Here is a 56,686-nt window from a genome sequence, read left to right on the forward strand (position 1 = left end):
GGATTTTATCCGCCAGGTCTTTGGCACCCACCAGTAACAAGTCATGGCCGGATTTTTTCAAACCCTTAAGGGCGCGCAATAACAAGCCACAACCTATGGCGTCTACTTCCTTGACGCGTGAAAAATCCAGACGCAGGCTTTTGCTCTTGCCCGCAGCTATCTGCAATTTTTCCAGTGATTTGATGGTGCCGCTATCGAGCTTGGCGGGGAAGCTGACATTCGCCACCGTGGTATCGCCCTGAGCTTCGGCATCATTGTCGTTGCTGGTCTGGTTTTCTGGCCACAGTGGTGGCGAGGTTTCAAATTTATTGGCGTAATCGAGCGACAGGCTTTCAAACTTGTGCTGGTCGTTCGTGATGCGATACAGGTCAAACAGCATTTGCCAGCCAATTTCGGTGGCACCGCCAAGCTCGTGGTTATGCACGGCCGAAGCCAGCATTTGCTCGGCGACTTCATTCTGGCCACTGGCAAACAGGATAGCTGCTTCTTCCAATACAGGCACGGTTTCGCTATAGGCGAGGGCAGATGCCGACATTTCTGAATTTTGCCCCAACAGATAATCTGTGGGCATCATCATAGGCAACGTGGTCTGGAATTCTACCGGCGGCGCTTTTCTTTCCAGCGGTTCGGTTGGTGCACCAAGGTCGGTTTTGGTAATGGTCGGTGGACGGGTCTTGACGATGTCACGCGACATTTCAAATTCTATGGCGTCAATTTTTCTCTCGGTGGCGCGGGCAATATGACGCTGAGCAATAATCGAATTGCTAAAAACCTCACTGTCCTGGAAACCGCCAATGACGGTATTACCATTCTTGGAGCGCGTCTTTCTCGAAGAAGATTTCTCGGTGGAGCGATCTTCTTGCTTGACACCTTTTTTACCGAAAAGAGAAAAAATCCCCACTATATTCCCAAATAAAAATAGAAGCGCTGACCACCCGGTAGCGAATTTGACGAGTGCTTAGTATATTCTGATTTCCGTTCCAATGGTTGACTGGGCTCAACTGCTCCAGACAGTTTTTCTTGAAATGTTCTTTTAATTGCTACGCAAGATCGTCGAAAACCTTGCAAAAAAGCAGCTTTTTTGCAGGAAATGGGGGCGGATGCCGCCTCCCATACCAACAGCTTATGAATTAATAACCTAAACGTCAATTACATCTGCTTACATTTTTCTTGCAATTCTTAGCTGATTTTTTAACATTAAAAGCTGACGCGCAATCCTGCCATGACATTTCTGCCGGGTTGTGGCAGGGTTTCTTTCAAAACTGAAGTAGAAAGACGGATATCCTGGTTCAGCAAATTCTTCGCCATCAAGAACCAGGTCAGCTGCATATTCTGATAAGGATGGGTGTAAGTCAGGCTGGTATCGACCTTGGTATAAGCCGGTGTAACAAAACCTTCAAAACTGGCCAGCCTGTCCTGACGCAAGGCATGCAAGACATCCACGCCAGCACGCCAGCCACCAGAGCGATAGCCGATATCAAAGCCGCCACGTGTCGCTGGTTGCAGGGGCAAGTTGCCCATATTGTCCAGGCTGCCGCGTGAGTAATCGGCAAAGGCACGGCCCGACCAGCCTTCACCCAGCAGGTTGTAACTGATCTCGGCCTCACCACCACGTATGGTGGCAGATGCCTGTGACCAGTTGCGCAAGGTAAATTCTGCGTCAGCATCAGGGACCCCTGCTTCATCTACCTTGATACCATTGGTATGGCCGTAGATGTAATTGTTAACCTTATTCAGGAAGGCATTGATCTTCCAGCGCAACAGACCATGGGTTTTTTGCAGGCTGAATTCCAGATTGCGCGAAGCTTCTTTCTTCATATCAGCATTGCCGATATCAAAAGTAGCCGTCGATTCATGCGGCCCGGCTGAATACAATTCTTCTGTCGCCGGGGCACGTTGCGCCCATGACAGGCTCAGGCCTGCGCCATAAGATTTGTCGAATTGCCATAAACCACCGACAGAAGCCGAGAATAAATTGAATTCACGCGCTTTCAGGCCAGTAATGGCATCTGGTGTGCGCTTCACATTTTCAAAACGCATGCCTGTGCTGGCCATGACATCGGCAATCTGCTTTTGCTCGACAAAGAACAAGGCGACAGAGTTGGATTTTGTACTCGGTACCGTGTCGGCACGACCTGTCTCGGCCGACAGGGCAGAGAATTTCACCTGTTCGGTCTGCAGACCCCAGCTACCTTGCCAGCCCGCCCAGGACGGATGGGACAGGAGGATGCGGCTTTCCAGCATCTGGTTCTTGAAGTCTGTGACAGGCGTACCGTCCTCGGCTTTTTCTGTATGTTTGTAATCAGTGGCACTGAATTTGTATTTCAGCGTATCGAAACCGCTCAATGGTGAATTGAGCAAACCTTCAATGTCGAGACGGTTTTGCTTCAAGTCGATGAAAGAGCGTTCTGCCGTTGGTATGCCATAGTGGTCATTCAGGGTTTGTACTGCGGCACCTACATAACCCCAGGACTGTATGACAGACGCACCCAAAGCCAGCGAAGATTCGCGTGTGAAGCTGGACGGCACGCGGCCACCACCTGAAGCGGGGTCACTCAAAGAGATATTGCCAGGTATCTTATAGTTGCCCGTTTCACGGCTGGCACCGTCTGCATGCAGACCAATCACGCCGCTGGAGCCATCAAGCGAGAACGACAGACTCTTTTCCTGATTCACGCTGCCCAGACGTACTTCGCCTTCGCCTGTCATTTTCCTGTTAAGGATAGTTGGTATGCGGTTGTCGATGACATTCACCAGACCACCAATGGCACCGCTGCCGTATAGCAAGGCCGCTGGACCGCGCAAGACTTCTATCTGTTGCGCAGTTGCACTTTCACTGGCGACGGCATGATCATTTGACAGGCTGGAAACGTCAGCTACACCCATGCCATTTTGCAGGATCTTGACGCGCGGGCCTTCCAGGCCACGGATGATGGGGCGCGATGCGCCAGCACCAAAACCGGATGCGGATACGCCGAGTTCGGCTCCCAAGGTATCGCCCAGTGAAGTGCCAACCTTGGCTCTGAGTTCTTGTCCTGACAATATTTTGGCTGGAGTAAGCACTTGCATATTCTCATCAGAGCTGATGGGATTTGAAGTGACGGTAACGGTATTGATAGTACCGTTTGCAGAATCAGTTTGGGATTGTGCCTGGACAAGCTGAGTAATAGGCGTCAAAAGTACCAGCACTGCGCTGGCGATCAGAGTGCGTTGAAAAACCATGTTATTTCCTGTTTGCGAATTGATGCAAAGAACGGCGACAATTCAGACGCAAAGCTGCATCTGAAAATCAAATAGCCAGAAGCATCCATCAGGATGTTCTGGTGCTGATCAGGCAAACAGGGAAGGCGGGGCGCGGGAGGAAAAAGGGACTTGCAGCAGGGCATGCCAGCTCAGTATGGCCGGGTTCAGGCTGACGATGGCCTTGCCGGACAAGAACCTGATGGCGTCCGGCACATGCTGCAGAAATTCAGCGGCACTGACGGCATCATATAAGGCACAGGAATGCAGGGTATTGCTATTCTCATCCTGGCTACCGAACAGTAAAGAACCCAGTTGCGCAGTTTGCTGCACAACACTGGAGGATGACTGGTTAGCAATCCCGCCCGCATGTGAGATGCGATGCGCCAGCCCCAGCCACTGTGTAAATAACAGTGCAGGCAACAGGACACACAGCAACCATCGCTTGCTGTTTTTCATGTTGATCTGGGAGTTGCGTAACATCTTGGGTTAAATTTCCAGTTGATACCGGGTCAAATTCAGGTTCAAAAATACTTGAAAATATGTAGCAAAAAACCGACAGTACATTGCCATTATGACAGCCGCATGTCTTTCAGCAGCATGGCTTGGAAAGAATTATCCAATAAAAGTTCAATGTCTTGCAACATGGTTGCATTCAATTCAAATAAAAAAGCGCGCAGTTGCCACCGCACGCTTTTGCAAATCAGAAGCGCTATAAATATTAGCTAACGAGAAGCTAATAAGGACTAATACTCAGTCGCCGTACAGTTTTTGCTTCATTTCACGTCTTTGCTGTGCTTCCAGTGACAGGGTCGCTGTCGGACGCGCCAGCAGGCGTGGTACACCAATTGGTTCACCGGTTTCTTCGCACCAGCCGTAATCGCCTTCATCAATACTATTGATGGATTGCTGTACTTTTTTCAGCAATTTGCGTTCACGATCGCGGGTGCGCAATTCCAGCGCATGTTCTTCCTCTATCGTGGCACGGTCTGCCGGATCTGGTACTAATACGGTTTCACGAAGATGCTCGGTAGTTTCGTCGGCGTTCTTCAATAAATCCTTCTCAAGCTGCTGCAAACGGGCCTTGAAAAATGCCAGTTGTGCAGCGTTCATATAGTCCTTCTCGCCCATCTTGAGGATTTCTTCCTCTGTGAGCAGAGCTTCAGGTGCGCTGACTGTAGCAGTCGATTTAGGTGATTTAGTTGCCACTTCGCTAACTTTCGATACGACGGGTTAATACATAGAACAAATCTGAAACAACATTTGCTCCAGACAATTATCCTCCCCTTATTGATAAAGTAAATGACATTTGCATGAATGCCACTTGCACGACAGACAACGTCTGACTTCAATAGCCCGCTAGTTTATACCAAACAATGCTCCAAACCTTCAATAAATATGTCTTTAGGTAGATTTTTGCCAATAAATACCATCTTGCTTTCGCGCAACTCATTTTCTCCCCACTTGGCACCGATATCAGTTCCCATGATTTGATGCACGCCCTGGAAGATGACCTTGCGGTCTGCTCCTTCCATCAGTAATACGCCTTTATAGCGCAACATGCGTGGCCCAAAGACTTGCACCAGTCCACCGAGAAATTCGTCAAGTTGCCCGGTATTGAAGGGGCGCGTGCTTTTGAAGACGAAGGCGGCGATATCGTCGGAATGATGGGCGTGATGATGATTGTGTACGTGTGGAGCATGGTCACCGTGCTCACCATGCTCTTCGTGATGGTGGTGTTCATGGGTGCAATCTTCAGTGCAAGCCTCATGTTCATGCTCCGCTTCTTCAGCACGCAGGAAGTCGGGGTCGAGATCCAGCTTGGCATTCAGGTTGAAGCCTTTCAGGTCCAGCACTTCACTGATGGCAATCTTGCCAAAATCCACGGCAGTGATCGGTGCACGCGGATTCATGCGCGCCAGGCGGGCACGCAATGTCTTCACTGCTTCTGCATCGACCAGATCAGTTTTCGACAATAGTATCTTGTCGGCAAAGCCAACCTGGCGCTGGGCTTCTTCATGTTCATCCAGTTGCTGCATGCCGTGGCGGGCATCGACTACCGTAACAACCGCGTCTAGCATGTAATAAGTGCCGACTTCTTCATCGACAAAAAAAGTCTGCGCTACTGGGCCAGGGTTGGCCAGGCCTGTGGTTTCTATGATGACGCGGTCAAAACTCAGTTTGCCTTCATTCTTTTGCTGCATCAGCTTGCTCAGCGCAACGATGAGGTCACCGCGTACCGTGCAACAGACGCAGCCATTATTCATTTCCACGATTTGCTCATTGCTGTCCTGCACCAGGATTTCATTGTCTATGTTTTCCTGGCCAAATTCATTTTCGATGACAGCAATCTTATGACCGTGATCTTCTTGCAGAATGCGATTTAGCAGTGTGGTTTTACCTGCACCCAGAAAGCCGGTGAGGATAGTGGTAGGGATTAATGCCATGATTTTTTCTCTAATACTTTGATGTACGGATTTGCGTAAGCTCGCTTATTTAGCGCAGTCGGCGCACCAGCCCTTGATGGTCAGCTCTATGTCGTGACTTTGAAAGCCGCGTCCCAGTGTGGTCTGCAAGGTGGCCTGCAATTGCTCACGCAAACCAGCCGGTTGTTTTGCATCGTCAAGGCAAAATACCCTGGCACAGCGTGTGCATTTGAAATGTCCGTGCTGATGCTGTGCCGGATGATTCTTGTTGCCTGCAGTTTCACTGCCAGTGCTATAACGAAACACCCTGTCGTCGCCAGAAATTTTATGTGCCAGCCCGGCATCGGTCAGGCAATCCAGTGCGCGGTACAAGGTGACTCTGTCCATTTCTGGCAAGGCGTCCTGTACTTCCAGATGTGACAAGGCGCGCTGGCTGGACAAGAGTTCAGACAAGACATTCAGGCGCGCTTCGGTCACGCGCACGCCAGCTCCTGACAGCAGGATTGAGGCTGATCCCTGATGATGGGCAGTTGTGGCCGGTTTGGCTCTGGTAGAGGGTGATTTCATAGTAAGTCCATCGTTTGCCGGCAGGCACAGGATCATGCTGTGCGCTGCCTGTATGTTCTCATTATGCCTCAAAAATGCAATTGAGTTGCAAAAGTATGTGATTCATGACTTTTTGGGTTTGCTCAGAAAAAATCCTGCGTTTCACTTGCCTGTCATATTCACTTCTTATACTCCTGCCCGAACTTGCCCATACTCATAGCAAGGTTTTAATCGCAAATTCAGGCGCGCAATTGGCGACCTTTCAGTCTCCGGTTGGCTCATTTTGTCGCAATCAACTTTTGGAATTCGAATCATGTCAGATCAACCTCAAGCCGGTCGCCGTCAGGCACTTAAATTCCTCGCTGGCGCTCCTTTGCTGCCGCTGGGTGCATTTTCCACGGCCTCATTGCTGAGTGCATGTGGCGGTAGCTCAAGTGCAACAGTTCCAGCAACTGTAACGCCAGTCGCTGCGAATTTTATCGGTGCCGAATTTACCGCCATGCCAGCGCCATCTTTGGCAAACGCAGCAGCAATGGCGACTACGACCGTGGGTTCGACACTGAGTGTCAACTTCAGCGACAATAGCTCGCAAACTTTCAAACTGGCTTACCAGCCTTTCTTCCTGACTGGTGATCTGGTGCCAAATGGCAGCGGCGGCACTATTCTGGCGGGCGGCTACTACGATATCAATAACAAGCCTATCATCGACAAGACAGTGGCTGGCAAAGAACGCCAGTTCTTCTCTGATTCTCCAGACGGTACATCTTTGCTGGCAGTAGCAAACCCTACAGTCACAGGAATTAAAGGCAAGGCAGTATTCGCTGTCGTGCAATTTGAATACACCACCTGGGCGCAAGATGGTACGACCGATATGTACGGCAAACTACCTTCCCCTATCGCCGTATTGACGCTGGATCAAGACCAGGCTACCGGCAAATTGTCTCTGGTGAAATACCACAATGTTGATATGTCCAAGGTCAATGGCTTGTGGATCACTTGCGGTGCGAGTTTGTCCCCATGGGGCACCCATCTGTCGAGTGAAGAATATGAGCCGGATGCGTTCACCATCTCCACCAATACCCAGTTCAAAGCCTATAGTGCAAACCTGTTTGGCGATGAAAACAAGGCCAATCCTTACCACTACGGCCACATGCCAGAAATCACTGTCAATCCTGACGGTACTGGTACAGCCAAAAAACATTACTGCATGGGCCGTCTGTCACATGAACTGGTACAAGTCATGCCTGACAACCGTACTGCACTGATGGGTGATGATGCCACCAACGGTGCCATCTTCATTTTCGTGGCAGACAAAGAAAAAGACCTGTCTTCCGGTTCCCTGTATGTTGCCAAGATCGGTGCTGGTTTTTCTATCGACCCAGCCGCTGCCGGTGCGCAACTGACCTGGATCAAGCTCGGTTCTGCCACCAGCGCAGAAATCGAAACCCTGGCAAATACCCTGAAGCCTGCTGACATCATGGAAGTGGCAACAGCCGATCCTAAGGATGCGACCTTCACCAAGATTTACTACAGCGGCAAAGTGCAATGGATCAAGATCAAGCCGGGTATGGACAAAGCAGCAGCCTTCCTGGAAACCCATCGTTATGCAGCATTGATGGGTGGCAGCATGGCCCTGACCAAGCTCGAAGGTACGACAGTCAATGCCAAGGACAAGATCGCTTACTCGGCTTTGCAAAACATGCAAAGTTCCATGGTACGTGGCAATGCAGCCTGGAATGAAGCCTTTGGTGTGACGCTGGAAAAAGCCGTGAATGCCGGTGCAGTATTGGCCCACACCCTGGCCGGCGGCCAGAAAGATACTGCCGGTGCTGCCATCAATAGTGAATGGGTACCTACAGTAACCAAAACCCTGCTGATCGGTGAAGATATCACTTCTGATGCACTCGGCAATACAGCAAATCCAGACAAGATCGGCGCACCTGATAATCTGAAATTCTCAGAAAAACTGCGCACCCTGTTCATCGGTGAAGACAGTGGCTATCACGTGAATAACTTCCTGTGGGCTTATAACGTCGATACCAAGAAATTGTCACGCATCGCTTCCATGCCTTCCGGTGCTGAAGCGACAGGCTTGTCAGTAGTGGATGATCTGAATGGCTGGACATATATCACCAGCAACTTCCAGCACGCAGGTGACTGGCTGGCTATCCACTCCATCGTCAAGCCTACGCTGGACCCATTGGTACGTGCCAACTACAAAGACCGTTTCGCGTCTGCGGTTGGTTACCTGACTGCTGATGTCAGCAGTGTCAAGCTGGCTAAATAGTGGTTTAATGTGTTGAGGTAAGAGAAAAGCAGCGGGATCGCTGCTTTTTTCTTTTCAGGAGCCAGGTTGTAAACAAGCTTGTAAATGAGTTCTAAGTATCACTACCCACTTTCCAAAAATATCCTGTGCTACATTAACAAGCTATTGTTGAAAACCACATTTTCCAGGAGCCTGGCACATCATGCACAATGCGCTGAAATCATCTTTGCTCATCCTGTCCCTGTTGATTAGTTCATTGGTCCTTGCTGCGGCGGATCCCGCTTACGAAAAAATATTCAAGACAGACGCACCAAATGCCAAGGACCATCCCCTGACCGGGCGTTACCAGGGCTCCAGCATCTTGCTGCAGACACAAAAAGCATTTGACGAGATTTCCTTCCCGGCTGGTGCGGCGACTGAGCCTGACTACAGCAGCAACAAGAAATTTTCCAAAATACAAAAAGCAGAAGGGGCATTGACGCGTACTGTGTATCTGGCACCCAAAGGGCGCTCATCGCTGGAAGTGTTCCGCAATTTCACTGACAACCTCGCCAGCAAGGGTTTTAAGCCGGTATTCCAGTGTGATAACGATAGCTGCGGTCCCTCCTTCAAGGTCTTGAAATATCACTGGAATGACAAGCGCACCCAGGTGCAGGGTGAGGGTTACGATAATGACCGCAACCGTTTTGTCCAGGCAGTGTTTGATGGTGCCAAGGATATCCGTTATGCCCTGTTGCAAAAAGGGGCGGGTGCTGCCACTACCTATGTGGGCGTGTATGCCGCATTGAATTCTGGCGGCAGCATGGGCGATATCACCGACAGCCTGAGCGACCGCGTATCCGTGCTGGTGGAAGTGCTGGAACCAAAAACCATGGAGCAAAAGATCGTCACTGTCGATGCCGATGCCATCAGCAAGGAACTGGCAGCCAATGGTGCAGTCAGTTTTTACGGCCTGTATTTTGATACCGACAAAGCCATCATCAAGCCAGAATCCAAACCCCAGCTAGATGAAATGGTGAAATACCTGAAAGCCAATACCGCCGCTGTCTATATCGTCGGCCATACCGACACCCAGGGCGTGCTTGACTACAATATGACACTGTCAGGCAAGCGTGCCCAGGCAGTGGTCGATGCTCTCAAAGGCTATGGCATTGCCGATGCCCGTCTGATCGCCAAAGGAGTCGGCCCACTCGCACCGCGTGCTTCCAATGCAGCAGATGCTGGCCGCGCCAAAAACAGACGTGTAGAAATGGTATTACGCTAAGCTAATTACAGCTTATTTCTTGGCGCGGGGATGCGTCTGGTCATAGACCTTTGCCAGATGCTGGAAATCCAGAGAAGTGTAAACCTGGGTTGCCGCAATAGAGCTGTGACCCAGCATTTCCTGAACGGCACGCAAGTCACCGGAAGATTGCAAGACATGTGAGGCAAATGAGTGCCGCAACATGTGTGGATGCACGTTGGCCGGTATATCCAGGCTTTGTGCATGCGCCTTCAGGCGCAGTTGTATCAGGCGAACAGAAATGCGGGTGCCGCGTTCTGTTAAAAACAGCGGGTGCGGGTCAGCCTTGAGCAGTGTTGGCCGTATTGCCAGCCAGTCATGCAATGCATCCAGCGCGGGTTTGCCCACCGGGACTATGCGTTGCTTACCGCCTTTACCAGTGACGCGGACTTCGGCTTCTTGCATATCGACCCAGCCAGCCGAGCTATAACCAGGCTCTGTGACCGCTGCCACATCCAGGCTGGCCAGTTCAGACACCCGCAAACCACTGGAATACAAGAGTTCAAACATGGCCCGGTTGGCGCGGGCGGTTGGCTGATCACCACCTTTATGCGCCACCAGGCGCACCGCATCATCTGCCCCCAGAGCTTTGGGCAAGGGTTTGCTTTTCTTGGGGGAACGCACACCTTCAACCGGGTTGGCGGCCAGATCACGTTCTTCTGTCAGCCAGCGGTAAAAGCCACGCCAGCTCGATAGTTTGCGGGCAATGCTGCGGGCGTTTTGTCCACCTGCATGCATTTGGGCAGCGAAGCGGCGTATGTGATGGGTAGTCAGGCTTGCCAGATCGGTTTTCCCGGACTGGTCAGCGAGTTTGATGAGCTCGCGCAAATCCAGCAGGTAACTGTCCAGCGTGTGCTGTGACAATTGCCTTTGACTGCGCAAGACTTCCAGATACAGGCTCAGGTACTCATCTTGCGCATTCATGTAGACCTCTTGCGGCTGAACGGCCTTAGATATCCACCAGGCAACTTAAAGCGGCGCTGCTGGTGTCCGCAATCTTGCTGAGGAAATCAGTTGCCATGTCCTTGGTGTAGCGATTGGGATCGGGCGAGCCCAGTACCAGCAAGCCAAAAGTCGGGCCAGTGCCAGATAAACGCAAAGGCAGCATGGCCAGTGATTCGACCGGCTGATCAGTTTCTATCCATCCTGCGGCTTCAAAATCATGGTTCTTGCCGCAATAAGGCGTGGTCAGGCCCTTGGCAAACAACTGTGCATCATCGCTGGTGGTGCTGGCAAACCAGGTGTGGGCATAATCTTCTGCCACATCCCACAAGCGCAGGGTAGCGTGAGGCAAATTGAAGATATCCTGCAAACCCTGGGTCAGCACATGGGGCAGGTCGACATCATTGCGGGCCAGTAGCAGGGCGCGCGTCCAGGTCTGGAACTTTTGGCTGATGTCATGGTTTTCTTCTGCGATGCGCAGCAAGTCTGCCATGCGCAATTCCAGGCCGCGATATTTTTCGCGGACGACTTCCATCTGCCTTTCCTGCAAGGAAATGGCACGTCCCATGACAGGACTGGTCAGTTTGATCGAGCCCAGCAATTCCGCATGTTCTTCAAAAAAATGCGGATGCTGTATCAGGTAGGTGGCGATATCAGTTGAATTCATTATGTTTCTGTTAAATTAATTTCGCCTTCAAAGACGGTCACTGCCGGACCGCTGAGAAATACTGGCTGGCCTTCGCCATCCCAGGCGATGGAGAGTTCACCACCGCGCATGCTGACACGTACCGGGCTTTCAAGCAAGCCACGGCGCAGGCCCGCCACAGCGGCAGCACAGGCACCGGTGCCACAGGCCAGGGTTTCTCCTGCGCCACGTTCAAACACGCGCAGGCGCACATGCTGGCGGTTCACCACTTCCATGAAGCCAGCGTTTACCCTGCGTGGAAAGCGCGCATGATGTTCTATCAAGGGGCCATCAACAGCGACCGGGAAGTCATCTGCCGAGGCAACCACCTGCACCGCATGCGGATTACCCATGGAAACGGCAGAAATCCATACCTGCCTGCCATTGATGTCCAGTGGCCACAAGCTGTCATTCCCTTCAGGTCTGGGTTCCAGACCTTCGGTATTGAATGGCACCTGGGCTGCATCCAGTATTGGCGCACCCATATTGACCGTGATTTTGCCATCTTCCCCCATGCGCGGCTCTATGATGCCGGACATGGTCTGTACCCGTATGGTCGATTTGCTGGTCAGGCCTTTTTCTATGACGAACTGGACAAAGGCGCGTGAGCCATTGCCACATTGTTCGACTTCGCCACCATCAGCGTTATAGATGCGGTAGCGGAAGTCTACATCCTGGCTTTCAGGGCGTTCTACCACCAGGATCTGGTCTGCGCCTATGCCAAAACGGCGGTCAGCAATCAGCCGCCACTGCGCAGGGGTGAAATTGATGTGCTGGTTAATCGCATCGATAACGACAAAATCATTACCCGCACCATGCATTTTGGTGAATTTGAGTTTCATGCTGTGATTATATCCTCAGTCGTGACATACCATGGCACCTGAAGCTTCACTCCACTTGATAGACACCACAACCCAGCACCAGATTGTCTTCCACTGCTTCTATATAAGAGGTTTTGGCCTCAGTCTTTTTCGAGACCGGGTTGACGATAGTGTAATTGACCCAGCCGCCAGATTCCGGCAAGGCAAACGCATCACGTACCAGCTTGCGGCCATCCAGGCCATCGACATGAAACAGGTTGACCTTGAGTTTGGCTGCATTGCCGGCAAAAGCCAGGTATTGACCATTGCGGTCAAAGGCAAATACATACATGTCACGGTCGGCATACAGTTTATCGGCATTGGCCGTGATGATTTGCAGGGCTGGCCTGCCCCTGGAGTGATAAACAGCCACGGCTTTCTTGACCAGCGCATAAGCTTCATCTGCCGTACCCTGCAATAATTTGAAGGCTGATGCGGCTCTGGTCAGGGCATGAGCCTTGTCTTCCAGGCTGATAGAGGCATGTTTTGCCTGTTCTGCCATCTGTGCATTGCTTTGCGTGATGCCATCCAGATGGCGCAAGGCTTCTGAAATTTGCGACAAACCATTGCTTTGTTCACTGGAGGCGACAGAAATAGCATTGATGTTATTTGCCAGGTCACGGATGCCACTTACAATTTCTGTCAGGGTCTGGTTGACATTGCTGATCTGGTGGACGCCCTGATCCACCCTGTGTACAGAATCATCAATCAAACGCCGGATCTGACGCGCTGAATCTGCGCTGCGTTGTGCCAGGCTGCGCACTTCGCTGGCGACAACGGCAAAACCGCGGCCATGTTCACCGGCACGAGAAGCTTCTACCGCTGCATTCAGGGCCAGGATATCGGTCTGGAAAGAAATGCCATCGATGAGGCTGACAATTTCCTGTACCTTGCGGGCGCTCTGGTGTATGCCATTCATGGAGTCAACAGCGGCGCGCATGTCATCGCCAGTTGACTCTGTAATCAGGCGCAAATTTGCTGCCAGATTATCGACTGCCCTGGCACTGTCGGCATTCTTTTTCACGGTATCTGCAAGATCATCCACACTGGCAGATGTCTCTTCCAGGCTGGATGCCTGTTGCTCGGTCCTGATGGTCAGATCACTGATATTGGTGGCCAGGCCCTCGCCCAACTGCGCCACCATGCTGGCATTGCTGCGTACATTCGCCACCAGTTTGGATAAATTGCCATTCATGGCTTCCAGCAAATTACCGGTTTTTGCCAGCTCATCCTTACCGGTAATACGTATGTGGTTAGTCAGGTCACCTGCAGCAACGGCATGGGCCGAGCGCCCGACCTGGTTCAGGGCGGACATGAAGCCACGATAAAATCCCAGTGCCAGATAGCAACTGAGGACGACGATAAGGCCTATGCCCAGACTCAGCAGGCTTTGGTAAAAGTCCATTTGGCTGCTTCTGTCTTTTAATACCTCAGCCAGCTTGCCTTGCATTTGGGTTTGCAGGGCCAGGGTCTTTTCTATGGCTTGCGTACCTTGCGCAAAGTAGGCATTGGCATCGCCGCTGATACTTTCTGCCAGCAGGTTTTTTCTGGCCAGCGCGGCAAAAGCCTGTGATGCCTCGAAGGCCGCCTGCTCTGCCGTGTTCACGTTCACACCAGCACGCTTCATCGCTTCATCCAGATCGGCAACACCGTTCATGGCAGCCTGCAAGGCATCCAGCCGGGAGACTATGCCTGCTTTTTCAGGGAATTCCATAGCCCCGGTTTTTATATAGCTGGCACCCAGCCCGCGTAACAGCGCCAGATGCTCTATCCAGGCTGGCATTTTACGTATGGAGATATCCAGCAAAAGAAAATTGGCGCTTTGCGTATCTGTCAGCAAGCCGGTTTTTTCACTGAGCAGGGCAGAAAATTGCAGGCTTTGCCTGATCAGGCGGCTATGCTGGGCAACATTGTCTTTAACATTGGCAGCAACCTGGCCAGCCACCAGTTGTTGCAATTCATCAGCACTGGCCTTCCATGAGCCCTGCAAGGCCAGGTCCGGATTATTGAGCAAGAACTGGTCTAGCTGGCCCAGGCTGTTTTTTAACTCGCTCCGGGTTTTTGCCAAATCTTCATCCAGTTTTTCGCCGGCCAGCTTCAAGTTGACCTGGCCACGGTGTTTTTGTGTCTGGATGATCACTTTCATGATCAGGCCATTCGCTTCCACGCCTGTCAGACCGGCATGGGCATTGATGGCATCTGTCCGTATCTGGTTCAGGGTAAGGCTGGCAAAAAACAACAAAGGTAGTAGTAAAATAATAAATATGCCTAGCAGTTTGGTGCGCAAACTGAGTTTGCTCATCAAAACTGTACAGGGATACATGATTTTATCGACCAGCGTTGCTTTGTTCCCGGACATGATTTTCCTTGCCTCTATGCGGACTGACGCAAACCACCCCAATGACGTAGTCCTGTTTATTATTTGAGTCTGCTTATTTGAGCCTGCTTCTGTGAGTCTACTTATATGTTACTGCTTAAATCTATTCTCCCAGATTACTGTCATTGATACGATAGAAATTAAATGCAAAAAAAGCAAATTCATGATTGAATGGAGATTGACCAGTACACTTTTCGAAAGTGTCAGTCATACTGTACTGGTCTTTTTGTGTGCCACTGTCCATTGGGACGGGCAGTACAGCGTGTTAATGTGCGATCCATATCATGGTAGCTTGAACTTGCTTATCCCTTACAAAGTCAAGCTACCAAGAACTCATTTCACAAATAGAAGCATTTCGCTCCTATTTGTGAAATGAGTTCTAATAAGTATATGATTCACTCACAAGGTGATTCTGTTTTATTGCGCACACCATTGCCATACGATAAAAAGCACGGAGACCCCATGAACGCACCCCTCAAAGCCGAGCAGCAGGCGCTGATCGACAACAATATTTCCCTGGACGATAAATTCACGCTGGAGCGCGGCCGCGCTTTCATGACCGGCACCCAAGCCCTGATACGCCTGATGATGTTGCAGCGTCAGGCTGATGAAAAAGCAGGCCTCAATACCGGCGGCTATATCAGTGGCTATCGTGGCTCACCTCTGGGCAATGTCGATCTGACTGCTGCCAAGGCGAAAAAACATCTGGCTAAACACCATGTGAAATTTCACCCGGGCGTGAATGAAGACCTGGCCGCTACGTCTGTGTGGGGTACGCAACAGGTGAATATGTTCCCGGGTGCGAAATATGATGGCGTGTTTGCCATGTGGTACGGCAAAGGCCCTGGCGTAGACCGTTGTGGTGATGTGTTCAAGCACGCGAACCTGGCAGGAACATCAAAACATGGCGGGGTACTGGTCGTGGCGGGTGATGATCATGCCGCCAAGTCTTCCACGGCAGCGCATCAGAGTGAACATATCCTCAAAGCCTGTGGTATTCCGGTGTTGTATCCATCTACCGTGCAAGAGTATCTGGACTATGGCCTGCATGGCATCGCCATGTCGCGCTATACCGGCCTGTGGGTGTCGATGAAATGCGTGACAGATATCGTGGAATCCGGTGCCGTGGTCGATATCGACCCGGACCGCGTAAAACCGATTATTCCTGACGACTTTGTCTTGCCCGCTGATGGCGTGAACATCCGCACACCAGACCCGGTGCTGGCGCAAGAAATCCGCATGAATAACTACAAATGGTATGCGGCGCTGGCCTATGCGCGTGCCAACAAGCTCAATAAAATCATCTGGGATAGCCCGGTTGCCAAGATAGGCATCATCACTGCCGGTAAATCCTATCTCGATACCCGTCAGGCACTGGCCGACCTCGGTATCGACGAGCAAGTCGCCAAGGACATAGGCATACGCCTGTACAAGATAGGCCTGACCTGGCCGCTGGAATCTGAAGGTGTGCGTGAATTCGCCACCGGCCTGGAAGAAATCCTGGTGGTTGAAGAAAAACGCCAGATCCTTGAATACGCTTTAAAAGAAGAGTTGTATAACTGGGAAGACAAAGTTCGCCCACGCGTGGTTGGCAAGTTCGATGACAGCGGCGAATGGAGTAATCTGCATGGTTCCGGCCATGGTGAATGGTTGCTGCCAGCGACCTATGAACTGAGCCCGGCGCAAATTGCCCGCGCGATTGCTTCGCGCATCAGCCGCTACTTCGCTGGTCACCCGGTAGAGCAACGCGTGAAAGAGCGCGTAGCCTATCTGGAAGCCAAAGAGGCGATGCTCAATACCGTTTCCAAGCCTGACCCTAATAAAGACCGCGTGCCGCATTTCTGTTCCGGCTGCCCTCACAATACTTCCACCAAAGTGCCGGAAGGTAGCCGTGCCCTGGCCGGTATTGGTTGCCATTACATGGTCACATGGATGGACCGAGAAACTTCCACCTTCACCCACATGGGTGCAGAAGGCGTGACCTGGGTAGGCCAGGCACCATTCACGACCGAGAACCATGTGTTCTGTAATCTCGGTGATGGTACTTACTATCACTCTGGTTTGCTGGCGATACGCGCTGCGGTATCCGGTGAAGTCAATATCACTTACAAAATCCTGTTCAATGATGCCGTTGCCATGACGGGTGGACAGGAGTTTGATGGCCCGCTGGACCCAGGCATGATCTCGCGCCAGATCGCTGCTGAAGGCGTGGGCCCTATCATCGTCGTCACTGACGAGCCAGAAAAATATGGCGCGAATTATCCGTGGGCGGCTGGTGTGACGGTGCGTCACCGTAGTGAACTCGATGCCGTGCAACGCGAACTGCGCGTCGCCAAGGGTGTCTCTGCGATGATTTATGACCAGACCTGCGCTTCTGAAAAACGCCGCCGCAGGAAAAAAATCGACAAGGATGGCAAACCTGGCTTCCCTGACCCTGCCAAACGTGCAGTCATCAATGAAGCTGTGTGTGAAGGTTGTGGCGATTGTTCAGTGCAATCCAACTGTTTGTCAGTAGAGCCGCTGGAAACCGAATTCGGTCGCAAGCGCCAGATCAACCAGTCTTCCTGCAACAAGGATTTTTCCTGCGTCACCGGTTTCTGCCCCAGCTTTGTCACCGTTGAAGGTGGCAAACTCAAAAAACCGGCAAAAACCAAGATAGAACCAGGCAATGCACTCGACGTGAATGCCCTGCCTTATCCAGCTCTGCCTGATACCAAAACACCTTTCGGTGTACTGGTTACCGGTGTAGGCGGTACTGGCGTCATCACCATCGGCCAGATCATGGCGATGGCTGCGCATTTGCAGGGCAAAGCCTGTTCCGTACTGGACATGACAGGTCTGGCACAAAAAGGTGGCGCGGTGATGTCGCATGTGCGCCTGGCTGACCATGCGGACGACATACAGTCAACACGTGTAGGCACAGGTATGGCTGATCTGGTCATAGGCTGTGATCTGATCGTGACGGCAGGCAAGGACGCCTTGTCACGCATGGGTGAAGGCCGTACCCACGCCGCCATCAATGCGAATGGTTCGCCTACATCCACTTTCATCAAGAATCCGAACTGGCAATTCCCGGCTGAATCGGCAGAGAATGATATCCGTAAAGCCTGCGGTGCCGACCGTGTCGATCTGATCGACGCAGCCTCGATAGCCACTGCCTTGATGGGTGACAATATCGCCACCAATATGTTCATCCTTGGTTATTCCTGGCAAAAAGGCTGGGTGCCGCTGGAAGAAGTCGCCCTGATGCGCGCGATTGAACTCAATGGCGTATCGATAGACTTCAACAAGCAGGCATTTAACTGGGGCCGTCTGGCTGCGCATGATCTGGCAGCGGTGCAGCGGCTGGTGACTCCGGCTCAAGTCATAGAACTGAAGCGCGCACCTACATTGGATGACACCATCAACAAGCGCGTGGCTTTCCTGACCGATTACCAGGATGCCGCTTACGCCAGCCGGTACAGTGAGTTTGTTGCGCAAGTCAAAGCAGCAGAAAGCAAACTCGTCGATGGCAACAAGCCTTTGCGCCTGACAGAAGCAGTAGCGAAATACCTGTTCAAACTCATGGCGTACAAAGACGAATATGAAGTCGCACGTCTGTACACCGACGGCAAGTTTCAAAAGAAAATTGCCGACATGTTTGAAGGTGACTATGCCATCAACTTCCACCTCGCACCGCCATTGCTGGCCAAGCGTGATGACAAGGGCCATTTGATCAAGCAGCAGTTTGGTCCATGGATGATGAAAGCATTCGGCGTACTGGCCAAGTTCAAGTCCCTGCGTGGCGGCACATTTGATATCTTTGGTTACACCGAAGAACGCAAGATGGAACGTGCCTTGCCAGTTGAGTACAAGCAAACCTTGAACAAGCTGTTGCCTTTACTGAATGCTGACAATCTGTCCAAGGCAGTGGCGATCGCCAGCATCCCTGAAGACATACGCGGTTATGGTCATGTCAAGGAAAGGCATTTCAAGGCAGCCAAAGCCAAGGAAGCAACGCTGATTGCTGAATTCAATACGGCACAGTCTGCGCAAAAAGCTGCTTAAAGTGGACTAATCGAATTGTAGTAAGAAGGCAAAACAGGTCGCCCATGGGTGACCTGTTTTATTTGGTGCAATGATCAGGTTATCTGTTTGAACTTTCTTTCTACATCGTCCAGATAAGTCCGCATGGTTTTCTCATGCGAAAACACATAGGTGGCGAAGAAGCGCATCAAGGGATTGGGCACACTGCCAGCTTCCGTGATACGCAATTGGCTATGGCCATTCTTATCACTGAACTCAAATGTCCAGGTGCCGGAAAACGGCAAGGCGGGGTCATCGATTTTCGAGACGATCAACAGATTGGTTTTGTCTTCAATAATCCGGTAAGGGATTTTGCCGTGACCTGATTCTTCTATATAGCGCAGCTCCCCATCTTTTTGCATGGATTTGATACCCGTGCGCCAGCCTGGGTATGCTTCATAATCGCGTACCAGTTGATACAGGCTGGTGACAGGAACAGGGTAATCCTGAGTCAGGCTCAGCTTGTGGTCTCTGGGGGCCAGCATGCCCAGGGTGAAAACGATCAGTGCGATCACGATTATGACGCTGACAGCAATCATTGCAAACTTCATTCGGTATCCTCTCTTTTTATCGTTAATCTGAAACAGGCTTGCGCCAGCAATTCCAGTCCGGCAATGGCCTGTTCCATTTCTGTTGCCGTCATTTCAGCCAATACGGCTGCCAGCTTGTCTGCTTCCAGCACTGAACTTCTACTCATCACATCCCTGCCTTTTTCTGTCAGCTGTAACAGATGGGCTCGTCTGTCTGTTGCTATCTCCATTTCCAGCAAGCCCTGAGCCATCAGATATTTAACCGCTTCCGACATGGTTGACTTGGTGATACCCAGGTGCCTGACCAGTTGCGCCTGGGTCATGGCATCAATCGAACTCAAATGCGCCAGTATCGTTGCATCACGTTGTGATATAGCCACTCCGCTTGCCGGCGTTGGCTGGTGATCCGCATGACAGGCATGATAGATGCGCGGATACGCTGACTGTACGCGGTAGATGAATTCGGTTTTGTCCATGGTCAACAAGTTCCAGTCTAGTTAACAACATACAGGTTCGTCAAAACGAACCATTTCAAGAGTATATGAGTGCGCTGACATCAGCATATTTCATCTTGCCTTACAATTGCGTCTTACTGAAATCTCTGGACACATCATGCAAGCACGTTCTTTCATTGCTATCGCCGCTATCCTCATGTTCATAGGTGTCACTGCCGGTGCCTTTGGTGCGCATGGTTTGAAACAGATGTTGAGTGCCGACATGCTGGCGGTATGGCAAACGGCAGTGACTTACCAGATGGTGCATGGTCTGGGCATGCTGGTGCTGGGCATCATGTTGCAGCAACAGGATAATGCCTTGTTGCGCAAGGCGGCCTGGGCCATGTTGGCAGGGGTCATTATTTTCAGCGGTAGTCTGTATGCACTGGCGTTGACTGGCGTGCGCATACTGGGTGCGATTACACCGATAGGTGGGGTGGCATTCCTGGCTGGATGGGCGATGCTGGCATGGGCAGCAATCCGTCGTTAATTCTTAACGGTGCGTCTGGCCAGTTAATTTGCTCAAAGAGGGTTTGCAGTTTTGCCGTGCGTGCCGGATTGATCATGTGCATATAGGCCAGCTTGCCTGCCAGATGAGCGCGAAAATCGATATGTCCTTCGCGATTTTGTGAAGCTGGGTTACTGCGCAGGCAGTTAGTCAGAATCGCTTTCAGGACATCGTAATCTGTGCGCTTGATATTGCAATGGCTGTTGACGACGATGCCCGTAACTTGCTGCCTCGTCGCGGCTCGCATGATGCGGGTCTTTTTGTAGTTCAAAACAAAACCTTCTTCTACAGCAATGGCCGCCACTTGCGGGATGAAGCGTGCCAGACTTTGTTCAAATTTTTTATCGCCAGAAAATGTCAAGTCATCCGCATAACGACTATAGCTGGCCTGCATACTGCCCGCCAAAGCTTGCAGGCGCATATCGAGACGATAAGCACAAAGATTGGCCAGGGCAGGCGAGGTCGGTGCACCTTGCGGTAGATGCAGGCTGCGTAAGAGATGCGAAGAACTGACTGAGGCAAGTGGGCTGTCGGTTTTTTTCTTGACGACACCGGTAGGTGTGCGGTTGCTGCATAGTCGTGCCAGCGTACCCGCAACTTTTTCCGGATAGCCCAGTTTGGCAAACAGTGCATGCAGGCGTGAACCCGCAATACTCGTAAAAAAATCTTTCAAGTCCAGTCTCACGACGACACGCTTTCCCGTGTGTTGTGCTGCATGGCTGAGGCTGGAGCGGCTCAGTTGGAATGCTTGCGCTGCTGCATGCGGTGGTACCCGGTTCAGTAGCTGTTGCAGGATTTTTCTTTGTATATTGCGCAGGCGTGACTTGGGTATTTCCAGTAAACGCCAGCCGCCAGTTGCTTTTTCCAGCCAGCGGTAATGGTAGTGTCCGAGTTGTGGTGAGGCTTGCGCATCCTGCCGCCATTGGTCGGCAAACCAGGCCAGTTCACTGACTGTCAGATTCAGGTGTCTGGCTAAATCAGCCGCATTGCTGAATTCAGGCAAGGCAAGGGCTTGCAACCATGCCGGTTTTTCTGGTGCGATGGCTGGCTGCAGGCAATATTGTTTGACTTGAGGTTTGTCTTTACTTCGCCAGGCGTCGTTGAAACCATGGTCATCCAGTATCAATGTAGCCATTTCATGGCGGCTGTAATGATAAAAGTGCGGGCCAGCATGCAGTTCAATTTTTCGGCACAGTGACGGTATCCAAGGCCATTTTTTACCCAACACCCAGCTCATGTTTTTTATCAGGGCGATATGGCTGACTTCGCCTGCCAGTAAGGCATCGGCGATAGCTAAGGCGACCTGCTTGGGTGTGTCCATGAATGTAATTTAGGGGGGGCGGCGCAGAGCCTGCAACCAGTCTCGTATAGTGTGAGCTGTCCTGCATGAAGTGCAGGCAGGCTCACGCGATGAAATACCAGGTAATTTTATCCCGCGGGGTAACCCCGCAGAGACGCTATGGACTTGCGTTTGAGCGCCAGCTTGCAGGATACGCCGCAGTGCGAAGATAGAGTAAGCAAGCTAGCCTGTCAATTCTAATCCTCGAATTGCAGGTTGCAAATATTACTCACTATATTTCTCTACTGCTTTTTGATAGGCAGGACGCGCCGCAACCATATCAACAAAGCGTGTCAGGTTAGGAAAGGCTTCACGGCCCGCACCGCGCACGGCTGATTGTACTGCGAAAGACAATTGTATGTCCGCGCCTGTCAGGCTGTCGCCAACAAAATAATCACGGCCTTGCAGTTCGCCATTCAGATAACTGAAGTGGTTTGCCACCTCGCCATTGATACGTGGGTGTAAGGGGGCACCGGCTTCACCCAGGCGGCTTACATACAGTTTCAACAGCAGCGGCAACATGGCTGAACCCTCGGCATAGTGCAGGAACTGCACATAGCGGTTGTAGTCAGTCGTGTCCACTGCAGGGGCAAGACGGCCATTGCCATAGGTGCGGATCAGGTAATCGATGATGGCGCCGGATTCTATCAGGGTCTGGTCTTTATCACGCACAACAGGGGCTTTGCCCAGCGGGTGTATTTTTTGCAGTTCTGGCGGTGCCAGGCGGGTCTTGGGATCACGGTCGTAAGAAATGACGGTGTAATCCAGCCCCAGCTCTTCGAGCAACCAGGTGATACGGCGTGAGCGTGATTCTTTTAAATGGTGAACTTCTATCATGGGAGCCTCGCAGTGTGGGATATCGGGAAAATTGGAAAAACTCATTATGCCCAGTTTTCCGCAAGTGTGTGATGAGACTTATTGATGAGCTAGAGCCTGCGCTCTAGACTTTCTTCAAAGAATCGTCACCAGCGTCACATCCCTGACATAAGGTAATCCTACTATCTCTCTTTTTCCAGGGGAGTAGCCAGATGCAAAACGATCAGAAGAAAAATTCAAAAGCGCCAGCAAATATCGCCAGACGCGGCTTTGTCATCAAGATGTCTTCCGTCGCTGCTGTCATGGCATCGGGTGGTGTGCTGACTGCCTGCGGCGGTTCTTCCACAGTATTGAATGGCGAAATGGCAGCCTTTAATTATGGCGTGGCCAGTGGCGACCCTCTGGCGGACCGTGTGATCTTGTGGACACATGCCAAGATATCGACCGATGCCAGCGTGGACCTGACCTGGCAAATGGCAGCAGATGCCAGTTTTTCTACCGTGCTGTTTTCTGGCAAGGTGACAGCAAGTTCCGGTTCAGGATTTACCGCCAAGGTCGATGCCACCGGCCTGGCTGCCAATACTGAATATTACTATCGCTTTGTGGCACCAAATAATAGTGTTTCCCCTGTTGGCCGCACCCGTACCCTGCCAGTTGGTAATGTCGATCAGGTCAAGCTGGCAGTGTTTTCTTGCAGTGATTATCCTGCCGGGTATTTCAATGCCTATGACAGCGCAATCTCTTCAGGCGCGCAATTCGCCCTGCATCTGGGTGATTATATTTATGAATACAAGGATGGTGTTTATCCACCAGCTGCGTCGCAAGTTGCAGGCCGTGTTTCCGCACCCGCCAGTGAGATCGTCACAGTCGCCGATTACCGCGCCCGCCATGCCCTGCACAAGGCTGATCCTTATCTGAAAGCCCTGCATGCACGCATGCCCATGATCACCATCTGGGACGATCATGAATTTGCCAACAATGCCTGGATGGATAGCGCAGAAAACCATAATCCGGCGACGCAGGGCACATGGGCAGCACGCAAGGCTGCGGCCAGCCAGGTCTACCATGAATGGATGCCAATACGCTCACCAGATACCGCCAATCTGCTGAAAATCTACCGTTCCTTTGACTTCGGTAACCTGCTGTCCCTGCACATGCTCGATACCCGCATCATAGGCCGTGAACAGGCACCAGATCGCATGCTCGATGCGCAGGGCCGTGATGTGGCTGACCCCAAGTTCCTGCCCTATGCCTTCAACAAGAACAAGCAATTGCTGGGCACTACCCAGCAAGCCTGGCTGGATACGCAAATGAGCTCGTCGAAAGCGATCTGGCAGGTATTGGGTAACCAGACTGTCATGGGGCGCGTGCAATTGCCCGCATCTGTGCTGCAAACCAATTTGAGCGCCGAATCGGTGACTGCTTACCTGACTGCCAAAGCGACCCCGGCAGCGGCGCAGACCCAGGCGCAAAAGGATTTGCTGGACCCGATGAAGAATCCCAAAATTTCCTATACCTTCGACAACTGGGAAGGTTATCCCAACGCCCGGGATGCTGTATTCAATTCAGCAGCGAAATTGAAAACAGCAGGCAAGAAATTCCTGGTCTTGTCCGGTGATAGTCATAACGCCTGGTTCAATAAACTGACGCTGGCTGATGGCACGCAGGTCGGTGCAGAATTTGCTGGCATGTCAGTCACTTCTTCCGGTTTTGAGGGGGTGTTCCCGCCTTCTGTGGTGCCACCCGCAACACTGGCTGGCACCATCAAGGCGCTGGTGGATGACATCACTTACATCGACACTTATCGTCGTGGCTATATGCTGATTACTGTGACACCTACCCAGGCCAAGGGTGAGTATGTGTATGTCAGTACCGTCACCAGTTCCAGCTATACCACCAGTGTGGATGCTTTTACTTACGCTGGCTAAACCCGGTTCAATGGGAGTCGGGCGATGACAGTACATTGCCTGACTCTCGGTATTCCATTGCCAGTACTTCGGCATTTGAATCAGCTTCAATCGCCACAAAACCTAGCTGGCGATACAAATACAGTGCCGCGGGATTATTACGGTATACACGCAAGCTGACCACAGCCATGCCAGTCCCGGCGATGGCTTGCTGCATCAATTGTTGACACAACAGTCTGCCATAACCCAGGCCGCGTGTTGCTGGCGAAACGATGATGCGACCAAGGTGCACACGCAGTGCATCGCGTTTCCAGAATTGAGCAAAGCCGACTGGCAGGTCATGGTGATCAGCCAGCACCAGGCTTTGCGAGTCTGGTTTTGCCAGCAGATCAGGCAGGTCTGCAACTTCAAATGGAAATACCAATTGTGGCCCGGCCCAGCGGGCACATGCCTGGGCATCGGTGATCCAGTTGGCGACGACGGCGTAGTCCGCTGCCCGTGCGGGACGTAAGCGTGGTGACATTTCTTCAGGAAGTAAGCCAGTGAGCCGTCAGCATAGCCTGGGTTTTAAGCGGCAGCAATGGAATGTCAGTTTTGAACATGAAACGGTATTTATTTTGCAATTTAACCGTAGACTGAGTTGATCCGGATAACGATAATCCGCACGTGGCTCTGCACTGCACGCAGGCTGCAATTACATGATGCACCAGTTGAGGCGCATCCCATGATGAAATCCTGACGAACCTACTTAAAAAGTCATCTATGTCAAATGCACTTGCTGGTAACGCCGGACCGGTAAATCCCATCCATGGCAATAAATTGAAAACACTGGGTCGCTGGAGTGTCAGGCTCATGCTCGCCACTGTCTTGATTGTGGTATTGCTCATCAGCTTGTTTCTGGTAATTAATTGGAAGGATGAGACCCTTTCAGCTCAAGCCCAGGCTATGTCGCAGGAAAAGCCGGTGCAGGTAGCAGATGCGCAGAATGGCTTTTATATCTTGAAAATGATGGATGCGCCTGCGGATACCGACGTATTCAAGACCGGGCTGGAAAAGGTGAATGTCGAACGCGCCCTGTATCTGAGAAACCGGGGAACTTATCAGGTACCGGTACAAAATGCGACTCCCCCAAAGGTAGTGAAATTCAACTGGGATCAAAAGAATTGTCAGCGCACCACCAATTGCGTGCAGGACACACTGGCACATAGAAGCGAGGTGTCAGAACAGATGAAGAGTAATCAGTTACTGCTGCAACGTTATGAAATGATGCAAAAGACGGGCGACTTTGAAGAGCGCCTGTTGCCAACATTTACCGCTGAACTTCCCTTGTATGGCTTATTGCTGAAAGCCATGGAAATGCAAACGGCACAGGCTGTTTTTGATATCGCAGATGGCAAGCTGGACGCTGGCTTGCAAGCTCTGGAAAACAATAACCGCTATGCCAGATCGGTGCTGAAAAATAGCTATAGTCTGATTTCCAAAATGGTGGCGCTGACAGGACTGCGCAAACAAGTGCGTGCGGTGAGTGAGTTGGCAACACTGTATCCGGTATTGAATTCGCAGTATGCGGCACGCATGAAGCAACTGGTCAGCCCTATGTCCGATGCTGAACGCAGTCTGTCTGCAGCATTTTCTTACGAAACCTTGTTAGGCATGCGCTTTAATGAAGATTTACGCAATAGCAAGCAATCTGCAGAAGTTGTCGATGCCGAAGATGTACCATGGCCTGTGTATCCCTTGCTCAAGTACAGCTATCAGTCGAATGCCACAAACAATCTTTTGGGGCAGTATTGGGGCATTATCATTAATACTGCAAAGCAGCAGTCGCCTGATATTCCTGCCATGGAAAAACAGCTGGCAGAACTTGAAGGACAGCGACTTGGGACGGGTATTTTCTCTTTCCATCATTATGCATATAACCCGGCAGGAAAAATCCTGGTACAGATCGGGATACCAAGTTATTACTCTCAGTATCTTGAAAGAAGCATGGATGCCGAAGGTTACATGCGACTGGTGGCTTTGCAGCTGGATATACTGGAGAAAAAAATTCCTGTCACGGATATCCCTGACTATGTGGCCAATGCTGGCAAGGCATACCATAATCCCTACGATGATACGGCTATGATATGGGATGCCAGCAAGCGGCAATTGCAATTTGTGGGCCATGAAAAAGCCACAAGCAATCCTGATGGTGGCAAAATGAGCGTCATTCCCATGAGCTGAGTTGGAGTTGCATGTCTGGTTTAGTGGTACTTGTTGTTTTGTTCGCTGCTTTTTTGCATGCAGCCTGGAATGCAGTCATCAAGGTTGGCAGCAACAAATACTTTAATACGGTATTGGTGACTTCAGGTGCCGGTCTGGTTTGTATCGCAATCCTGCCTTTTGTGCGCCAGCCAGCGGTGGACAGTTGGGTGTTCATGCTGGCTTCGGTCGCTTTGCAAGTGGTGTATTTCTATCTGCTGGCAGCAGCTTACCGGCATGGTGACATGAGTCAGGCATATCCCATCATGCGCGGTACTGCACCCTTGCTGGTGGCGCTGGTCAGCGGCAGTGTCATTGGTGAGGCCGTGCCCGCTTTACGCTGGCTGGGTCTGGGCATGCTGGTGCTTGGCATACTCGGTTTAAGCCTGGCCGGACATACGAAAACGCAGGGTACAACGCAGGCCTTATCGAGCCGTGGTTTTGCCTTGCTGAATGCCTGCTTTATCGCCGGATATACCGTGGTAGATGGCATAGGTGTACGCAAGTCAGGTGCACCAGCGGCCTATACCATGTGGATTTTTTTGCTGACCGCATTAGTGTTGGTAGCTGTCGTCATGCTCAGGGACAGGCAGGCATTTTTTGCTTATATCAGGGGTAAATATTTCCTGGGCATCGCTGGTGGTGCAGCTTCAGTGGCCTCGTATGGACTGGCATTATGGGCCATGACCCTGGCACCTGTGACTGCCATTGCCGCCTTGCGTGAAACGTCCATCCTGTTTGCCACAGCGATTGCAGCATGGGTTTTGCATGAAAAGATCTCAGCCCGGAGGCTGGCTGCCATCTTGCTGGCGGTGGCTGGTGCGGTAGTTATCCGCTACACCTGAAATGCCTGCTTACTCTTTGATGGCTTCGACACTGAATGACAAAGTCACTTCATCGCTGACAAAGGGCACATAGCGGCCCACGCCATAATCGCTGCGCAGGATCTTGGTATTGCCATTCGCACCGCAGGCGCGCTTCAGGTACAGGATCATGAAGCGGCATTCAAACTGGGTGATATCCACTGTCACCTTGCGCGTGACATCCTTGATGGTCAGATCACCTTCCACCTGTACCAACTTGTCTTCATTGAAGACCATCCTGTTCGACTGAAAAGAGATCTTTGGATATTTTTCTACATTGAAAAAACTTTCCGAACGCAAGATCTTGTTGAAGGTATCTGAACCGGTATTGATGGAGTCGGCCTCTATGGCAATTTGCAGGCTGCCGGTTTTGTTATCCATATCCAGCTCGATGCTGCCGCTATTCTTGTCGAAGCGGCCACGCTGCAAGGACAGGCCCCAGTGCTTGTATTCAAAATTGCTGAAGGTATGTTCCTGATCGACCACATATTTGTCTGCGGCGATTGCAGTCAGGCTGAATCCGGACAATAACAGCAGCAGGCATTGTTTGAACATGGTTGTTTCCGAATAAAAAAGCAGTAACAGCCATCATAAGCTGTTACTGCCTGACTTACCAGTTGAGCTAAACGTCTTAAGATTTGACGAACTTCAGTGTCATCCTGTCGCTTTCACCGATTGCTTCGTACTTGGCCTTGTCCTTATCCTTGTTGGTCAAGGTAGGTGGCAAAGCCCAGACGCCGTTTTCATGGTCAGCCATATCTTTTGGGTTGGCATTGACTTCAGATTTTGCTGCCAGTTTGAACCCTACGCTTTCGGCCAGTTTGATGACATAGCTTTCATGTACATAACCTGAGCTGGCTTTTTCATCCTGGGTTTTGCTGGCTGGCAGGCGATGCTCAACCACACCAAATACGCCACCTGGTTTCAGGCTGTCATAGACACTCTGGAACAGGGCTTTCATGGCAGGTTCGCCGTTGCCTATCCAGTTATGGATATTCCTGAAAGTCAGCACCATATCAACGCTGCCCTTGGCGGCATAGTCTAGCCTGGTTGGTGGTGTAAACACGCCCATTTGTACCTTGCCATAGACTGCTGGTGTGGCATCCAGTTTTTGTTTGAAACTGGCGGCACCCTTGCTGACGGCGGGGTCACCGAGGGCGGCGATCATCTTGCCATTGTCGCGCAGATACGGCGCCAGAATTTCTGTGTACCAACCACCACCAGGTGATAGTTCAACTACCGTCATAGTTGGCTTGATGCCAAAGAAAGTCAGCGTTTCGTAGGGGTGGCGTGCGCCATCACGTACTGCATTTGCCGGAGTGCGTTGCTGTCCGGCAATGGCCGCTTTCAAGGCATCATCGGCAAGGGCTGCCTGGCTGGCAGCCAGACCTGTGATCAGGCTCATGGCGAGCAGAAATTGTTTCATTCAAAGTCTCCTAAGGAAAAGATGTAAGACTGCCAGGCCGGGTAAACGTTCCGCGACGGAGCAATTGTTTATCGTGCAACGCATCATAATTGTTTCTTGAAAAGTTTGTTTGCGGTTATTTGTGGCTGAACATGTTGAATGGCAGGTCAAGTCGGAAATCAGGTATCTGTCATGCAAATGTAAAAAAGAAGGGAAAAATTGCGGAGTATAATAAGCCTCGCATTTCTCACTTAAGTTTTTCATGAAAAAATCATTCCTGCTTTTCTTTCCCCTTGCATTGTCTCTTGTGCTTCCAGCTTCATCCTCGGCGCAAACGCCGGTATTTCGTTGTGAAGTTGATGGCCGTGTTGTCTGGTCAGACCATCCTTGCAAAAGCAAGGGCAAGGTAGTGACTGTCAAACCCCTGGCATCGCAACCTGCAAAAAACGATAAATCAGCCAAAGCGCAGCCAAAATAAATACTTACGCTTGTTGCTGCCATGTTTTCATGGTCATCACTATTGCCTTGCAGATAGTTTTCTTTTTCAGGAACTTAGCTAAATCACTATAGTCTCAAGACAACAATTATTAAGGAGACTGTGATGAAAAATTCGATTTCCCGTCGCCATGTTCTGGGTGCCTTGCTGGCATTGGCCAGTTTACCTGCTGCTGCTGAGTGGGGAGATGGCTGGTTCCGGGGCAAGGGTGTCGAAGGCTCAGGCAATATCCAGAAACAAGACCGCGCTGTCACTGGTTTTTCCGGCATAGACCTGGCCTTGCCTGCCAAACTGGAATTGCGTCAGGGTGACAAGGAAGGCGTGCAGGTAGAGACTGACGATAATTTGCAGGCACTGGTGGAAACGGTGCTTGAAGGCGGTAATTTAAAAATCCGCAATGCGGAAAAAAATACCTATCCCAAAACCAGGATCATGAATATCGTGGTGTACTACAAAAACCTGGACAAGATCGCCGTCAGCGGTTCAGGCAAAGTCTGGACAGACAAGCTGGCAGCCAAAGAATTGCAAGCCAAAATAGGTGGTTCTGGCGATATACAGATCAAGACCTTGCAAGCAGACAGCCTGCATGTGGCCATAGGCGGCAGTGGCAATTTCATGGCCGCTGGCAATGTCAACGAGGTAGCAGGCACTATCGGCGGTTCTGGCGACATCAAGGTCGGCAAGCTGGAGGCCCGGAATGTCAAAATCAAGATAGGTGGCTCTGGCGCTGCCCAGGTATGGGCAAAAGACAAGCTGGATGTCAGCATAGGCGGCTCTGGTGATGTCAGCTACTATGGCGACCCAAAAATCAGCAAGTCCATAGGTGGTTCTGGCAGGGTAACGCGCAAAGGCGACACGCCGGGCTGAGATCGGAAACAGGTTCTAAGCTGCTACCTTAGTGAATATCTGTGAAGATCATTCATTGCTGACTCATACTGCCTCAGGGCATATAAAATAGCATCGTAGCGCTGATCCTTTTCAGCGCTGCGAGAGAAATTTTATTTGCCAGGGGTAGCTAAACCATGAATGACACTGATCGCCAATTGCTATCTTTGCTGAGAGATAATGCCCGTATCTCAGTGACCGAGCTGGCGAAAATATTGCGACTGTCACGCGCTACGGTACAAAACCACATCAGCAAGCTGGAAGAAAGCGGTGTCATTGTTGGCTACACCGTCAAACTCAAGCCTGCCAGTGAAGCACACCGTATCCGCGCCTGGACCACAATAGCAGTAGAGGGCAACAAAGCTGCCGCCGTTATCAAGGCTCTGCGTGGTGAGCCAGGCGTGGCAGCCTTGCATACGACCAATGGCCGCTGGGATATTGCGGCAGAGTTGCGCGCCGATAACCTGGAATTATTCGATCAGGTATTGGGGCGTATACGCAAGATAGACGGCATTGCCAATACCGAGACCAGCATCCTGCTATCTACCCACAAAGTATAAGAGGGTAAAGTCCTATCCAGTGAGGCAAGCTGCGGATGTACGCCGGGGTAAAAATATCTCAGCCAGCATGCAGCGCGCACTGCCACCGCCGAGGCGCTCTATGTTTTCTATCGGTGCCAGCACTACGTTCGCATAAGCAGAAATCATTTCTTGCTGGGACACAGTCAGTGCTGTCCAGGCCTGGCGTGACATGGCAAATACTGCCTTGCCATCAATGGATTTCAGTTCCAGCATATTGCCGGCAAAGGCTTCCATCTGATTCCAGTTGATGGCGATCATCTGTTTGCCAGAGGCAGCCAATGTCGCGCAGACGGTATCTCTCTCAGTGACATCAGTGATCGCTTCCGTGCAGACTATCGCCAGGGATTTGCCGACACACATCATGACATTCGTATGATAAATCGCCTGAGCATGGCGGTCATGCGCATGGAACCAGATGGCACGATAGCCTGTGTGGCGCAGGAACTCCTGCATCACAGCCGGGTGGCTGCGCGAAGAATGGCAGATATACGCGAGCTGATGTTCATGATCGAGCACCATGGACCCTGTACCTTCCAGATACAGCGCGCCAATTTCAAAATGTCCGAGGTCGATGACTTTACGAATATGGAAGTTCTCGGCAATTTTTGCCAGCACGGAGGCCCGTCTTTCCTGTCGTCGGTTTTCCGCTTCCATGGGGTAAAGAAATACCCGCCCGTCAGCATGGCAACTGATCCAGTTATTCGGGAATATGGAATCCGGCGTATGCGGCAGTGGTGTGTCATTGATGACGGTCACACCAACGCCAGCCCGCCTTAAGGCATCAACATAGGCATCAAATTCCTGCAAGGCACGGGCTTGCGCCAGGCTGGCATGGTCTTCTTCGTGTTGAAAGGCATTGCTGCCCGCTGTCTGCGGATTCGATATGAATCTGGCAGGGCGTATCATCAACACCTGGTTTGTGGTTTGCATGTATTTGTCTCCAGTGATTTTCTGATGGAGAGTATGCGGGCCAGTGTTGTTAGTAAAAAGCAGGCAATATGATCAATTTGCACTATAAATTTGCAGAATGATAGATTAAATTGACTTATTGCTTATGTTTTGCTGTGCTGCTGTCATACTGACATTGATGAACCTCAGCGCAAGGGCATGTAGATATTACTTAATAAATCAGCGGGTGCAGTATCGCGCGGGTTGTTCAGGTACTCTTCAAACGGCGGCGCATCGTCGATTTCTTCCCCTGATGCAGGCAGCCAGACGCCAAAGAACCAGCGATAAACCGGCTGCATGTCAGAGTAAGGGCCTTTGTAGGTCAGCACTGCATATTTGCCACCGCGCAGTTCGGTCAAAGACAATGGTGCTTGCAATGCCTGCTCAGGCAGGGGCTGCGGCGCACTGATGCAGGCTTTGGAGCGCAACTTGTCTTCATCCACAGTCATGGCATCGTCATAGTAAATCCCGAACCAGCGGGTATCTTCCCTGAATAATTGCCGCGATGCGGCGCAGCCAGTCAGGATATCGAAGGTCTTGCTGATACCCATGTAACTGCCGGTATTATCTATGCTCAGCAATTGCACCGCTGCGGTGTTGGTGATGCTAACCGGGAAGTGCAGGTCGCCGCTGAGTTCATCTGGCAGCGGGAACTGCTGATGGCTGCCTTCCTTGCGATAACGTGCAGGTGGTTGCCCATAGACTGATGCAAAAATGCGGGTGAAGGATTGCAGGTTGGGATAACCAGAAAATTCCGCGATTTTATCTATCGCCATGTCGCTGCGCGCCAGCAAGGTGGCCGCTCTTTGCAAGCGCAAGCGCTTGACTGTCGCCACCACGCTTTCTCCATGAATGGCACGGTAGATGCGGTGCCAGTGGTAGGGTGACATGCAGGCGATTTCGGCCAGCTTGTTCAAATCCAGGTCTTCATCCAGATGCGCATGCAGGTAATTGGTGACGCGGCTCAGGCGACGTTCATAACTGACTTGCAGGGCTGGATTGGTGGACAATGCGGACATGCTGGCCTCAGGATAATAATGTGGCGCTTATTTTATACCGATGTAGATCGCAGCTTGAGTTGCTCCCTGATACTCTTCAAAGTCAGTCAGGTAAAGGCGCTGATGTTCGGTGCTATTCGCAAAATAAGACCAAACCTTGCCCCAGCCCTCTATGATGGCGGCAGGCATTTCACCTTGGCATTCAAATACCATATAACGACCCCCAGCGATGCTGATATTGGCCAGTTCTGCTGAAGCTGCCATGACTGCAACACCGGCAGTCACATTAAACAAGCCATTCGCATCGCTCTCATAATTTGAATACACGCCATAGATTTTTCCATCGCCGGTTTTTGCGGGCAAGGTCTCCGGTAAATTTTTGGCAAAAAATTGTCCCCACAAAGGGCCTATCTTGCCGGTAGCATTATCGGCTTCGTCAGCATTGCGGGTGCGTACTTGCAGGCCGCTGATCTGGAAGCTGCTTATTTCTACAACTTTTTCTACGATTTTTGTTTGCATGGTTTTATCCTGTTCTGAAAATGATGATGGGTTCTATTTTTTCATGGGTTGGCGGATGATGGTCTTCCAGTTTTCCGCTGCTGCCTTGCGTATGTCACTAAGATAAATCTCGTGATGCTTGCCTGTCAGCTTGCCATGTTCGTCGATGTATTGATGCAAGCGGTCTATGGTCGGCCCTTCTTCACTGAACGGGCCTTTGTGCAGGATTTGTGCGCAATGGCCTTCATGGAATCTTTCAAAACGTAATTGCTGCAATGCTGGCAGAGTTTTTTTCTTGCCCGCTGCCGCAATGGCATCTGTCACCATCTCAGCAGTGATAAAGTCAGGCTGCATGATCATCATGGTCCAGCGCCATTCGCTTTTGCGGTCTGCTACAAAAGCAGCCATATCATCAGCCGACCAAAGGCCCTCAAGTGGCATGACTGCATAATCAATTGCGGCGCTGCTTTTCCTGATCATGAACTTCAGGGTGTAAGCTACTGTGAACAGGGTTTCTACGGCTGCTGCATAGCTGTCTGAAAAGTTTGGATCACCCTGGCCATCTATCATGAGAAAATTAAATGCAGGGACATCCACCTCATTCACGGTAGCGGCCGATGCCTGATAGACAGATTTCAGTTGTTTCTTCAAATCCAGTTTATCCATGATGAAGGTGTGTACTAGTCAGCGAGGTGCTCACCTTAACATGAAGGGATTTGACAAATCTTGCGGACTTGCAGTCCATTAGTCTGGAAAAGGAAAAGTGATGAATGAAAATTTGACGATACGCTGTGCTGCAGAAACTGACATCGCAGCCATGCAAGCCCTGATCGCACGGTCAGCGATACAGCTCAGCGCATCCTTTTACACACCTGAGCAGGCGCATGCTTTGCTCACGCATGTGTTTGGTGTTGATACCCAGCTCATCCATGACCAGACTTATTTTGTCATAGAAGAGCAGGGCAGCATGCTGGCCTGCGGCGGCTGGAGCAAGCGCAAGACCTTGTTTGGCGGCGACCAGGCCAAGCAGGGCGTGGATAACTTGCTTGATCCCGCAACAGATGCGGCACGCATACGGGCTTTTTTTGTTGAGCCAAAGGCTGCGCGCCGTGGCCTGGGCCGTCTTTTGCTGGAGCATTGCAGTGCCCAGGCACAGGCAGCGGGTTTTACTATACTGGAACTGGCCGCCACCATGCCGGGGGAGCCGCTTTATCTGGCTTGTGGTTTTACGGTGTTTGAATGCTTCCAGCTGGATTTGCCTGGCGGCGTAGTTGCACCATTAAGTCGCATGCGCAAGCACTTGGTTTAGCATACTTGCCATTGGGAAATGAAGGAGGTTTGCAGGCAAGGCATATTATTAAATAGCTATTGATATTTGCAACTGTTCCCTCACATGCTGCTCAACGCGCACAATGGACAGATAATACTGTGTTCCCTCAGAGACAAATACCTGGTTTTCAACTGCTGTACACATGCAATCAAAGTGGCAATTTATGCCAGCCTGTTGTATCTTGTTGCACACATAGATTTTTCTGAAGAGGTAATTCGCGTGAAAGGTATCCTGAAGTTTCTGGCTGCTGCCAAGCTGGTCGAACTATCTGATGAAGAAAAAATGAAGTTGCATGGTGCTGATCCTGCAGAAGAACTGATGGAAACCGGGCATGCAGCCGAAAGTGAAGCGCCTGTGGCAGACAATATCAATGCCAGCCAGGACCTGCCACCACCCATAGAATACGCAGCTGCCGATGTTGCCGAGGGCAAGTCTTTTGACGATATCTTTAAAAGCGCCCAGATACCAGATTCTCCTTTTCCGGCTGAACGACTGCTCAGATTGCTTGATGGCCTGCGCGCCATGGACGAGGCTACCCGCAAGGCGGCAGTGCACGCCATGGATGCAGCGGATGATAACTGGACCATCGACGATTCTGTCATTGATGCACAAAGAAAAATCGCTGCACTGGAAGATTATCAAAAGGCGCTGGAATCCCAGCTTACGGCCAACCAGCAACAGGTAGTTACTGAAGTCGCTGATTTGAAACAGGCTGAAGAAAGAGCTGTGACTGAAATCCGCAAACAGATTGCTGAAATGGAACGGCTGCTGGAGCGCGAGATACAAAAAACCGCTGAACAGATCACTAATCTGGAAGGTGGCCAGAAAACTGCAAGGGAAACCTGTGAACGCGAAGTAAAGCGCTTGCAGACAGAGATAGAAAGATTGCGCGAAATCCCTGCGCAATTTTCGCACTGAGTTCTGAGTAAACCATACTGAACTCACACTGACTAACAACACATCATCAAGGAATGACCATGGCTACAGCTAGCCCTCTTGCAAAAGGACTTATTGCAGTGATTATCCTCGGCGCCGCAGGCTCTGCAGCCTGGAATCTGGCGCTCAAGGACTGGTGGGCTAACCGGGCCGATGCAAAATCTGGCGCGACCGTAACAGCCAGTGCACCAGCAACAGGCAAGCCGAATGCTGTAACGCCGTCGGGCAAACCTGCCCCTGCACCAGTTTCTGGTAGCGGGCCACTCGGGTCTGGTGGCAACCCCCTGAAGGTCAGTATCGTCAGCTTCCATGGTTATGCGCCTGCGCTGGTTGCCAATGGCAATAGCCTGACTACACAGGCCAATTCCATTTATGCGGCCAAGGGTGTCAACATGCAGTTTGTCATTCAGGATGACATCCCGGCGCTGGCAACCGTGTTTGAATCAGGTGCTGCACAATGTGCATGGCGTACTTCTGACTCATGGGCGCAGGAGCAACCTAATTTGCGCAATACCGGCCTGGATGCACGTGCTGTCATGGTGGTCGATAATACCCAGGGTGCAGATGCCGTCATCGCCAAAGACGGTGGCATACGCACGGTAGAAGACCTGGCTGGCCGCTCAGTGGCAGTGCTGCAGTTCACGCCATCGCATGGCATGCTGATTGATGCGATAGAAAATTCGTCCATGACGGCACGCAAGAAAGAAAGCGTCAAGTTTGTCTTCATCAATGCCGATGAGGGTACGGCGGGTGTACGTGCTGCACTGGAATCAGGCAATGTTGATGCTGCCGCCCTGTGGGATCCTGACCTGTCACTGGCCTTGCGCAATGTCAAAGGTGGCCACGTCGTGTATTCCACCAAGACTGCCACCAACCTGATTTTTGACATCATGGTGTGTGACAGCCGCGTACTGGCAAAAGAAGAAAACCTGCCGGTCATCCAGAAGTTTGTTGAAGGCTGGATGGAGGGCGTGACACAGGCACGTGCCAAACCTGATAATGCCGTCGATGCCCTGGTCAATACGGAAGAATTCTTCAAACTGCTGGCCAAGCAGGAAGGCAAGCCTTTCATCAAATCACTGTTCAGTAACCTGGTATGGACAGGTCTGGAAGACAATGCCCGTATCCTGGGCCTGGTTGGTGGTACTAACCACTATGACCGTGTGTATCGCCGTTTTGATTCCATCTACCGTGCGGCAGGTGCGCTGGCAAATCCAAAATCGCCAGTCATCAATCCGCAAGACAGTTTTGACTACCGCTTCATCAAGGCCATGCTGGCCAAGAACACAGCAGTGGAAACTGCTGCAGCCAAGCCTCAATACCAGTTTACTGAAACTGCACAAAAAGTGGCTACCCAACAAGCAGCCAGCGTCACCAAGCCAGTTACCGTGAGTTTCACTACCGGCAGTGCAGAACTGACCAAGAAAGCCCAGCGTGTGGTCGATACAGAAATGGTGCCTTTCATAGAAAACAATGGCAGCGCTTATTTTGAAGTCAGCGGCAATAGTGATAGTGTTGGTGCACGGGACTCCAACCTGCGCCTGTCACAGGCACGTGCGGCGGCGGTTGTGAAGTATCTGAATGAACAATGGGAATTCCCCAAGGCGCGTTTTAAAATTGTCGGTAATGGCCCTGACAAGCCACTATGCAATGAAGACAATCCTGCGGCTGATGGCCTGGCGCTGGAAGATTGCCGTGCCCTGAACCGCACTACCCGTATTGGCGTATTTTCACGTTAAGCATCATGACGACATTCTGGAATCCCTATGCCGTCATGTCGCCTGGCTTGCGACGCCAGTTGGGCATAGCATCTGTCGCCACGGTACTGGTGCTGTGGGCTGCGATTGCTGCATCGGGCATGGTCAGTCCGACCAGGCTGCCATCGCCCTGGGCAGTGGCACAGGCCATGCTGTATCTGGCATGGAATGAGGGTAACAGCATGTTGTTCAATGCCACCCTGTGGTCGGCTGGCCGGGTATTGGCGGCTGGCCTGCTGGTGATTGCTATCGGCATACCAGTGGGTGTCATGATGGGTGCTGCACCGCGTTTGAATGCCTTGCTGTCACCGCTGATAGATCCTTTCCGTTCTGCCCCTGTGGTCGCTTTGCTGCCCATACTCGTCATGTGGCTGGGCATAGGTGAGGTGATGAAGATCGCCTTCCTGTTCATCGGTGCGGTGGTGTACCTGGTGCCCATGGTGCGTGATGCCATACAGGCTGTGCCACAAAGTTATTACATCAGCGCCCGTGACCTGGGTGCCACACCTTGGGAATGCATAACAAAAGCCGTGCTGCCCATGGCCATGCCGCGTATTGCCGACGCTGTCGTGGTCAGTATCTCGGTCATGTGGACTTATATTACCGTGGCTGAATACGTCAATGCCCGTGAAGGCCTGGGCCAACTGATACAGAACGCACGCCGCTTCAGCGCCATGGACCAGGTGTTTGCCGGCATCATCGTCATCATTGCACTGGCACTGGTGACTTACCAGTTGATGCGCCTGTTGAAAAGAAAACTCTATCCATGGGAAACTTCTCAGTGAGCACAGATACCAAGACGGAAACCATGACGGACAATATGGCGGACAAAGGCGCAGACAAAAGTGCTGCAACTACCATGACAACGACCACCGACATCAGCCTGCAACTCAATGAAATCGTGCAGGAATATACCAACGAAGGTGGCCCGGTTACGCGCGTGATTGATGGCATTAGCCTGTCGTTTGACAAGCCCACCATCAATATGTTGCTGGGCCCGTCGGGCTGTGGCAAAAGCACCTTGCTGCACATGATGGGTGGTGTGCGTCCTTTCGGGGTGCAGTCACCCACATCCGGCTCTGTACATATCAATGGCGAAGCATGTGATGGCCCGCATGACGATGCCGTTATGGTATTTCAGCGCTATGCAAACCGCCCTGACCTGACAGTCTATGAAAACGTGGCATTTCCATTTCGCCTCGGTTTGTGGAAGAAAAAATTCCCCGAAGCTGAATGGAAAAAACGCGTAGACGATATGCTCGAAGCAGTAGGGCTGGCTGACAAGAAAAACCTCTCGTCTGCGCAATTGTCAGGCGGACAAAATCAACGTGTGGCACTGGCGCGGGCGCTGGTATTGCGCCCACGTATCCTGCTCATGGATGAACCCTTTGGCGCGCTTGACGCACAAACCCGTGAAGAAATGCAGCGTCTGCTGATCACTTTGCATAAAACCAGTCCCTGCCTCATCGTATTCGTCACGCATGATGTGACTGAGGCCTTGCTGCTGGGCGACCGTGTCATCGTCTTGTCTACCCAGCCTGCCAAGATCGCTGACGACTTTGAAATTACCGAGAGTCGCCCACGTTCTGCAGTATGGCAACGTTCTACCGAGGCAGTTACCATGCAGGAACGGGTGCTCTCACAACTCCACAAATTAAGCGCCGGACGCGGTACGCTCAGAGTCACCATTTGAAATAACGAATTGAAATAAAAACGTGCAGATCAAACAAGTTTCATATGTGAAGGAAATGCTGTACAGCCAGGGCAATGTCTTTGCCGTGCTGGGTACCGTCGCCGCCAGCGTATTGATATCCATACCCTATGGTTTCAATGCCGCGCTGATTCCCCTGATAGGCCTGGTGGCTGGCGAAACCATCGCCGCCATGTTCATACCGTATTCAGAAAATTTCCGCGCCACTGTCGACAAGAAATACCGGGAGCAGGAAAGAGCCGCCACGAGACAGCATTTTCTGGATGAAATCCACAAACGCGAAGGCATCGCCTTCAAGGTATTTGGTTCCATGGATGCCTATCAGCGCATGCTGCAGCATGTGGCCTCCCTTTATCAGTATGCCAGTGACAGCCGCACCAGTCTGTCCATGAATGACGTGGAAAAACTCGACGATGCTACCCTCGATTACCTCAGCATGTGGCTGGCCCTGACGGTGATAGAAGAACGTGCAAACTCGGTCAATATGAGAGAAGTGGAAATGCGCCTGGAGCGCATAGATCAGGACCTGGCAGATATCAAGCCAGGCATGGATCAGTTGCAATTGCAAAAGGCGCGCAATGATTATTTGTCCCTCATCACCAGACAGCGCCGCATGCTCAGTCGCAAGGCGGCGATAGAAGCTGCCATCATTTCCATGCCAGACCAGATGGATGAGATTTACCAGACCATCATGACCGCACCGACTTCATCTGACGTTGATTCCAAGCTGGCAGAATCGATAGCCAAGCTGGGACTGGAAGAAGACCTGGAAGCGGAACTCGAAGGAGCATTGCGCGATACCGTGCCTGTCATTTCGCAGGAGCTGGAAAACCGCCGGCAAAGCCGCGTCGCAGGCGGGGCAAGAGTGCAAGCGCAGGCACAGAAAAATACACAGTAAACTGGAAGGCGAGCATCATGGAATACAACATCATTACGCAGGAAGATTTGCAAGGACTGGCAGACTTTGAGCTGGCGCAGGCACGCGTGAAGAACGCACTGAACCATGCCGGTAAGGATGGTGCCGTGGGCCTGCTGCGTTTCTTTGCACGCTATACCAGCTGGAATGGGTTTTTTGGTTCCGGCGTGGCTTCGCTATCTGGCAAGATAGGGCGTTCGCGTACCACTTTTGTTGACCAGACCATCGCAGAGCGCCTGCTGAATGACCGCAGTGTCTTTGTGGCGAGTTTTTTCTTTGATGCCGCGCGTGATGAGTTTGATGACCGCGATACTGTGCATCGCGATACTCATCGTTGCCTGGCCCAGGCGACACTGGCTGGCTTGTTGCGTTTTGCCAGACAGCAAGGCTATGCTGCTACTACCGCAGAACTGAATAAACTGCTCAATGAGCCCGCCTGGCTGAAAACCCTGAATGCCAAGGTGGCACAAGGCTACGGCAACGGCAGCGAAGACAGCAGGGATGCCATCATGGCAGCGATAGGCTATCATCTGGGATCAGAAATCCTGGCTGACCGCGAGTTCTCGATGATAGATGAATACCTGCGCAAAGAACAAAAAGAAGTGACCCGGTTCCTGAAAAAGGCAAAGCAGGATATCGCCGGTCAAAGCCATTCATGCTATCAATGGTTGCAGATACATAGTGGTCATGGCGGCGCAGCCGAGGCTGACCATTTTGAATGGGCCACCAAGGGTGCCGAACTGGCCTTTACCTATAGCCCGAAAAAGGAACATGCAGCCATGCGTGCCAGCCTGGACCTGGGTTTTCAGACTTTTGCCAAACATCACAAAACCTTCTTCGAAGCGATTGTTCGATAAACGTGGTTAATTCACAGCCAACTCACGGTCAATTATTTACCTAAAAGAGGAACATCATGTCTGACAGTAATTTCATCGCCCGCTTATCCAATCTTTGGTCAGGCTTCGTCTCATTGTGGATCACCGACGTGGAAAAACGCCACCCGGAAATTGCCTACCAGAATTCCATCGATTCCATGATCAGCAAGTACACCAAGCTCAAGGCTGCTACCGCCGCCATCATACGCCGCAGGCAGGATGTAGAAGCTCGTTTGAAGGCTGAACAAGCCGAACTGGCATCCATCACTGCCGACCTGGAAGGCGCTATCGCCACTAACCAGGACGATCTGGCAGTCGTGCTGATACAAAAGAAAAATGCCCTCGATGCCAGCGTCGCTGCCCTGCAAGATGACATGAAAATTGCCCAGACCGATGCCGATGATGCCAAGGATTCTCTGCTGCAAGTCAAGGGCGAGATCGATAAACTCAAGGCAGAAAAAGACCGCATGCTGGCGCAGATGCACAGTGCGCAAGCACGGGTGTCAATACAGAACCAGCTCGAAGGCTTGTCTGTAGATGCCGAAGTCAAGGCCCTCAGCAATGTGCGCGACCATATTAAAAACACCGTGGCTGAAGCCAACCTTGGTCAGGAATTGCGCAGCTCTGACCTTGACGTGCGTCTGGCAAAACTCCGCCAGAGCAGCGGTGCAGTCACAGCCAAGCAACAACTGGAAGACATGAAAAAAGCCAGGGCTAGCCAGGCAGCAGGTACTGCCGCTGGTGGCAAGACAATGTGATTGATGCAGGTAATCAAGCGGTCAAAGAAGTGATTAATGAAGTAGTCAATGTGATAGAGCAAAAATCCATGAGCGAACCTGGCACTAGCAAGCGCATTCTGCCCGTCTGGGCAGAACAGCTGAGGCAGAAATATCTGGCGGGCGAGGCTTCTGTCTTCGTCTTGTATGGCAATGTATTTGACCGCTACCTGGTCGATGGTGTCGCCCATGGCATGTCTGAATTCTTGTCTCAGGTTTTATTGAAGGACAATAAAAACCGCATCATGGAAATCAGCCTTGACCGCGGCGTGCGTTTCCTGCAAGGCGCAACGACAGAGGAGAAGGAAGTCTTGTACGGCTATTTGGCTGACAAGGGTTTGCCTGGCATCTTTGAATCGGTAGAGCGGCGCATGCGTGAACATGCATCGAATGCCGTGATCTTCCCTTATGCGGGCACGATCTTCCCGAATGGCGACCCGCAAATGATGTCGCTGGAAGACCGCATCGCCTTCACCACCCTGCATCGCTGGTCACTCGATGATGCACTGGCGCAAAAAGACAATGTTGTCATCTTGTTGTGTGAGTCACTGGCCGAGATCAATCAGGCCATCATGTCCAATCCCAAGGTGGCTGCAGTAGAAGTGCCAATTCCGCAAGAAGCAGAGCGCGAAACAGCGGTCAGGCATTACGCCCCCAAGATGGAAGAGCAGCAAGTCAAATTGCTGGCGAAGCAAACTGCTGGCCTGCGTGTGATACAACTGAGCAGCATCGTTGCTGCTGAAGGCCCGCAAGGCCTGCGGGAAGCAGAGCGTACCAAACTCATCGCCAGTCTCTTGCAAGGCCAGGCCAATGCAGAAGACCGGGCAGCAAAACTATCAGCCATCACGGCAGGCATGACACCGGAAGAAATCGCCCACCTGATAGACCCGGGCAAGACTCTCTCGGTGGATGTTGATGTTGACCCCTATTCCGAAATGATGGAAATAGTGCGCAAGCGCAAGCGTGAACTGATAGAAAAAGAATGCGCTGGCCTCATCGAGTTTATCGAACCCAAGCATGACCTTAGCGCGGTCGGTGGCAACGAACATATCAAGACTGAATTGATGGAAATTGCCAAGGCCATTAAATCTGGCGACAAGGCAAGATCACCCATGGGTTTGCTGGCAGTTGGTGCGATGGGCGCAGGCAAGACCTTTGTCATCAAGGCATTCTTGAAAGAAGCGGGATTGTCAGGCGTGAGCCTGAAAAATTTCCGCTCCAAATGGGTGGGTTCGACTGAGGCCAATCTTGAGCGTGTGCTGAATGCCGTCAAGGCCATGGGGCCGATAGCCGTCGTCATTGATGAAGGTGACCGCAGCTTTGGCAAGCAGGGCGATGACTCTGACGGTGGTACCAGTTCACGCGTGATTGCCCGTCTCAAAGAATTCATGTCTGATACCGAGAACCGCGGCAAGGTCTTGTTCATTCTCATGACCAACCGTCCTGATAAACTCGATACCGATATCAAGCGCCCTGGCCGTCTGGACAGGAAGATACCTTTCTTTTATGCCGACACTGCCACTGAACGTGCTGACATCGTCAAAGCAATACTTAGCCGTTACGACGTCAAATGTTCAATAGACTGGGCCAATACCCTGCCTGTGTTTGATGTCTTGCGCGGCTATTCAAATGCCGATCTGGAAGCAGTAGCCTTGCTGGCCCTGGAATTTGCCAAGCGTGGCGATGGTGAAATTACCTCAGCAATTTTTGAGATGGCCGTGGCCGACTTCATGCCACCGCAAGAAACACAAATGATAGCCTTCATGGAAATGCTGGCCGTGTTTGAAACCTCACGCCGCTCCATGTTGCCGGACCGCTTCAAGAATATGACACCGCAAGAAGTGCAGCAGCAATTGCAAGTCTTGCGCAATGCGATTTAAATTCAATCTATATCCAGGAGAAAACCATGTTTCCATTTCTTGCCCCACAATCCCTGAGTGATAGTGCCATCATCGCTGCCAGCAAAACCATGTTGCAGGTAGCAAAAACAGATGGCATCCATCCTGCAGAAGTTGCTTTGATCAAAAGCTTCTATGAAGGCAGCATCAGCGCAGCAAGCCACCCATCTTTCGATGATGTATTGGCTGCATCCGCTGATTACACACTGGCAGCAAGTGATTTTGCGACAGAGCAAGAACGTGAAATGGTTCTTGCCCTCAGCGTCATGACAGGCTTTGCCGATGGCGCATTCAGCGATGCTGAAACGCAAGCTGTACGTGCCATTGCTGCCAGTCTGAATATAACACCAGCGCGTTTTGATGAAATCAATGAAACCATCAAAGATCATATGCTGGCACAAATTTCACATTTGCCTGATGCGGGATCAGTGGCTGTGGTTGCCAAAGAGCTGGGTTAATTGTCGTCCTTGTTTGTCTGTATCTGTTTGCTTGTTTGCTGATATGGGCGCTCCCATGATCCCAGCCTGTGCTGGCGGGGCATGGGGCGCGCATCTATCCTGCTGTTAACACCCGTTATCCATTGATCAAAAGCTGCGCGCGCAGCCTTGACCAGATCAAATAACCTGGGAAGTTTCCCTGCCTGTTTGATGATGAATGATAGGCTGTCCATGTTGTTTTCCCGTCTCTGATAGACCACATTGCTGGCCAGTTGATGCAATCAGCTCTGGTCATGGGCGCAGTATAGGTGCTAATCTGTGCATATTAAATCGACGAATTTGCAGTTTTAATTCGCAAAAATGCACAGACAAAACCTACCTTCTGCTGGTGTTTCTGATAAGCCGGGACAGCCTGCCACGCGCCTTGACTGGGATGATTTGCGTTATATCCTGACGGTAGCGCGTGCCAGTTCCCTGTCTGCTGCTGCCCGTGTTTTAAAAGTCACCCACTCCACGGTATTGCGTCGCATAGAAGCCATAGAAGCAAAAATGGAAGTGCGCCTGTTTGAGCGTTTACGCACGGGCTATGTCTGTACCGAAGCTGGCGAAAGCCTGCGGCACGCAGCAGAACAATGCGAACCCCTGATCGCCCAGGCCGAGCGCGAAATCATGGGCGGCGATACCCGTCTCACTGGTCACGTGCGCGTCACGACAGCGCATGTAGTTGCCATGTATTTGTTGCCCGCAGCAATGGCAAAATTTCACGCATTACACAGCCAGATTGAAGTCGAAGTGCGCACCGCCCGCGAAAGAGTGGACCTGGCGCGGCGCGAAGCTGACGTGGCGATACGCATGTCAGCCGACGTACCGGATACCCTGGTTGGGCGACAGCTCGGGCAAGTCAGGATACGTGTGTATGGCTGGCATGAAGCCCCTTGCCTGGCGGCACTCAAACCAAAGATTTTGTTGCCTCTGGAAGTTTTGACACGGGAGTTTCCCTGGATAGGTTTTGATGGTCAGGACAGGAGTTATGACCGCTGGGTTGATGCCCATGTGCCATCCCAGGTCGTGGTGGCACGTGCTGATCATTTTCCCAGCGCCACGGCCCTGATCAAGACCGGCATGGGCATCAGCATTTTGCCAGAATTTGTGGCCAGGGACGTGACTGGCCTGCAGGCTTTGTCTGAACCAATCACGGCCTTGCAATCCCCTTTATGGATGTTGACGCATGTGGATTTACGCAATACCGCAAGAGTACGTGCTTTCATGCAAATTGCAGGTAACGCACTGGAAGCAGCTTTGAAGTAAGACCTCCCTGAGGAATAAATATGCAAAATTCGTTGCGTCCTGGTAAGCGATTTTTCTTGAAACTTTTCCTCTTCATAGCCGGTCTGTGCGTGGCCCTGCTCGGTCTGGCAGGTATTGCCCTTGTAATGTTCTGGGCACCAGATAAACCCGTGGACGAATTGAAAGCTCGCTGGGCCCCGCCGCCATCGCAATTCGTCAATGTCAATGGCATTGCTGTCCATGTACGTGACGAAGGCAGGCGTGATGACCCCGTGCCCATCGTGCTGATACATGGCACCTCGGCCAGCCTGCATACCTGGGAAGGCTGGGTGGCAGAACTGAAAGACCAGCACCGCGTGATCAGCATGGACATCCCGGCTTTTGGCTTGACAGGCCCCAGGGCCGATGCTGATTACCGCAGCCCTACCTATGCAAAGTTCATACTCGATTTGCTTGACACCATGCAAGTCAGTCATTGCATCATCGCTGGCAATTCTCTTGGTGGCGAAGTCGCCTGGCAGGTAGCTGTCGCCGCACCGCAAAGAGTAGAGCGCCTGATACTGGTGGATGCTGGTGGTTATGCTTTTAAAGCTGCTTCCATACCTTTGGGATTTCGTATCGCCCGCATGCCGCAACTGGCATGGATAGGTGAACATTTCTTGCCACGTCATTTGATGGAAAACAGTGTGAAAAACGTCTACGGCAATCCAGACAAAGTTACACCAGCCCTGGTGGACAGGTATACCGCCATGACTTTGCGTGAAGGTAACCGTTATGCCCTGGGCCAGCGCTTTCAGCAAACCAGTTCTGGTTCACATGCAACCAGCATCAAAACTATCCATGTTCCCACGCTGATTATCTGGGGTGGGCAAGACAGGCTGATACCACCAGAATATGCCAGCAAATTCAATCAGGATATCGCAGGCAGCAAGCTGGTGATATTCGATAAACTGGGCCATGTGCCACATGAAGAAGATCCCGTAGCGACGGTAGCCGCAGTGAAGGACTTCTTGAAATAATTCTTTGGATGTAAACGCAAAAAGCCCACCAGGGGTGGGCATTCCATTCATTCCGGCAAACTGACAACAACCCATGCTATCTGCATGGTGTCACTGATTGGTACATCACCCGTGCTATCTGCGCGGTGCAATGTGGGGGTGTTTGCCTGTTCCTGCTGGTCCGCTATAGTTCGGTCCATGTCAGGAGGTACCACGAATGAGATCCTTCAACACTTCACTACACCATTTCCCGGTTCGCATATGCATGCAAATCCAGCCGGTGAGAATGAAGGCGCTTTGGAGTAGGCTGAGCTTACTCTGCGGTCTTGTTCACAGGATGCACTATGCATCCTTTAACGACAATACCATTTTCTCTTAATCCATGCTATCTGCGTGGTACCAAGAGCCGGTAAGTATCATTCTGCGCATCAGCATTTTGTACGAGACATAAACACTGACAGATGAAGGGTGTCGCCATGCGATTGACTAATTCCCAGTGACCCATGCTATCTGCGTGGTGTCACTGGCCGGTATTACTAAATTAGTCAAAAGCGCTGCGACCGGGCAAATTGAATTCACCCGACAAGGTCAATAAAGACCTTGGTCTGATATTAGGACAGAACCTGGATGTTGCTGGCTTTGTCGCCTTTAGGGCCGGCTGTGCGCTCGAAAGACACACGCTGGTTTTCGCTCAGGCTTTTGAAACCGCTGGACTGTATGTCCTGGAAGTGGGCGAACAGATCTGCACCACCTGCATCAGGAGCGATAAAGCCGAAGCCCTTAGCATCGTTGAACCATTTAACTATACCTGTTTGAGTACTCATGTTTTTTCCTTTTGATAAAACCATGGGCAAAATCGCCCAAAATGGACTTGTAAGCAAGTGATAAAACCAGTGGAAAAAAGACAGAACAGCCAGAGAGATAAAGCTATGCGGAATTGGGACCAACAAATTAAGGACTTGATGCAAGTACAGGACGGAATATACACGTTTACTTCAAAAGTGCCTAATTTTCTTTAAAAATATTTTTGAAGGCATGCATTTGCTAGTTTATCAGCAGCGATAACCAGCGGTAACTAATTACTTTGTCAGGACAGCCCTGATAAAAAATATTTCCAGATAATTGTGTCTGAGAAATTTGTCCATCTTCATAGGAAAACAAATAGTAAAACTGTGCAATGTAACAATTGATTTTCTCGCTTGACAAGGTGCGGGGTGAACCTGATTATCTAGCATGAAAGACAAGATATTTTTGCAGCCCCCCAACAAGAAAAATGATTTGTTGATCATTCTTTCGCGAGACCAACCGCACACTTTAAAGGCGTCAGGCAATGAAACATTATTTTGAATACCAGGATTCCAAGTCTTACAAATTTTGGCAAGTTGAAATTGAAACGAATACCTTGAATGTGAAGTACGGCAAGATAGGTACGGCAGGCCAGGAAAAAATCAGCAGCTTTGATACACCAGAAAAAGCACAAAAAGAAATGGAAAAGCTGATCAGTGAAAAAACCAAAAAAGGTTATGTAGAAAAAACCGATGCCAGCGCCAAGAAAATAGCACGACGCATAGGCGTCAGTTACGACGAAGCAGAAGAAGGCAAGACTTTGCTGGAAAAAGTCACCGCTTTTCTGGACAGTAGCCAGGCAACAGAAGTTGAGTCACTGGTGATTGCCGCCTGGGAAGAAGCATATGAAGAAGGTCCGCAAGAATCTCTGGATCTCTTGATCGCCAATCCCGGCAAACTGCCACAATTGAAAGAATTATTTGTTGGTGACATGGATTCGGAAGAGTGCGAGATATCCTGGATCACCCAGGCAGATTACACCAAATTGTTTGCGGCCTTCCCCGCGCTGGAACGCTTGCATATCAAGGGTTCGAAAGACCTGATCCTGTCTTCCCAGCCACTAAAGCATGAACATCTCAAAGCATTGACCATAGAATGTGGTGGACTCCCCAAAGAAGCCATAGAAAAAATTGCGACTGCCCACTTGCCTAATCTAGAATATCTGCAACTGTATATCGGCGTTGATGAATACGGTTTTGATGGCAAGATCGACGATCTGCGTCCTTTCATGCAAAAAGGCTTGTTCCCCAAACTGAAACACCTGGGTCTGGTAGATAGTGAAATCGCCAATGAGATAGCAACTGAAATTGCACAGGCATCCGTGCTGGAGCAACTGGAAACGCTGGACTTGTCCATGGGTACTCTCAGTGACGATGGTGGCCGTGCATTGCTGGACAGTGCCAAGATAGGCGGACTTAAGAAACTGGATTTGCATTACCATTATTTGTCAAATGACATGATCAAGGAATTCAAAAAATTAGCTATCCTCGTCGATGTCACTGACCAGCAAGATATTGAAGATGAATGGCGTTATCCCGCTGTCACTGAATAAAGTCAGATGCAGAAATCCCGTTTTGTACTGATAGGCAATCCTGAAAACCGGCGTGTACATTTTTTTCAGGAAGCATTGCAGCAAGCAGGGCAGGATGCTGCCCTGGTCGTCCCTTACCTGAGTATCCTGAATGGTGAGTGCGAGCTATCTGATGTACTCAGGGACGGCGACACGTTAAGGGTAGAGTCACCCGGTGAAAACTTTGCCGTGGAAAAGAAAATACTCGCCCTTGGTGGACTGGAAAATGCCAACGGACTGGAAGATGAATGCGGCAGGATTTATCATCCGCGACTCTGGTTCCAGGGGTTTTCCAGATTGATGGAATCAATGACGCAGCAGACAGTCAAGCTGAGCTGGTTCAATCACCCTGACGATATCGTCAGCATGTTTAACAAGCCGCTATGCAAACAAATATTGCCGGACCATACGCTACCCGGCCTGCCGATCTTTTCCAGCTACGACGAATTTTTTGCCTTTGCAGAAAAGCAGGCTTACAGCCGTTTTTTTATCAAGTTGAATTCCAGTTCTTCAGCCTCTGGCATCGTCGCTTATGAATACAATAAGAGAAACGGTAAAGAACAAGCCTACTCTACCGTAGAGATCGTGCACAGTATTGATGGCGACCGTTATTACAATTCACTGAAAATAAAAAAATATACTACGCGAGACAAGATACAGAACATTCTTGATTTCTTGTTCGCACAGGGTGCCATGATAGAAAGCTGGATACCCAAGGCCAGGCATGAAGACAGCTCTTATGACTTGCGGGTAATGGGTATAGCAGGCCAGCGCAGGCACGCAATTGCCAGGCTTAGTCGTGGCCCCATGACTAATCTGCATCTGGGTAACCAGCGCTGTGCTGTCGATGAACTGGAATTGTCTTCATCTACATGGCAAGAGATCGATATCCTGGTAGAAAAAGCCATGCAGGCTTTTCCGCGCTCGCTATATGCGGGGCTGGATATCCTCTTGCCCAGAAATGACAAATCACCCGTGCTGCTGGAAGCTAATGCCTTTGGTGATTTGCTGCCTAACTTGTTGCACAAAGGTGAGAATACTTATCTGGCAGAAATCAATGCAGTGCTGGAAAGGCAGAGGCTGACTCATGCTTAAGACAAAAAAAGCCAGCCTTCTTTTTGATATCGACAATACCCTGGTAGACAGGGATGTAGCCTTCCATGCGTACATACAAAATTTTATCAGCAGGAATCGGGATGCGTTTTCTGACCAAGATATGTTGCAGGTGCATGCAGAAATGATTGCACTGGACTGCCATGGCAGGAAAGACCGCAAGCTTTTTTGTCATGAGGTATTGCAGCGTTTCCCAGAACTTCCTTACACCGCAGAAAGCTTGTGGGAAGATCATATGTCACTGCCAGATTTCGTCAAGCCAGATAGCGTGCTCAATGCGATGCTGGAGCGTTTATCTGCCGATTACCAGCTCATGATTATTTCCAACGGTTCAGCAAGTATGCAAAGGCGAAAACTGCATCAGGCTGGCCTTACCGCTTACTTTGAACATGTCTTCATTTCTGCTGAAGTGGGTTATGCCAAACCTGATACGCGATTGTTTTCACATGCCTTGAGTTGCGCACATCATGCCAGCGTAGTCATGATAGGGGACGACTACATCAATGATATGCAGCCTGCCATGGCCATGCAATTAAAAACAGTTTTTATCAATCCTGAAAATGAAACCGTCGCTGTCAAACCAGATCATCAGTTATCCGGTATCCATGACCTGGAGGAGGCCCTGGCATGCATGACATGAACCAGATTGTGGGCAAGAGCAATGTCCTCTTCATTACTCTTGATACCCTGCGCTATGACGTCGCACAACAAGAGCTTGCGACAGGTCGCACGCCTTTTCTTGCCAGTGTATTGCCTTCAGGCTGGGAAGAACGCCATGCTCCCGGTTCTTTCACCTACGCATCGCACTGTGCTTTTTTCGCTGGTTTTCTTCCTACGCCAGCCAGACCGGGCGTGCATGAACGTTTATTTTCATTGAAATTCGCAGGCAGTGAAACCACGGGAACAAACAGCTATTGTTTCGATACCCCAGACATCGTCAGCGGTTTCTCTGACATCGGCTACCGCACTATCTGCATAGGTGGAGTCGGTTTTTTCAAAAAGCAAAATCCATTGTCCTGTGTCTTGCCCAATCTGTTCCAGGAAAGTTATTGGCAGCCTGAGTTTGGCGTCACTGATACTGACTCAACCAGGCATCAAGTTGAGTTTGCCATAGAGTTGCTGCAACAAAAACCTGATCAAAAAGTTTTTTTATTTATGAATTTATCCGCACTACATCAACCCAATTGCCATTACCTGCCCGGTTCAGTTGGTGATAGCCTGGCCAGCCATGCTGCGGCATTGCGTTATATAGACAGTCAGTTGCTACCTTTGTTTCAGGCGCTCAATCAAATGGGCGATACTTTTGTGATTATCAGTTCTGATCATGGCACAACCTACGGTGAGGACGGTTATACAGGGCATAGGCTGGGGCATGAAAAAGTCTGGACTATTCCCTATGCTGATTTTCACATGACGCGCGGGAGCCTGATATGACAGAGATCGCTCATGCGTTTCGCCGTTATCTGGAAGAGAGCAATCGTTTTCAAAGCTATCTGTATTCTTACCCGCACAAAACAGCCTACAGAACTTTTGAAGAAAAACTGGATTTGAAAGAACTCTGGGCAGCAGAGAAAAAGCATGCGCTGTATCTCTATACGCATATTCCTTTTTGCCGCATGAAATGCTCATTCTGTAATTTGTTTACAGTGTCCCATCCCAAGGAAGACCTGGTCAGCCTGTATCTGAAAAAGATCCGGCTGGAAGCTGAAGTGGTAAGAGATAGCCTCGGTGATTTCAACTTTGCCGGTTATGCCATAGGTGGTGGTACACCCAGTCATCTGGAAGTCAGCCAGTTGGAGCAATTGTTCAATGTGTACACCGGTACATTGGGCGTAGATTTGAAAAACACGCCAGGTTCCTTCGAAATTTCACCGGACACCATCAATGATGAAAAACTGACTTTCCTGTCGCAGCATGGCGTGCAGCGACTCAGCATAGGCATACAAAGTTTCATCGAATCGGAAGCGCGTTCGGTAGGCCGGGTACAGCCAGAAAACGTGATGGAACCGCTATTGGAGAAAATAAGCAGCTATCAGTTCCCGGTATTTAATCTGGATCTGATTTATGGCATCCCCGGGCAAACTGCAGAAACCTGGCTGGCATCGCTGCAAAAAGCGGTGCAGTTTCAACCGACGGAAATCTTCCTGTATCCCTTGTATGTGCGCCCATTGACTTCACTATTCAAGAAGCATATCAGTATACAAAACGAAGACATACGCAGCACACTCTACCGCATAGGACGGGACTTTTTGCAGGCCAAGGGTTATGTGCAAGACTCCATGCGTCTGTTCCGCAAGCCAGTTGCCGGCCTGCGTGAGAGTTCAGAATATTCATGTCAGGAAGATGGCATGATTGGTCTGGGCACGAATGCAAGGTCTTACACGACAGATGTGCATTACTCGACAGAATATGCGGTATCAAAGCCGAATGTGGCAGCGATCATCGATGACTACGTTGCGAAGGAGCGTGCCGACTTCATGACAGCGGGTTATGGTATACGCCTGTCTGAGGATGACAGGAAGCGTCGTTATCTGATCAAGTCTTTGCTGAAAGCGCAAGGGCTGGATGCTGCGCATTACCAAGGAATTTATGACACGGATGTGCATGCGGATTTTCCTGAACTGCAAACCTTACTGGAAATGAATCTGGCGCATGCAATTGCAGGGCGCATGCAATTGCAGGGTGAAGGCATGGCTTATTCTGATCTTATCGGTCACTGGTTTATTTCGCCCGCAGTCAAACAAAAGATGCAGGAGTATGTCACCAAATGAGCCTGAAAGTCATTTATCGCGGCCATCTGACAGATTGCAATTACAGTTGCGAATACTGTCCGTTTGCCAAAGAAAAAAACAGCCGTGAACTGCAGGCGCTGGATAAAAAAGACCTGGACAGATTCGTAGCCTGGGTAGAACAAAACAGCAGTGCAGACCAGCCCATGGAAGTGTTTATTACGCCTTACGGTGAAGCACTGGTGCGCAAATGGTATCAGGAAGCGGTGATGCGTTTGTCGCATCTGCCTCACGTGAGCAAGGTGGCGGCACAAACAAATCTGGCCTGGAATACGCAATGGCTGTCGCGTTGCAATACCCAGACCACGGCTTTATGGACTACCTATCATCCCGACTTTGTGACGGAAGAAAAATTTCTCAGCAAATGCAATGAGCTGGCTGCCTTGCAGATACGCCATAGTGTAGGTGTTGTGGGTTTAAAACAGCATTTCCCGCAAATCACTTCTCTGCGCCAGCGCCTGCCCCAGGATGTGTATATGTGGATCAATGCCTATAAGCGTGAAGTTGATTATTACTCGGAAGAAGAAATCGCTTTCCTTGAAGATATCGATTACCTGTTCAGGTTGAACCTGCCCTGGTATGAAAGCATGGGTAAAGACTGCAAGGCTGGCAGCGAGGTGGTGTCTATCGAAGGTAATGGTGACCTGTTCCGCTGCCACTTCATCAAAACCCGTAAAGGCAATATTTTTACGGACCCGCTGGCTAATATGCTCAAGCGAGAAACTTGCAGCAAAGCGACTTGTCATTGCCACATAGGTTATATCCATCTCGATGCCATGAAATCGCATGAAGTGTATGGCAGTGGCTTGCTGGAAAGGATACCTGTGCGTTTTGCAGGATGAGCGGCAAATGAGATGAAGAGTTTTTGCTATATATGATTTTTTCATGCTTTTAGCTGAAAACAATCGTTTGTCGTCTATGCACAAGGAAGTAATATCGGTTCAATTAAAGCTCATTAGCATGGAAAGTGATACCGAATGAATTCAACTTCAAACTTAGCCTCAACTCTGCCAAAGCGACGAAATGCCGTACTGGTAACAGCCTTGCTGGCCGCCTTATCTGCCATGTCTGCACAGGCACAAGAAATCATCCCGCCACAATCAGATACCGTAATTGTGACTGGTACACGCAGCATCAAACGTACCGTGTCTGATTCTGAAGCACCGGTCGACATATTGATTTCCAAAGATTTGCAATCCACAGGCTCTGGTGAACTGGCAACGGTGTTGAGCCGCTTGCTGCCTTCCTTGAACTTCCCGCGTCCTGCCGTGGCTGACGGTACATCTGCCAGCCGCCCGGCGCAATTGCGTGGCCTGTCACCTGATCAGACCCTGGTGCTGGTGAATGGCAAGCGCTGGCATACCTCGGCTGTGGTGAATGTGAATGGTACGGCAGGGCGGGGTTCTTCACCGGCTGATTTGAATACCATCCCCATCAGTTCGATTGAAAAGATAGAGGTCTTGCGTGATGGTGCAGCGGCGCAATATGGTTCAGACGCGATTGCCGGTGTCATCAACATCATCCTTAAAAAAGGGGCGAATGGTGGTGAAGTGCAACTGGGTGGGGGCCAATACAGCAAACGTGATGGTACTCAGGGCAGCGTCACAGTCAATTTTGGTACGGCATTGGGTGACAAAGGTTGGGCGCGTTTTACCGCAGAACAGCGCAATCAGAATGAAACCAACCGCGCTGGTGCTGATTTCCGTAATCCGCTAGAACCCTTGTACGGCAGAGTCAATCAGATACAGGGTGACCCCAGGCTGCAACAAACCAACCTGGGTGCAAATGCTTCGCTGGCATTGGCCACAGACATAGAATTGTATGGCTTTGCCAACTACAGCCGCCGCAGCACTGATGCTGCAGCGACCTGGCGCACGGCCTACACCACAGGCACGACTTTGCGCACCCCGCTGTACCCAAATGGTTTCCTGCCGAATGAAGCCGGGACAAATACCGATGTGTCTGTCGTCGGCGGCGTCAAAGGCCGTACTGATGGCTGGCGCTGGGATGCCAGTGTCAATTATGGTTCCAGCGAATTCAGCCTGGATGTCAACAATACCGTCAACCTGAGCCTGGGTGCCACCAGCCCTACGAAATTTTATGCCGGCAAGCTGAAAAATACCCAGACACTGGCAAACTTTGATGCGGCCCGGGAGATAGAATTTGCCGGCTTGGCAAACCCGCTGACACTGGCCGTTGGCGCAGAATACCGCCGCGACCAATATGAAATTGGCGCAGGTGAAGCGAATTCTTATTTCGGTAGCGGTGCCCAAGGTTTCTCTGGTTTCCAGCCTTCGAATGCAGGTAGCTTCAGCCGTCACAGTGCAGCTATCTATGCGAATATCGAAGCTGAACTGAGCAAGCAACTGAGTGCTTCGCTGGCTTTGCGTCATGAAAACTACAGCGATTTTGGCAGTGTCACTTCTGGCAAATTGTCTGGCCGTTTTGAATTCACTAAAGAATTTGCCTTGCGTGCTGCGGCATCGAATGGTTTCCGTGCGCCTTCACTGGCGCAACAGAATTACACTATCTCGACAACTAACCTGATCACCATCAATGGTACATCGCAACTGGTGGATACCGGTACTTTTGGCGTCGCTACGGCTGCTGCCAAGGCTCTTGGTGCTGTACCGCTACAGGCAGAAAAATCACGCAATTACAGCCTGGGTGCAGTCATACAGCCAAGCAGGAATGCGACCCTGAGCATAGATGCTTACCAGATCGATATTGATAAACGCATTCTGTATTCCGGCAATCTGGTCTTGCCTGCGGCTTTGCAAAGTGTGCTGGCGCAGCAAGGTGTACTGGTCGGTGCAGCGCGTTACTTCACTAATGCGCTCGATACCAAGACCCGTGGTGTTGATGTAGTTGGCTCTTACCAGATACCACTGTCTGGCACAGACAAGCTGGGCTTTACCGTGGCCTACAATCACAATGATACGACCGTCAAAAATGTCGCTGCCAATCCGGCGATTCTGACGCAAAACAATCTCTTGCTGATAGACAGGCAAACCATCAACCGCGCAACCGAGGCGACACCAAAAGACAAATTCAGTATCGCTGCTGACTATGCCTTTGCCAACTGGAATATCCATGGCCTGGTCACACGCTATGGCAGTTTTGTCTCACCACAAAACAGTGTCGCACTGGACCAGACTTATAGCGCCAACACAGTGCTGGACCTGGTGGCTAGCGTCAAGCTGGGTAAATGGACTATCAGTGCCGGTGTTGATAACCTGACTGACAAATATCCTGACCAGGTGACATCGGCAGGCAATTTGAATTCTGGCGGAACGCTGCCGTATTCCACATTTTCACCATATGGTTTCAATGGCCGTTATTACTATGCGAAGGCCGCTTACACCTGGTAATCATGTGATTTGAGCTGTTTTTTGTTAAGGGCTGCTTTATGCAGCCCTTTTTCTTTTGTTTCCTGCTTGATGATATTAAATAACGGCATTTATTTATCGATAAACGATAAATAAATATTGCATTTCGAAATTTATGACGTAGAATTCACATCACCAAATCAATCAGGAGTTGCAAATGCAAGTTCAGAAACATGCCAGGATTACCAATATTCGCAAGTTGAGCAGGTATTTTCTGTTTCTGACCGTGCTTACTATGATCATCGTCGCGATAGGGGCGATAGCTCTGCCTGTCATCGTCATGATGGCACCTGCTGGCGATTTGACAGTAATGGCTTACCTTGCCAAAGCAGTCACCATCGAAGACGGTTTCTTCTCCTTGCTGCGGGAGGGCTTGAGTACGGAGTTAAAAGTCACAGCTGTGCTTGCTTCGCTGTTTTTCTTTGGCATGATAGAACTGGTACTGGTTCACTTGAATCAATTACTGACCTGTTTTCATGAAGGAGAAATCTTCAACAAGAAGGCAGTGTTCCATGCAAAAAAAGCGTTCAACATTAACCTGATACTGGTCGGCATCATGTTTCTGGTGGAGTTGATTGCAATTGCATTGAGCTACGTTTATCCTGGGCACGAAGCCACTGGCAGCTTTGCTCACTTTTTTGGAAAATCATTTGACCAGCTCATCTGGCTGGGGGCCTGCCTGCTGTTGCTCTGGTCGCTCGAAATTGGTGTCGATCTCAATGAAGAAGCTGAATTGACCATCTGAGGACGCCATGCCCATTACCGTTAATCTGGATGTCGTCCTCGCTCAGCGCAAGATGCGTTTGAATACCCTTGCTGAGCTCGTCGATATCACGCCACAAAACCTGTCCGTATTAAAG

General features: G+C 50.8%; 55 protein-coding genes (2 of these 55 only partly in view). 30 read left to right on the forward strand and 25 right to left on the reverse strand.

Translation table 11 applies throughout. The annotated features are described in order from the left end of the window. The 6 genes from AC3WQT_RS14335 to AC3WQT_RS14360 form a co-directional block, all read right to left on the reverse strand. On the reverse strand, positions 1 to 901 hold the 5' portion of the coding sequence (locus AC3WQT_RS14335) for an STAS domain-containing protein (protein ID WP_492704631.1). The gene continues 491 nt to the left of window position 1, outside the view; the window shows 901 of its 1,392 coding nt (coding positions 1–901); the start codon lies at positions 899 to 901; its stop codon lies beyond the left edge, outside the window. A gap of 296 nt (positions 902 to 1,197) precedes the next feature. Beyond that, positions 1,198 to 3,222, reverse strand: a complete 2,025-nt coding sequence (locus AC3WQT_RS14340) for a TonB-dependent receptor (RefSeq protein WP_492704632.1) — start codon at positions 3,220 to 3,222, stop codon at positions 1,198 to 1,200. Positions 3,223 to 3,330: 108 nt separating this feature from the next. Then, positions 3,331 to 3,723: a hypothetical protein gene (locus AC3WQT_RS14345; RefSeq protein WP_492704633.1), complete on the reverse strand. Its 393-nt coding sequence runs from the start codon at positions 3,721 to 3,723 to the stop codon at positions 3,331 to 3,333. Positions 3,724 to 3,993: 270 nt separating this feature from the next. Beyond that, positions 3,994 to 4,398: an RNA polymerase-binding protein DksA gene (gene dksA / locus AC3WQT_RS14350; RefSeq protein WP_110256573.1), complete on the reverse strand. Its 405-nt coding sequence runs from the start codon at positions 4,396 to 4,398 to the stop codon at positions 3,994 to 3,996. Between the two features lie 206 nt (positions 4,399 to 4,604). Beyond that, complete coding sequence (locus AC3WQT_RS14355) at positions 4,605 to 5,687, reverse strand: CobW family GTP-binding protein (protein WP_492704634.1); 1,083 nt, start codon at positions 5,685 to 5,687, stop codon at positions 4,605 to 4,607. Positions 5,688 to 5,732: 45 nt separating this feature from the next. Beyond that, on the reverse strand, positions 5,733 to 6,233 hold the full coding sequence (locus AC3WQT_RS14360; RefSeq protein WP_492704635.1) for a Fur family transcriptional regulator: 501 nt from the start codon (positions 6,231 to 6,233) through the stop codon (positions 5,733 to 5,735). A 292-nt stretch (positions 6,234 to 6,525) separates the two neighbouring features. Here AC3WQT_RS14360 and AC3WQT_RS14365 point away from each other — a divergent pair, with 292 nt between their 5' ends. After that, entirely contained in the window at positions 6,526 to 8,499 is a 1,974-nt protein-coding gene (locus AC3WQT_RS14365) for a PhoX family protein (protein WP_492704636.1), read from the forward strand. Positions 8,500 to 8,680: 181 nt separating this feature from the next. Further along, positions 8,681 to 9,742, forward strand: a complete 1,062-nt coding sequence (locus AC3WQT_RS14370; protein WP_492704637.1) for an OmpA family protein — start codon at positions 8,681 to 8,683, stop codon at positions 9,740 to 9,742. Between the two features lie 12 nt (positions 9,743 to 9,754). On the opposite strand, the gene xerC is transcribed toward AC3WQT_RS14370, so the two are convergent. The 4 genes from xerC to AC3WQT_RS14390 are packed head-to-tail and all read right to left on the reverse strand — an operon-like array spanning position 9,755 to position 14,606. Then, complete coding sequence (gene xerC, locus AC3WQT_RS14375) at positions 9,755 to 10,684, reverse strand: tyrosine recombinase XerC (RefSeq protein WP_492704638.1); 930 nt, start codon at positions 10,682 to 10,684, stop codon at positions 9,755 to 9,757. A gap of 25 nt (positions 10,685 to 10,709) precedes the next feature. Further along, complete coding sequence (locus AC3WQT_RS14380) at positions 10,710 to 11,369, reverse strand: DUF484 family protein (protein ID WP_492704639.1); 660 nt, start codon at positions 11,367 to 11,369, stop codon at positions 10,710 to 10,712. Continuing rightward, positions 11,369 to 12,229 (reverse strand): diaminopimelate epimerase, encoded by an 861-nt coding sequence (gene dapF, locus AC3WQT_RS14385; protein WP_492704640.1) that lies wholly within the window; start codon positions 12,227 to 12,229, stop codon positions 11,369 to 11,371. Before dapF ends, AC3WQT_RS14380 begins: the two co-directional genes overlap by 1 nt. Positions 12,230 to 12,275: 46 nt before the next feature. Then, positions 12,276 to 14,606 (reverse strand): methyl-accepting chemotaxis protein, encoded by a 2,331-nt coding sequence (locus AC3WQT_RS14390; protein ID WP_492704641.1) that lies wholly within the window; start codon positions 14,604 to 14,606, stop codon positions 12,276 to 12,278. Between the two features lie 480 nt (positions 14,607 to 15,086). On the opposite strand from AC3WQT_RS14390, the gene AC3WQT_RS14395 reads away from it, so the two are divergent. Next, the gene (locus tag AC3WQT_RS14395; protein WP_492704642.1) at positions 15,087 to 18,671 is read left to right on the forward strand and encodes an indolepyruvate ferredoxin oxidoreductase family protein; all 3,585 of its coding nucleotides are present in this window, start codon (positions 15,087 to 15,089) and stop codon (positions 18,669 to 18,671) included. 74 nt (positions 18,672 to 18,745) lie between these two features. Here the strand turns inward: AC3WQT_RS14395 and AC3WQT_RS14400 are convergent, their stop codons facing one another. Further along, on the reverse strand, positions 18,746 to 19,240 hold the full coding sequence (locus tag AC3WQT_RS14400) for a hypothetical protein (protein WP_492704643.1): 495 nt from the start codon (positions 19,238 to 19,240) through the stop codon (positions 18,746 to 18,748). After that, positions 19,237 to 19,695, reverse strand: a complete 459-nt coding sequence (locus AC3WQT_RS14405) for a MarR family winged helix-turn-helix transcriptional regulator (RefSeq protein WP_492704644.1) — start codon at positions 19,693 to 19,695, stop codon at positions 19,237 to 19,239. The genes AC3WQT_RS14400 and AC3WQT_RS14405 overlap by 4 nt, the downstream gene beginning before the upstream one ends. A 136-nt stretch (positions 19,696 to 19,831) precedes the next feature. On the opposite strand from AC3WQT_RS14405, the gene AC3WQT_RS14410 reads away from it, so the two are divergent. Continuing rightward, positions 19,832 to 20,203, forward strand: a complete 372-nt coding sequence (locus tag AC3WQT_RS14410) for a DUF423 domain-containing protein (RefSeq protein WP_492704645.1) — start codon at positions 19,832 to 19,834, stop codon at positions 20,201 to 20,203. On the opposite strand, the gene AC3WQT_RS14415 is transcribed toward AC3WQT_RS14410, so the two are convergent. Together AC3WQT_RS14415 and AC3WQT_RS14420 are read right to left on the reverse strand one after the other, a co-directional pair. Further along, on the reverse strand, positions 20,133 to 21,542 hold the full coding sequence (locus AC3WQT_RS14415) for a reverse transcriptase family protein (protein WP_492704646.1): 1,410 nt from the start codon (positions 21,540 to 21,542) through the stop codon (positions 20,133 to 20,135). The two genes, AC3WQT_RS14410 and AC3WQT_RS14415, sit on opposite strands and share 71 nt — an antisense overlap. Before the next feature lie 243 nt (positions 21,543 to 21,785). Continuing rightward, entirely contained in the window at positions 21,786 to 22,442 is a 657-nt protein-coding gene (locus AC3WQT_RS14420; RefSeq protein WP_492704647.1) for a glutathione S-transferase family protein, read from the reverse strand. Between the two features lie 146 nt (positions 22,443 to 22,588). Here AC3WQT_RS14420 and AC3WQT_RS14425 point away from each other — a divergent pair, with 146 nt between their 5' ends. After that, a complete protein-coding gene (locus tag AC3WQT_RS14425) occupies positions 22,589 to 24,304 on the forward strand; it encodes an alkaline phosphatase D family protein (RefSeq protein WP_492704648.1) in 1,716 nt (571 codons plus the stop codon). 7 nt (positions 24,305 to 24,311) lie between these two features. On the opposite strand, the gene AC3WQT_RS14430 is transcribed toward AC3WQT_RS14425, so the two are convergent. Beyond that, entirely contained in the window at positions 24,312 to 24,806 is a 495-nt protein-coding gene (locus AC3WQT_RS14430) for a GNAT family N-acetyltransferase (RefSeq protein WP_492704649.1), read from the reverse strand. Between the two features lie 239 nt (positions 24,807 to 25,045). On the opposite strand from AC3WQT_RS14430, the gene AC3WQT_RS14435 reads away from it, so the two are divergent. Both AC3WQT_RS14435 and AC3WQT_RS14440 read left to right on the forward strand, forming a co-directional pair. Then, positions 25,046 to 26,506: a hypothetical protein gene (locus tag AC3WQT_RS14435; RefSeq protein ID WP_492704650.1), complete on the forward strand. Its 1,461-nt coding sequence runs from the start codon at positions 25,046 to 25,048 to the stop codon at positions 26,504 to 26,506. Positions 26,507 to 26,517: 11 nt separating this feature from the next. After that, the gene (locus AC3WQT_RS14440; protein ID WP_492704651.1) at positions 26,518 to 27,369 is read left to right on the forward strand and encodes an EamA family transporter; all 852 of its coding nucleotides are present in this window, start codon (positions 26,518 to 26,520) and stop codon (positions 27,367 to 27,369) included. Between the two features lie 9 nt (positions 27,370 to 27,378). Here AC3WQT_RS14440 and AC3WQT_RS14445 read toward each other — a convergent pair whose 3' ends face one another. The 3 genes from AC3WQT_RS14445 to AC3WQT_RS14455 all read right to left on the reverse strand — a co-directional run bounded on the left by AC3WQT_RS14445 (position 27,379) and on the right by AC3WQT_RS14455 (position 29,293). Then, positions 27,379 to 27,942, reverse strand: coding sequence for a YceI family protein (locus AC3WQT_RS14445; protein WP_492704652.1), 564 nt, complete (start codon positions 27,940 to 27,942; stop codon positions 27,379 to 27,381). A 76-nt stretch (positions 27,943 to 28,018) separates the two neighbouring features. Beyond that, on the reverse strand, positions 28,019 to 28,813 hold the full coding sequence (locus AC3WQT_RS14450) for a class I SAM-dependent methyltransferase (protein WP_492704653.1): 795 nt from the start codon (positions 28,811 to 28,813) through the stop codon (positions 28,019 to 28,021). Beyond that, positions 28,814 to 29,293 carry a hypothetical protein gene (locus tag AC3WQT_RS14455; RefSeq protein ID WP_492704654.1) on the reverse strand — a complete coding sequence of 160 codons (480 nt, stop codon included), beginning with the start codon at positions 29,291 to 29,293 and terminating at the stop codon, positions 28,814 to 28,816. It lies immediately after the preceding gene. A gap of 100 nt (positions 29,294 to 29,393) precedes the next feature. Here AC3WQT_RS14455 and AC3WQT_RS14460 point away from each other — a divergent pair, with 100 nt between their 5' ends. Both AC3WQT_RS14460 and AC3WQT_RS14465 read left to right on the forward strand, forming a co-directional pair. Continuing rightward, positions 29,394 to 30,155, forward strand: coding sequence for a head GIN domain-containing protein (locus AC3WQT_RS14460; protein WP_492704655.1), 762 nt, complete (start codon positions 29,394 to 29,396; stop codon positions 30,153 to 30,155). 155 nt (positions 30,156 to 30,310) lie between these two features. Further along, positions 30,311 to 30,733 (forward strand): Lrp/AsnC family transcriptional regulator, encoded by a 423-nt coding sequence (locus AC3WQT_RS14465; protein WP_492704656.1) that lies wholly within the window; start codon positions 30,311 to 30,313, stop codon positions 30,731 to 30,733. 12 nt (positions 30,734 to 30,745) lie between these two features. Here the strand turns inward: AC3WQT_RS14465 and ctlX are convergent, their stop codons facing one another. From ctlX to AC3WQT_RS14485, 4 genes are all read right to left on the reverse strand, one after another. Next, positions 30,746 to 31,684, reverse strand: a complete 939-nt coding sequence (ctlX, locus tag AC3WQT_RS14470) for a citrulline utilization hydrolase CtlX (RefSeq protein WP_492704657.1) — start codon at positions 31,682 to 31,684, stop codon at positions 30,746 to 30,748. 164 nt (positions 31,685 to 31,848) lie between these two features. Further along, on the reverse strand, positions 31,849 to 32,721 hold the full coding sequence (locus tag AC3WQT_RS14475) for an AraC family transcriptional regulator (protein WP_492704658.1): 873 nt from the start codon (positions 32,719 to 32,721) through the stop codon (positions 31,849 to 31,851). Between the two features lie 27 nt (positions 32,722 to 32,748). Further along, positions 32,749 to 33,219: a GyrI-like domain-containing protein gene (locus AC3WQT_RS14480; protein ID WP_492704659.1), complete on the reverse strand. Its 471-nt coding sequence runs from the start codon at positions 33,217 to 33,219 to the stop codon at positions 32,749 to 32,751. A gap of 33 nt (positions 33,220 to 33,252) precedes the next feature. After that, positions 33,253 to 33,864 (reverse strand): GyrI-like domain-containing protein, encoded by a 612-nt coding sequence (locus tag AC3WQT_RS14485; protein WP_492704660.1) that lies wholly within the window; start codon positions 33,862 to 33,864, stop codon positions 33,253 to 33,255. A 100-nt stretch (positions 33,865 to 33,964) separates the two neighbouring features. Between AC3WQT_RS14485 and AC3WQT_RS14490 the strand changes: the two genes are divergently transcribed. The 10 genes from AC3WQT_RS14490 (at position 33,965) to AC3WQT_RS14535 (ending at position 43,855) form a co-directional block, all read left to right on the forward strand. After that, the gene (locus AC3WQT_RS14490; protein WP_492704661.1) at positions 33,965 to 34,507 is read left to right on the forward strand and encodes a GNAT family N-acetyltransferase; all 543 of its coding nucleotides are present in this window, start codon (positions 33,965 to 33,967) and stop codon (positions 34,505 to 34,507) included. A gap of 240 nt (positions 34,508 to 34,747) precedes the next feature. Continuing rightward, entirely contained in the window at positions 34,748 to 35,446 is a 699-nt protein-coding gene (locus AC3WQT_RS14495) for a hypothetical protein (protein ID WP_492704662.1), read from the forward strand. Positions 35,447 to 35,505: 59 nt separating this feature from the next. Further along, positions 35,506 to 37,203: an OmpA family protein gene (locus tag AC3WQT_RS14500; protein WP_492704663.1), complete on the forward strand. Its 1,698-nt coding sequence runs from the start codon at positions 35,506 to 35,508 to the stop codon at positions 37,201 to 37,203. Between the two features lie 5 nt (positions 37,204 to 37,208). Continuing rightward, a complete protein-coding gene (locus tag AC3WQT_RS14505; RefSeq protein ID WP_492704664.1) occupies positions 37,209 to 38,006 on the forward strand; it encodes an ABC transporter permease in 798 nt (265 codons plus the stop codon). After that, on the forward strand, positions 38,003 to 38,914 hold the full coding sequence (locus AC3WQT_RS14510) for an ABC transporter ATP-binding protein (RefSeq protein WP_492704665.1): 912 nt from the start codon (positions 38,003 to 38,005) through the stop codon (positions 38,912 to 38,914). The genes AC3WQT_RS14505 and AC3WQT_RS14510 overlap by 4 nt, the downstream gene beginning before the upstream one ends. A 22-nt stretch (positions 38,915 to 38,936) precedes the next feature. Further along, the gene (locus tag AC3WQT_RS14515; protein ID WP_492704666.1) at positions 38,937 to 39,830 is read left to right on the forward strand and encodes a hypothetical protein; all 894 of its coding nucleotides are present in this window, start codon (positions 38,937 to 38,939) and stop codon (positions 39,828 to 39,830) included. A gap of 17 nt (positions 39,831 to 39,847) precedes the next feature. Next, positions 39,848 to 40,705: a hypothetical protein gene (locus tag AC3WQT_RS14520; RefSeq protein ID WP_492704667.1), complete on the forward strand. Its 858-nt coding sequence runs from the start codon at positions 39,848 to 39,850 to the stop codon at positions 40,703 to 40,705. 56 nt (positions 40,706 to 40,761) lie between these two features. After that, positions 40,762 to 41,481: a PspA/IM30 family protein gene (locus tag AC3WQT_RS14525; protein WP_492704668.1), complete on the forward strand. Its 720-nt coding sequence runs from the start codon at positions 40,762 to 40,764 to the stop codon at positions 41,479 to 41,481. Next, positions 41,478 to 43,379, forward strand: coding sequence for an ATP-binding protein (locus tag AC3WQT_RS14530; protein WP_492704669.1), 1,902 nt, complete (start codon positions 41,478 to 41,480; stop codon positions 43,377 to 43,379). The genes AC3WQT_RS14525 and AC3WQT_RS14530 overlap by 4 nt, the downstream gene beginning before the upstream one ends. Before the next feature lie 26 nt (positions 43,380 to 43,405). Beyond that, entirely contained in the window at positions 43,406 to 43,855 is a 450-nt protein-coding gene (locus AC3WQT_RS14535) for a tellurite resistance TerB family protein (protein WP_492704670.1), read from the forward strand. Here AC3WQT_RS14535 and AC3WQT_RS14540 read toward each other — a convergent pair. Continuing rightward, positions 43,852 to 44,067, reverse strand: coding sequence for a hypothetical protein (locus tag AC3WQT_RS14540; protein WP_492704671.1), 216 nt, complete (start codon positions 44,065 to 44,067; stop codon positions 43,852 to 43,854). The two genes, AC3WQT_RS14535 and AC3WQT_RS14540, sit on opposite strands and share 4 nt — an antisense overlap. 127 nt (positions 44,068 to 44,194) lie before the next feature. Here AC3WQT_RS14540 and AC3WQT_RS14545 point away from each other — a divergent pair, with 127 nt between their 5' ends. Then, the gene (locus tag AC3WQT_RS14545; RefSeq protein WP_492704672.1) at positions 44,195 to 45,142 is read left to right on the forward strand and encodes a LysR family transcriptional regulator; all 948 of its coding nucleotides are present in this window, start codon (positions 44,195 to 44,197) and stop codon (positions 45,140 to 45,142) included. 20 nt (positions 45,143 to 45,162) lie between these two features. Further along, the gene (locus tag AC3WQT_RS14550; protein WP_492704673.1) at positions 45,163 to 46,140 is read left to right on the forward strand and encodes an alpha/beta fold hydrolase; all 978 of its coding nucleotides are present in this window, start codon (positions 45,163 to 45,165) and stop codon (positions 46,138 to 46,140) included. Positions 46,141 to 46,187: 47 nt separating this feature from the next. On the opposite strand, the gene AC3WQT_RS14555 is transcribed toward AC3WQT_RS14550, so the two are convergent. After that, positions 46,188 to 46,319, reverse strand: a complete 132-nt coding sequence (locus tag AC3WQT_RS14555) for a hypothetical protein (protein ID WP_492704674.1) — start codon at positions 46,317 to 46,319, stop codon at positions 46,188 to 46,190. A 411-nt stretch (positions 46,320 to 46,730) separates the two neighbouring features. Further along, positions 46,731 to 46,943: a cold-shock protein gene (locus AC3WQT_RS14560; RefSeq protein WP_162043691.1), complete on the reverse strand. Its 213-nt coding sequence runs from the start codon at positions 46,941 to 46,943 to the stop codon at positions 46,731 to 46,733. A 506-nt stretch (positions 46,944 to 47,449) separates the two neighbouring features. Here AC3WQT_RS14560 and AC3WQT_RS14565 point away from each other — a divergent pair. The 9 genes from AC3WQT_RS14565 to AC3WQT_RS14605 all read left to right on the forward strand — a co-directional run. Next, entirely contained in the window at positions 47,450 to 48,517 is a 1,068-nt protein-coding gene (locus AC3WQT_RS14565; protein ID WP_492704675.1) for an STM4015 family protein, read from the forward strand. Between the two features lie 6 nt (positions 48,518 to 48,523). Next, positions 48,524 to 49,630 carry an STM4014 family protein gene (locus AC3WQT_RS14570; protein WP_492704676.1) on the forward strand — a complete coding sequence of 369 codons (1,107 nt, stop codon included), beginning with the start codon at positions 48,524 to 48,526 and terminating at the stop codon, positions 49,628 to 49,630. Beyond that, positions 49,623 to 50,288 (forward strand): HAD family hydrolase, encoded by a 666-nt coding sequence (locus AC3WQT_RS14575; RefSeq protein ID WP_492704677.1) that lies wholly within the window; start codon positions 49,623 to 49,625, stop codon positions 50,286 to 50,288. The genes AC3WQT_RS14570 and AC3WQT_RS14575 overlap by 8 nt, the downstream gene beginning before the upstream one ends. Continuing rightward, positions 50,276 to 51,082, forward strand: coding sequence for an STM4013/SEN3800 family hydrolase (locus tag AC3WQT_RS14580; RefSeq protein WP_492704678.1), 807 nt, complete (start codon positions 50,276 to 50,278; stop codon positions 51,080 to 51,082). Before AC3WQT_RS14575 ends, AC3WQT_RS14580 begins: the two co-directional genes overlap by 13 nt. Then, positions 51,079 to 52,419 carry an STM4012 family radical SAM protein gene (locus tag AC3WQT_RS14585; RefSeq protein ID WP_492704679.1) on the forward strand — a complete coding sequence of 447 codons (1,341 nt, stop codon included), beginning with the start codon at positions 51,079 to 51,081 and terminating at the stop codon, positions 52,417 to 52,419. The genes AC3WQT_RS14580 and AC3WQT_RS14585 overlap by 4 nt, the downstream gene beginning before the upstream one ends. Then, positions 52,416 to 53,279, forward strand: coding sequence for an STM4011 family radical SAM protein (locus tag AC3WQT_RS14590; RefSeq protein ID WP_492704680.1), 864 nt, complete (start codon positions 52,416 to 52,418; stop codon positions 53,277 to 53,279). The genes AC3WQT_RS14585 and AC3WQT_RS14590 overlap by 4 nt, the downstream gene beginning before the upstream one ends. 135 nt (positions 53,280 to 53,414) lie before the next feature. Then, positions 53,415 to 55,808 (forward strand): TonB-dependent receptor plug domain-containing protein, encoded by a 2,394-nt coding sequence (locus tag AC3WQT_RS14595; protein WP_492704681.1) that lies wholly within the window; start codon positions 53,415 to 53,417, stop codon positions 55,806 to 55,808. Positions 55,809 to 55,983: 175 nt separating this feature from the next. Then, positions 55,984 to 56,571, forward strand: a complete 588-nt coding sequence (locus AC3WQT_RS14600; protein WP_492704682.1) for a DUF2975 domain-containing protein — start codon at positions 55,984 to 55,986, stop codon at positions 56,569 to 56,571. A gap of 7 nt (positions 56,572 to 56,578) precedes the next feature. Beyond that, positions 56,579 to 56,686 carry the beginning of a helix-turn-helix domain-containing protein gene (locus tag AC3WQT_RS14605; protein ID WP_492704683.1) on the forward strand. The gene runs 117 nt beyond the window's last position, so only the first 108 of its 225 coding nucleotides appear in the window; the start codon lies at positions 56,579 to 56,581; its stop codon lies off the right edge, out of view.

The organism is Undibacterium sp. FW305-107 (genome assembly GCF_058788535.1).

What these genes read in the sequence shown, in the direction of transcription:
- AC3WQT_RS14340 (WP_492704632.1), bottom strand. Translation starts at nt 3,222, where the DNA reads ATGGTTTTTCAACGCACTCTGATCGCCAGCGCAGTGCTGGTACTTTTG.
- AC3WQT_RS14345 (WP_492704633.1), bottom strand. Translation starts at nt 3,723, where the DNA reads ATGTTACGCAACTCCCAGATCAACATGAAAAACAGCAAGCGATGGTTG.
- AC3WQT_RS14355 (WP_492704634.1), bottom strand. Translation starts at nt 5,687, where the DNA reads ATGGCATTAATCCCTACCACTATCCTCACCGGCTTTCTGGGTGCAGGT.
- AC3WQT_RS14360 (WP_492704635.1), bottom strand. Translation starts at nt 6,233, where the DNA reads ATGAAATCACCCTCTACCAGAGCCAAACCGGCCACAACTGCCCATCAT.
- AC3WQT_RS14365 (WP_492704636.1), top strand. Translation starts at nt 6,526, where the DNA reads ATGTCAGATCAACCTCAAGCCGGTCGCCGTCAGGCACTTAAATTCCTC.
- AC3WQT_RS14370 (WP_492704637.1), top strand. Translation starts at nt 8,681, where the DNA reads ATGCACAATGCGCTGAAATCATCTTTGCTCATCCTGTCCCTGTTGATT.
- xerC (WP_492704638.1), bottom strand. Translation starts at nt 10,684, where the DNA reads ATGAATGCGCAAGATGAGTACCTGAGCCTGTATCTGGAAGTCTTGCGC.
- AC3WQT_RS14380 (WP_492704639.1), bottom strand. Translation starts at nt 11,369, where the DNA reads ATGAATTCAACTGATATCGCCACCTACCTGATACAGCATCCGCATTTT.
- dapF (WP_492704640.1), bottom strand. Translation starts at nt 12,229, where the DNA reads ATGAAACTCAAATTCACCAAAATGCATGGTGCGGGTAATGATTTTGTC.
- AC3WQT_RS14390 (WP_492704641.1), bottom strand. Translation starts at nt 14,606, where the DNA reads ATGTCCGGGAACAAAGCAACGCTGGTCGATAAAATCATGTATCCCTGT.
- AC3WQT_RS14395 (WP_492704642.1), top strand. Translation starts at nt 15,087, where the DNA reads ATGAACGCACCCCTCAAAGCCGAGCAGCAGGCGCTGATCGACAACAAT.
- AC3WQT_RS14400 (WP_492704643.1), bottom strand. Translation starts at nt 19,240, where the DNA reads ATGAAGTTTGCAATGATTGCTGTCAGCGTCATAATCGTGATCGCACTG.
- AC3WQT_RS14405 (WP_492704644.1), bottom strand. Translation starts at nt 19,695, where the DNA reads ATGGACAAAACCGAATTCATCTACCGCGTACAGTCAGCGTATCCGCGC.
- AC3WQT_RS14410 (WP_492704645.1), top strand. Translation starts at nt 19,832, where the DNA reads ATGCAAGCACGTTCTTTCATTGCTATCGCCGCTATCCTCATGTTCATA.
- AC3WQT_RS14415 (WP_492704646.1), bottom strand. Translation starts at nt 21,542, where the DNA reads ATGGACACACCCAAGCAGGTCGCCTTAGCTATCGCCGATGCCTTACTG.
- AC3WQT_RS14420 (WP_492704647.1), bottom strand. Translation starts at nt 22,442, where the DNA reads ATGAGTTTTTCCAATTTTCCCGATATCCCACACTGCGAGGCTCCCATG.
- AC3WQT_RS14425 (WP_492704648.1), top strand. Translation starts at nt 22,589, where the DNA reads ATGCAAAACGATCAGAAGAAAAATTCAAAAGCGCCAGCAAATATCGCC.
- AC3WQT_RS14430 (WP_492704649.1), bottom strand. Translation starts at nt 24,806, where the DNA reads ATGTCACCACGCTTACGTCCCGCACGGGCAGCGGACTACGCCGTCGTC.
- AC3WQT_RS14435 (WP_492704650.1), top strand. Translation starts at nt 25,046, where the DNA reads ATGTCAAATGCACTTGCTGGTAACGCCGGACCGGTAAATCCCATCCAT.
- AC3WQT_RS14440 (WP_492704651.1), top strand. Translation starts at nt 26,518, where the DNA reads ATGTCTGGTTTAGTGGTACTTGTTGTTTTGTTCGCTGCTTTTTTGCAT.
- AC3WQT_RS14445 (WP_492704652.1), bottom strand. Translation starts at nt 27,942, where the DNA reads ATGTTCAAACAATGCCTGCTGCTGTTATTGTCCGGATTCAGCCTGACT.
- AC3WQT_RS14450 (WP_492704653.1), bottom strand. Translation starts at nt 28,813, where the DNA reads ATGAAACAATTTCTGCTCGCCATGAGCCTGATCACAGGTCTGGCTGCC.
- AC3WQT_RS14455 (WP_492704654.1), bottom strand. Translation starts at nt 29,293, where the DNA reads ATGGCAGCAACAAGCGTAAGTATTTATTTTGGCTGCGCTTTGGCTGAT.
- AC3WQT_RS14460 (WP_492704655.1), top strand. Translation starts at nt 29,394, where the DNA reads ATGAAAAATTCGATTTCCCGTCGCCATGTTCTGGGTGCCTTGCTGGCA.
- AC3WQT_RS14465 (WP_492704656.1), top strand. Translation starts at nt 30,311, where the DNA reads ATGAATGACACTGATCGCCAATTGCTATCTTTGCTGAGAGATAATGCC.
- ctlX (WP_492704657.1), bottom strand. Translation starts at nt 31,684, where the DNA reads ATGCAAACCACAAACCAGGTGTTGATGATACGCCCTGCCAGATTCATA.
- AC3WQT_RS14475 (WP_492704658.1), bottom strand. Translation starts at nt 32,721, where the DNA reads ATGTCCGCATTGTCCACCAATCCAGCCCTGCAAGTCAGTTATGAACGT.
- AC3WQT_RS14480 (WP_492704659.1), bottom strand. Translation starts at nt 33,219, where the DNA reads ATGCAAACAAAAATCGTAGAAAAAGTTGTAGAAATAAGCAGCTTCCAG.
- AC3WQT_RS14485 (WP_492704660.1), bottom strand. Translation starts at nt 33,864, where the DNA reads ATGGATAAACTGGATTTGAAGAAACAACTGAAATCTGTCTATCAGGCA.
- AC3WQT_RS14490 (WP_492704661.1), top strand. Translation starts at nt 33,965, where the DNA reads ATGAATGAAAATTTGACGATACGCTGTGCTGCAGAAACTGACATCGCA.
- AC3WQT_RS14500 (WP_492704663.1), top strand. Translation starts at nt 35,506, where the DNA reads ATGGCTACAGCTAGCCCTCTTGCAAAAGGACTTATTGCAGTGATTATC.
- AC3WQT_RS14505 (WP_492704664.1), top strand. Translation starts at nt 37,209, where the DNA reads ATGACGACATTCTGGAATCCCTATGCCGTCATGTCGCCTGGCTTGCGA.
- AC3WQT_RS14520 (WP_492704667.1), top strand. Translation starts at nt 39,848, where the DNA reads ATGGAATACAACATCATTACGCAGGAAGATTTGCAAGGACTGGCAGAC.
- AC3WQT_RS14525 (WP_492704668.1), top strand. Translation starts at nt 40,762, where the DNA reads ATGTCTGACAGTAATTTCATCGCCCGCTTATCCAATCTTTGGTCAGGC.
- AC3WQT_RS14535 (WP_492704670.1), top strand. Translation starts at nt 43,406, where the DNA reads ATGTTTCCATTTCTTGCCCCACAATCCCTGAGTGATAGTGCCATCATC.
- AC3WQT_RS14540 (WP_492704671.1), bottom strand. Translation starts at nt 44,067, where the DNA reads ATGGACAGCCTATCATTCATCATCAAACAGGCAGGGAAACTTCCCAGG.
- AC3WQT_RS14545 (WP_492704672.1), top strand. Translation starts at nt 44,195, where the DNA reads ATGCACAGACAAAACCTACCTTCTGCTGGTGTTTCTGATAAGCCGGGA.
- AC3WQT_RS14550 (WP_492704673.1), top strand. Translation starts at nt 45,163, where the DNA reads ATGCAAAATTCGTTGCGTCCTGGTAAGCGATTTTTCTTGAAACTTTTC.
- AC3WQT_RS14555 (WP_492704674.1), bottom strand. Translation starts at nt 46,319, where the DNA reads ATGGACCGAACTATAGCGGACCAGCAGGAACAGGCAAACACCCCCACA.
- AC3WQT_RS14560 (WP_162043691.1), bottom strand. Translation starts at nt 46,943, where the DNA reads ATGAGTACTCAAACAGGTATAGTTAAATGGTTCAACGATGCTAAGGGC.
- AC3WQT_RS14565 (WP_492704675.1), top strand. Translation starts at nt 47,450, where the DNA reads ATGAAACATTATTTTGAATACCAGGATTCCAAGTCTTACAAATTTTGG.
- AC3WQT_RS14570 (WP_492704676.1), top strand. Translation starts at nt 48,524, where the DNA reads ATGCAGAAATCCCGTTTTGTACTGATAGGCAATCCTGAAAACCGGCGT.
- AC3WQT_RS14575 (WP_492704677.1), top strand. Translation starts at nt 49,623, where the DNA reads ATGCTTAAGACAAAAAAAGCCAGCCTTCTTTTTGATATCGACAATACC.
- AC3WQT_RS14580 (WP_492704678.1), top strand. Translation starts at nt 50,276, where the DNA reads ATGCATGACATGAACCAGATTGTGGGCAAGAGCAATGTCCTCTTCATT.
- AC3WQT_RS14585 (WP_492704679.1), top strand. Translation starts at nt 51,079, where the DNA reads ATGACAGAGATCGCTCATGCGTTTCGCCGTTATCTGGAAGAGAGCAAT.
- AC3WQT_RS14590 (WP_492704680.1), top strand. Translation starts at nt 52,416, where the DNA reads ATGAGCCTGAAAGTCATTTATCGCGGCCATCTGACAGATTGCAATTAC.
- AC3WQT_RS14595 (WP_492704681.1), top strand. Translation starts at nt 53,415, where the DNA reads ATGAATTCAACTTCAAACTTAGCCTCAACTCTGCCAAAGCGACGAAAT.
- AC3WQT_RS14600 (WP_492704682.1), top strand. Translation starts at nt 55,984, where the DNA reads ATGCAAGTTCAGAAACATGCCAGGATTACCAATATTCGCAAGTTGAGC.